Genomic DNA, 57,278 nt, shown 5'->3' with positions numbered 1-57,278 from the left:
GGACTTGTCGACGGGGAAAAACATCCATACGACGCGGGAATGGATCATCCGGAACTCGCCCGTGCCGGTCGGCACCGTGCCCATTTACCAGGCGCTCGAAAAAGTGGACGGCAAAGCGGAAGACCTCACTTGGGAGGTGTTCCGCGACACGCTGATCGAGCAGGCGGAGCAAGGCGTGGATTACTTCACGATCCACGCGGGCGTGCTGCTGCGGTACATTCCCTTGACGGCCAAACGGGTGACCGGCATCGTCTCCCGCGGCGGATCGATCATGGCCGCCTGGTGTCTCGCGCATCACGAGGAGAATTTCCTGTACGCCCATTTCGAGGAGATCTGCGAGATCATGAAGGCGTACGACGTCGCGTTCTCGCTGGGCGACGGCCTGCGGCCGGGCTCGATCGCGGACGCGAACGACGAAGCCCAATTCGCCGAGCTGCGCACGCTGGGAGAGCTGACCCGAATCGCCTGGAAGCACGACGTCCAGGTCATGATCGAAGGGCCCGGCCATGTGCCGATGCACCTGATCCGGGAAAACGTCGAGCTCCAGATGGAGCTCTGCAAGGAAGCGCCGTTCTACACGCTCGGGCCGCTGACGACGGACATCGCGCCCGGATACGACCACATCACGTCCGCGATCGGCGCGGCCATGATCGGCTGGTTCGGCACGGCCATGCTGTGCTACGTGACGCCGAAGGAGCATTTGGGGCTGCCGAACAAAGAGGACGTCAAGGACGGGGTCATCGCTTATAAAATCGCGGCCCACGCGGCCGACCTCGCCAAAGGGCATCCGCGGGCCCGGCAACGGGACGACGCCTTGTCCAAAGCCCGGTTCGAGTTCCGCTGGCGCGACCAGTTCCATCTGTCGCTCGATCCGGAGCGGGCGATGTCCTACCATGACGAGACGCTGCCCGCCGAAGCGGCGAAAACGGCGCATTTCTGCTCGATGTGCGGGCCCAAGTTCTGCAGCATGCGCATCACGCAGGACATCCGGGACTACGCGGCGGACAAGGGACTGGATACCGAAGAAGCGATCGAGGCCGGCATGCGGGAGAAAGCCGACTCGTTCAAACAAGCGGGAGGCCGGATCTATGCTTGACGCCGGAGGCTGGGAGACGCGGTACTCCAGGCAAATCCGCTTCGCGCCCATCGGGACGGACGGGCAGCGGCGTCTGGGGGAAAGCGCGGTGCTGGTCGCGGGCGTCGGCGCCTTGGGCGCGTCGCTCGCCCAACATATGGCGCGGGCCGGCGTCGGCACGATCCGCCTGGTGGACCGGGATTACGTCGAGCCGAGCAACCTCCAGCGGCAGGCGCTGTTCGACGAGGCGGACGCCCGGGACGCGCTGCCCAAAGCGGTCGCCGCGGCGAACAAGCTGCGGAACGTCAACGGCGGCATCCGGATCGAGGCCCGCGTGGCGGATCTCGACTCCGGGAATGCGGATTCGTTCGTCCGCGGCGCCGACCTCGTGCTGGACGGCACCGACAACGCGGAGACGCGGCTGATCCTCAGCGACGTCTGCTATGCCCGCGGCATTCCGCTTGTCTACGGCGGAGTCGCGGGCAGCGAAGGCATGACGGCGGCGCTCGTGCCGGGGGAAACCGCCTGCCTTCGCTGCCTGATCGGCGGAGACGCGGTCGACGCGAGCGCCGATCGGACTTGCGACGCGGTCGGCGTCATCGCGCCGGCCGTGGAGGCGGTCGCGGCGCTGCAGGCGGCGGAAGCGCTCAAATGGCTGTCGGGCAACCGCGGGGAGATGCGGCGAAGCTGGATCGGCTTGGACGTCTGGTCGTTCGCCGTTCGGGAATCCAAGCTTCCGGCGCCGCGGACGGAGTGCGAATGCTGCGGACGCGCGGGGCGGCAGGTCCGGCAGGTTGCCGCGAAGGCTCGGGAAGGCATCTCCGCGGCGCTCTTGTGCGGGAGGGACACCGTGCAGGTAACGCTGGCCGATCCGCTTCCGCTAGCGGAAGTGAAGGCCCGGTTGGAGCGTTCGGGCGCCGAACTGCTGGCGGCCAACGGCTGGCTGCTGAAATGGTCCGTTCCGGAAGGCGAGCGCATCGTGCTGTTCGAGGGCGGCCGCGCGCTCGTGCAGGGAACCGGCGACGAGGAACATGCGATCCGGCTTTGCCTCAAGTACGTTCAGGAGGGGAGGGAACCTGCTTGCGCAGGATGAAGGATTTTCGGTTATACGTCATCACGGGGGAGAATTACCATCCCGGCCGTTCGCTGCGCGAAGTGATGGAGGCCGCTTTGAAGGGCGGCGCCGACTTCCTGCAGCTGCGGGACAAACGCGCTTCGAAGCGGGAGTTGCTGGAAAAGGCGAAAATGCTCCGCAAGCTGGCTTCGGCTTATGGCGTTCCGTTCGTCGTGAACGACCATCCCGACGTGGCGCTGGCTGTGGACGCCGACGGGGTTCATCTGGGACAAGACGATCTGCCGCTGGCCGAAGCGAGGAGACTCCTCGGCCCGGACCGCATCATCGGCATTTCCACGCATTCGATCGAGCAGGCGCGGGAAGCCCAGCGGCAGGGAGCGGATTACATCGGGGTCGGCCCCGTGTATCCGACCGGCACGAAGCCGGGACGCGCCGCGGTTACGACCGCTTACGTGGCGCAGGCGGCCGCGGAAATCCGCATTCCGTTCGTCGCGATCGGAGGCATCACCCCGGACAATGCCGGCGAGGTGCTCGCTGCGGGCGCGAGGCGGCTGTGCGCGGTTTCGGCGGTCGTCGGCAGTCCGGACCCCGAGGGGGTATGCCGGCGGCTGCTTGCGCGAATCGCAGAGTTTCGCGGCACGGCAGGTACAGGGAGCGAGGCGGAAAACCGGCGGATATCGGTGAACGGCCGGCCGGTGTTGACCGGCGCGGAGACGCTGCTGGAACTGGCTGAGCAACATGGTTTGGCGGAACGGCGGGTGGTCGCGGAGGTAGGCGGCGTCATCGTGCCGCGGACCGGCTGGGGGGACTTCCGCTTGACGGCGGGAGCCTCCGTGGAATTCGTGCATTTCGTGGGAGGCGGTTGAAATGGCGGGATGGGAACGCGAGGACCCGGGTGATCTGGCGGGTCGGGAACAGCTGGCGGGTCGGGATTATCCGGCGGATGGGGCCAAACAAGTCGTGCAGGCGAATCGGGACTTTCTGGCGAATGGGGCAATTCGGATCGAACAGGCGGATCGGATGGATCAAGCGGATTTGGACGATCTGGTGATCGGAGGCCGCAGGCTGTCTTCGCGGTTTTTCTTGGGAACGGGGCATTTTCCCAGCCCCGCCGTGCTGCGCGAAGCCTTGGACGCTTCCGGGGCGGAAGTCATTACGTTCGCGGTGCGCCGCGTCAATCTGGACGCGGCGGGCGACGACTCCATGCTCCAGCACGTGGAAGACCGCGGGCTGGTCTATTTGCCGAACACCTCCGGCGCCCGCACGGCGGACGAAGCGGTGCGCATCGCCCGACTGGCGCGGGAAGCCGGCCTCGGGCGCTGGGTGAAGATCGAAATCAGCGCGGATCCCCGGACGCTGCTTCCGGACGCGCTGGAAACGCTCAAAGCGACGGAAAGGCTCGTCAAGGAAGGATTCGTCGCGCTTCCCTATACCTCCGACGATCCGATCGTTTGCCGGAGGCTGGAAGAAGCGGGCGCTTCGGCGGTCATGCCGGGCGGGGCGCCGATCGGCACGGGCCTCGGCATCCTGAACCCGTACGCGATCGGATTAATCGCGGAGCAAGCCCGCGTGCCCGTCATCGTGGACGCGGGCATCGGATCGGCCGCGGACGTCGCGCAGGCGATGGAGCTCGGGGCCGCCGGCGTTCTCGTCAACACGCCCGTGGCCAAGTCCCGTGACCCGGCCGCGATGGCGCGGGCGATGAGGCTGGCGCTCGAAGCCGGCCGTCTCTCCGGGATCGCGGGGAGGATTCCCAAGAAGAAATACGCCTCCGCCAGCAGCGATCCGGCGGGCAGCCTATTCGGGCCGCCGGGCGGGGCGGCCGTCTTGGGAAAGGCCGGATGGTAATGGCGGGGCGATCGGTTCTTATCGTCGGGGGAGGGATCGTCGGGCTCTCGTGCGCTTGGGAAGCGGCCAAACGGGGATTCCGCGTGACGGTCGTCGAGAAGGAAACCTTCGGAGGGCAAGCGTCGGGCGCCGCGGCGGGCATGCTGGCCCCCTTCTCGGAAAACGCGGCGGGACCCGACGCGTTTTTCCGGCTGTGCCTCGACAGCTTGAACGCCTATCCCGAATTCGTGCGCGAGGTCGAGGAGGCGTCCGGCATGGACGCCGAATGGCGGCGGGCCGGAAGCGTGGCGGCGGCGCTGCACGAGGCCGACTGGCTTCCGCTGCAAAGCCGTGCGGCGTGGCAGTCCGCATACGGGGGGCGTTGCGAGCTGCTGGAGGCGGCCGACTTGCGGAAATTGGAGCCTGCGCTCACCGGCGAGGCGTTGGCGGGGCTGTGGTGCCCGGTCGAAAGCCACGTATCGGCGCCGAAGCTGGTCCGGGCGCTGGAGGAGGCTTGCCGCAGGTCCGGCGTAACCCTCGTCGGGGACGCGGGCGGGGTGACGAAGCTCGAAACGCGCGGCGAGGCGGGCGCCGTCTTGGAAACGGAGCGGGCGGGCGCGTTGGCGGCGGATCGCGCCGTGCTGTGCGCGGGAGCCTGGAGTCCGCTCTGGGAACGGTGGCTTCCGATTGCCGTCCCGGTGCATCCCATCCGCGGGCAAATCTGCGCCTACGAGAAGGCGGCGCCGGAAGTACGGCACATGGTGTTCTCCAGCCAGGCGTATTGGGTCGGCAAACAAGACGGCAGCCTGGTGTGCGGGGCGTCGGAGGATCATGCGGGCTTCGAGCGGTCGGTAACGGAGAAGGGCATCGGCCGCTTGACCCGGTGGAGCGGCAAAATGTTTCCTTTCCTGGGCGGGCGGCAGCCTTCCCGCAGCTGGGCCGGCCTTCGTCCCGCGACGCGGGATGGCTGGCCCTTGATCGGTCCCGTGCCCGGAATGCCGGAGGTCGTCGTCGCAACGGGACATTATCGGAACGGCATTCTGCTGAGCCCGGCGACCGCCCGCTGGGTGGGGGACCTGCTGGACGGACGGCCCGCTGGTTTGGCGTACGGCGGGGCGTTCGCTCCGGAACGGTTCACCCGCCTGGCCGCCGGAGCTTCCCGATGAGCGGCCAGATGCCGCTCGCGCTCACCGTCGCGGGCTCGGACTCGGGAGGGGGAGCGGGCATTCAGGCGGACCTGAAAACGTTCCAGGAGCTCGGCGTCTTCGGCATGAGCGCGGTGACGGCGATCACCGCGCAGAACAGCCTGGGCGTTCAGCGCGTGGAGCCCGTTTCGCCGCAAATGGTGGAAGCCCAGTTGGAGAGCGTGCTGTCCGACATCGGCGCGGACGCCGTGAAAACCGGAATGCTGCCGACGGCGGAGATCGTCGAGCGGGTCGCGCGGGTTTGCCGGCGTTACGGGGTGACGCGTCTCGTGGTGGATCCGGTGCGTTCGGCGAAGGACGGGACGGATCTTGCCGGCGCGGAGGCTTTCTCCGCGCTGCGCGAGCTGCTGCTGCCGATGGCGGAGATCTTCGCGCCGAACCTGCCGGAGGCTTGCGCTTTGCTCGGCATTCGTGAGGAGGAGATCCGATCGGAAGCGGATATGGTGGATGCCGCGCAAGCGTTGCTCGGGAAGGGTCCCCGAAATGTGCTGCTGAAAGGGGGGCATCGCTCCGGCGGAGAGGCGGCGGACTTGTTGGTCGGCTGCGATGAGAAACCGTTGTGGCTCCGCGCCCCCCGGCTTTCGACGCCGCACACGCACGGCACCGGCTGCACGCTGGCTTCCGCCTCCGCGGCCGGATTGGCCCGCGGCTTGGCCGTGCCGGACGCATGCCGTCTGGCGAAGGCGTTCGTGGCGGCCGCGATCCGCCGCGCGATGCCGCTCGGCCGCGGGGTTGGCAGCCTCCGGCATTCCTCCTGGCGGGAGGAACAGGATGTTCGCTAGATCGCGGGTTACGATCGGCGGATCATCCCGGCTAAGGGCTCGCGTCCCGGGCCGCTCCCGCCGGGTTTCCGTCCGAAGGTCCGTACCGCGCAGCAGCCACGCGTCCCGGGGTCAAACCCGCCGAAATCCGGTTCCGGGGATTGCGCGGATCGCAGCCGCGGGATCGAGTCCGGGGGTCCACCCCCTCGGGCCACCGTCTCCGCGGCCCACGCCGGCCCATTACGACGCTCCCGCTTGCTTTGCGAACCTCGTTTGCCCTATAATAAACGATATATTTTCGAAATGCTGTGATGGAGACAAGTAAGCAGCGCCTTCCTGCAGGGAGGGGACGCCGGAGACTGGGAGCGTCCCTAGGAAACCAGGCTGCCGAAATTCACTCCGGAGTTGTCCCTTGAACGCGCGCGGCCGCTTGGCCCGATGCCAGTAGGGGGAACCGGCAGCGGCCCGTTACGCCGCGGAAAGCGGGAATGCCGTCCGCCCCGAACGCCGTATATACGCGCGTCTTCGGACGCCGGACAGCCCGGCGGGGCAGCGCATTCCAACAAGGGTGGTACCACGGTCCTTTCGTCCCTTCAGGGAGAAAGGGCTTTTTTGTTTGCCGCTGCCGTTCTTCGGCCAAACGGACACGCGCCGATTCGCTGCCGACGATGTCCTCGAGCGGAAGCCAAGCTCCGTCCTGCAGGATGGGCTCGGCCGCCGATTTCGCTTTCCTGAGCCATGGGGATATCCCCTTCGCTCAGGAAGAGGCGTTAAGCTGGTAGGCACGGCCAATCCCCTGCCGCGATAGGGCGCTTCATCGAACGGGCGGCGAACCTAACGGACACCGCAGCCGCTATTTGGCGATAAACGGTCATCTTCGAAATGTAACGGACATAGCGGCCCTTATCGGCGCTAAGTCGCGGCATCGAGTGGTGTTTTCCCCCGAATAAGCGCATCCGTGTCCGTTAGATTCCGAACGTTCACGGTATGGCCCGAATAGCGTCCGCTGTGTCCGTTAGCCCGATCGACTCTCAGCCGGATTGAGCGGTCCCGGTATAACAGCGTAAACCTTCGCGGTCGTTACGGACCCCTTCGGGGCCCGAAAGAATAACCACGATTCACTAAAGGAGAGAACGAGCCATGAAAGAGCGATTGGAAGCCCTCCGGCGCGAAGCGCTGGACCGGCTGGAAGCCGTGGCGGACGCCGCGGCGCTGAACGATCTCCGGGTCGAGTACTTGGGCAAGAAAGGCAAGCTCACCGAAATCCTAAGAGGCATGGGCGGGTTGTCCGCCGAAGAGCGGCCGGTCATCGGCCAAGTCGCCAACGACGTGCGGGCGGCGATCGAAGAAGTATTGGCGAACAAGCAGGAAGCGTTCGACCGCGCCGAGACGGCCCGCCGCCTCAGGGCGGAGACGATCGACGTCACGCTGCCGGGCAAGGCGCCCGCGATCGGGAGCTTGCATCCGCTGACCAAAGTACAGGAGGAGATCGAAGACATTTTCCTCGGCATGGGGTACCAGATCGCGGAAGGTCCCGAAGTGGAGACGGACTACTTCAACTTCGAGGCGCTGAATCTGCCCAAAAACCATCCGGCCCGCGACATGCAGGATTCGTTCTACATCACGGACGAAATTTTGCTCCGTACCCACACGTCTCCCGTACAAGTCCGCACCATGCAGGCCGCGAACGGGAAGACGCCGGTCAAGATCATTTGCCCGGGCAAGGTGTACCGGCGGGACGACGACGACGCGACCCACTCCTTCATGTTCCAGCAGATCGAAGGACTCGTCGTCGGGCCGAACATCCGCATGAGCGATTTGAAGGGCACGCTGCTGCAATTCGTCCGCGAGATGTACGGGCCGCAAATGCAGATCCGGCTCCGCCCGAGCTTTTTCCCGTTCACGGAACCGGGCGCGGAAGTCGACGTGACGTGCGCCAAGTGCGGCGGACATGGCTGCCGGATGTGCAAGCACACCGGCTGGATCGAAATCCTCGGCTGCGGCATGGTCCATCCGAAGGTGCTCGAGCACGGCGGCTACGATCCGACGGAAGTATCCGGGTTCGCGTTCGGCATGGGGATCGAGCGGATCGCGCTGCTGAAATACGAGATCGACGACATCCGCCATTTCTATTCGAACGACCTGCGGTTCCTGAAGCAGTTCGCCAAAATGTGACGACGCGTCCGTGAACGCCATTTTCGCATAAAAAGGGGAGTTACCCATGAACGTTTCCTATCGGTGGTTATCCGACTATATCGATGTAAGCGGCATTGAACCGGAAGGCTTGGCCGAAAAATTGACGCGGGGCGGCATCGAGATCGACGCCGTCCGGTCCCGCAACCTGGGCGTCAGCAAAGTGGTGGTCGGGTACGTCAAAACGCGCGAAAAGCATCCGGACGCCGACAAGCTGAACGTGTGCACGGTCGACGCCGGCCAGGGCGAGGATTTGCAGATCGTGTGCGGCGCGCCGAACGTGGCCGCGGGGCAGAAGGTCCCGGTCGCGCTGATCGGGGCGAAGCTGCCCGGGGGCCTGGAGATCAAACGCGCGAAGCTGAGAGGCGTGGAATCCCAAGGGATGATCTGCTCGGCGCGGGAGCTGGGCATCAACGACAAGCTGCTGCCGAAGGAGCTGCAAGAAGGCATTCTGGTGCTGCCGCCGGATGCGGCCGTCGGAGCGGATGCGGTTCATCTGCTCGGGCTTGACGACCACGTGCTGGAGCTCGATCTGACGCCGAACCGCTCCGATTGCCTCAGCCTGCTGGGCGTGGCGCACGAAGTGTCGGCCTTGACGGGACGGCCGGTCAAGCTGCCGCAGCCGGAACGGGACCTGATCGAAGGGGCGGACAAGACGGCCGACCGCGTATCGGTGACGGTGCAGGAGCCCGAGCTCTGTCCGATCTATTCGGCACGTTACATCCGAGGGGTGAAAATCGGCCCTTCGCCGCTCTGGATGCAAAATCGGCTGATCGCGGCGGGCATCCGGCCGATCAGCAACATCGTCGACATCACGAACTACGTGATGCTGGAATACGGGCAGCCGCTGCACGCGTTCGATGCGGCCAAAGTCGCCGGCGGCCATATTGAAGTCCGTCTGGCGCGGGAAGGCGAAACGCTGGAAACGCTCGACGGGCAGGTCCGCAAGCTGGATCCCCGCATGCTCGTCATCGCCGACGCGGAAAAGGCCATCGCGCTCGCCGGCGTCATGGGAGGGGCCAATTCCGAAGTCGCGCCGGATACGACGGAGATCATTCTGGAGTCGGCCAAATTCGACGGAGGCGTCGTGCGCAAGACGTCCCGCCAGCTCGGCCTTCGTTCGGAAGCCTCGGCGAGGTTCGAGAAGGAAGTCGATCCCGGCCGAGTCGCCGCCGCGCTGGACCGGGCAGCCGACCTCATGGTTCGTTACGCGGGCGGCCATGCGGCGAAAGGGGCGGCGACCGCAGTCGCGGAAATCCCGGTGCCGGCGGTCATCGATCTGGCGCTTTCGCGGGCGAACGGGCTGCTGGGCACCGAGCTGTCGGCATTGGAGGTCCAGACGCTGCTTGCCCGGCTGGGCTTCCACGCGGAATCGGCGAAGGACGGCTTGTGGCGCGTGACCGTACCGACCCGGCGCGGCGATATCCGCCGCGAAGTCGATCTGATCGAGGAAGTCGCGCGATTGCACGGCTACGATGAAATCCCGACGACGCCGATCGAAGGGCCGACGACGACGGGCGCCCTGACGACAGCCCAGGCGATCCGCCGGGAACTCCGGACGACGCTGACCCGGGCGGGCTTGTCGGAGGCGATCTCCTATTCGGTCACTTCGCCGGAACGCGCGTCGATGTTCGCGGAGCTGGCGCAAGGCGCGCGGCCCATCGCGCTGGCGATGCCGATGAGCGAAGAGCGCAGCGTTCTGCGGACGACGATGCTGCCCGGCTTGCTGGAAGCGGCGGCCTACAATCTGTCGCGCAAAAACGGAGACGTGGCGCTGCTCGAAATCGGCAGCGTCTACCATACGCAGGAAGAGTCGCTGACGCGCCTGCCGCACGAGAAGCCGCGGCTATCGATCCTGCTCGCCGGGCATCTGCGGCCGGCAGGCTGGAACCGCAAGGCGGAGCCGGTCGATTTCTATGACGCCAAAGGTTTGCTGGAAGCGGCGTTCGCCCGGCTTGGGATGGGCGAGCTGGTGGATTACGAAGCGGCGTCGCCGGACGGGTTCCATCCCGGCCGCACGGCGGCCGTGAAGCTGCGCGCCGGGCACGGATCGGAAACGATCGGTTACGTCGGGCAGCTGCATCCGGAGCTGCAGCGGGCGTTCGACCTTCCGGACGCCTTCGCGGCCGAAATCGAACTCGCGCCGGTGTACGAGTCGGCGAACCGCCGGATTTTGTACCGCACGTTGCCGAAGTTCCCTTCGGCGGAGCGGGATTTGGCAGTCGTCGTGGACGATGCCGTGACGGGCGGAGCGCTTACGGAGGCGGTTCGCAAGGCGGCCGGCGAATTGTTGGAGTCCGTATCGGTATTCGACGTTTACGCCGGCGAACGCCTCGGCCAAGGCCGGAAGAGCGTGGCTTTGGCGATGGTCTACCGGCACGCGGACCGCACGCTGACGGATGAGGAAGTCGCGGACGTCCATTCCCGGGTATTGGCGGAATTGGAACAATCTTTCGGCGCGGAGCTTCGCAAATAGGCAGGAAACGGAATCGCGCGCAGCGAATACCTTCAAGAGCCGCAATGCCGGAGCTTGAAGGACTTCGCTGCTTTTTTTGCCGACCAGGGGCGGCAGGCAATGGGAATGGAGGTACTCGCCATGGCGGATGAGAACGTGTCGCGCGTGACGGTTGAGATATACGGAACCCCTTATTCGATCAAAGGGCGTTCGAACCCCGAACAGATGCGGAAAGCGGCGGCTTGGGTGAACGAGCGGATCCAGCGGTTCGCGGAGAGCGATCCCCGTCTGGATTTGCCGAAGCTGGCGGTGCTCGCGGCGCTGAACATGGCCGACGAGATGCTGAAGCAGCAAGCGGACGTGGAGGCCCTGCTGCGGGATGCGGAGGAACGCGGGCGGATCGCGGAAGAGCTGGATCGCGCCGTATCCGAGAATGCGGCCCTGCGGGTCGCGATGGAGGCGGCGAAAGCGGAAGCCGAAGCCCGCGTGGAAGCGCTGCGGGCCGAGCAGTCGGCGCTGGCCGAACGGTGGGAAGCGGACCGGCGGGATGAGCGTCGGCGTTCCGAAGAGGAGCTCGCCGCCAGAATGGCCGAGCTGGAGGATCGGTCCGCACGCGCGCAGGCCGAGATCCGCAAGGTAGCCGAGAGGCTGCTGGAAGAGAGAGACGCCGCCCACTCGGCCGACCGGGAGGCGTGGTTGACGGACCGGGCGGCTTGGGCGGAAGAGAAGGCCGCATTGGAAGCGGAACGGGCGGCTTGGGCCGGGGAGAAGGCGGAATGGCTCGCCCGCGAAATGGACTGGCTGAAACAGCGCGCCAAGCTGGAGGCGGACCACCAACGGCTCGCGAAGGAAACGGAGGAGCTGCGCCGCGAAGCGGCCGAGGATTTGCGCAAGCGGCAGACGGCGGAGGCCCAAGCCGCGGAGCGCCAACGCGCGCTCACGGCCGCGCGCGAGCGCGCCGAACGGGAGCTCGGCGAAGCGAACCGGCTGAAGCGCGAAGCGGAGGAGCGGGAGCGGGAAGCGCGCGAATCGGCGCGCGACCTGCAGGAGCGGCTCGCTGCCGCGCTGCGGGAAGGGGAGGCCGCGGAGGAACGGATCGCGGCCGCGGAAGCGCGCTTGGCCGAGGCTGCCGAGGCCGAGCGGCGGATGAGCGCCGACCGGGAAGCGGCGGCGCGGGAACTGGAGGCGGCGCTGGCGCAGGCCGCCGCCTTGGACGCGCGGGAGGCGGAGTGGGCCGCCTCCCAAGCGCAGCGCGAGCGCGAGGCGCGGAAGCAAGCCGAGCGGAGCGCGCGGGCGGAAGCGGAGCTGGCCGCGCTGCGGCGCGAGCATGAGGCGCTGCGCGAGGAGTACGCGAAGCTGCAGAACGAATTCAACGAATGGATCGACCTGCTCGAACAGCCGTAAGGTTGGCGTTCAAGATCCATGGATACGGAAGAAGCCTCCGTCCTCACTGCCGCGGGCAGTGGAGCGGAGGCTTCTTTTTGCTGACGCGATCCCGTTTGCCTGGGCAGGCCCGTTACTGCACGACCAGTTTGGAAACCATGTCGTTGTGGCCTTTTCCGCACATGATGCTGCAACGGAAGTCATACGTGCCGGCCTTGAGCGTGACGACGGTCGAAGTGTGGCCGGGTCCCAGGTTGATGTCCGTTCCCGGGACCTTGATGCCGTGGCCGCCGTCGAGCTCCAGGACGATTTTGACCGGCGTATCTTTGGGGACGATATATTCGGGTTTGTCGAATGCCCAGTTCGACGCCTTGATGACGATTTCCTGCGAGGCGGTTTGCGATTCCGCCGGACTGGCTCCGGCCGTCTCGTCGCTCTTGCCGCCGCAAGCGGACAACGCGAACGCGAGGGCGCCGAGGATCAGCAGAGCTGCGATGGATTGCCGCACTTCCGGTTCCTCCTCCAATGAAATGGAAATTTTCAGTTTCCATTTTATCATAGGAGCCGAATGCCGGTTTACCCGAAAGTTGACGGCTTCGTGAACATCCTGCCCCAGGCGGAACCTGCCCGGAAATGCCGCAGACCCCCGGCAAGCCGGGGGGAATGTATGCTCAGCCGTTCTCGCCGAGGTTAGCTGCGCGTGGGGTTTTTCGCGGCGCGGAACGGACTGCCCACGGGGATGAACAGGTCGATGATCCCGATGACCAAGGCGGCGAGGATGGCCCCGATGATCGTCGCCCTTACGCCTCCCACCACGAATTGCGCCAGCCAGATGACCAAGGCGCTGGACAGGAATCCGACGATCCCCCTGCCGAACGGGGAAATGTTGCGGCCGAAAATCCCTTCCAGTATCCAACCGAACAAAGCGATGACCAGGGCAAGCAGGAGTGCGCTCCAGAACCCGCCGACGGTGAAGTTCGGAACGAGCCACCCCACCAGCATCAGCACGAGCGCGGATACGACGAAACGTACGACGTGTCCGAGAAAAGTCATGACTGCTGCCTCCTTCGCGAGAGATAAGCTTAGTGTATCCTTTCTTCGCTTCCCTATGAGCGGAAGGTTTCGCAAGATCGGACGGTTCGGCTATAATAAGGGGCGAGAGGAGTGGAAAATCACGCCGTGAACGACAAGGCGCTCCATACATTGGAATACGATAAAATCGTCCGCCGCCTGGCGGCCGCCTGCGCCACCTCGATCGGCAAGGAGCATGCGGAACGGCTTCGGCCGACCCGCGACTTGCGGGAAGCGCAGAGGCTGCTTCGGGAGACGGATGAAGCGTCGCGGGCGTCGGCGTTGAAAGGCTCCGCGCCGTTCGGCGGCATTACGGACGTCCGGCCGTCCCTGACCCGGGCCAAGCTGGGGGGCGTGCTGCAGCCCAGCGAGCTGTACGATATCGCGCAGCTCATCGCCGGGATCCGGAAGCTGAAGCGATACGTCGCTTCGGTCTCGGAAGAAGCCGAAATTCCGCTGCTCGAGGATTTTTGCGAACCTCTGACGGATTGCAAGCCGCTCGAGGACGAAATCCGCCGATGCATCGACGATCAAGGCGACGTCCTGGACGCGGCCAGTCCGGAACTGGCTTCCGTTCGCCGGGATATCCGGGTGAGCGAGGGACGCGCCCGCGAGAAGCTCGAGAGCATGATCCGATCCTCCTCCGTGCAGAAAATGCTGCAGGAGGCGCTCATCACCATCCGCGGCGATCGTTACGTGATCCCCGTTAAGCAGGAATACCGCGGGCATTTCGGCGGCATCGTGCACGACCAGTCCGGCAGCGGGGCTACGCTGTTCATCGAGCCGGAAGCCGTGGTGCAGCTCAATAATAAGCTCCGGGAGCTCAAGCTGAACGAGCAGAAGGAAATCGAGCGGGTGCTGCGCAAGCTCAGCGAGCTGACGGGGCAGAAAGCCGACCTTCTGATCGGAGATACGGAAACGCTGGGCTTGCTCGACTTTATTTTTGCCAAAGCGGCCTTGGCGGCATCCGACTTCGCGACGTTGCCGTCGATGAACGACGAGGGCAGGCTCGATCTGCGGCGGGCGCGGCATCCGCTTATCGACCCGAAGCAGGTCGTGCCGATCGACGTCGAGATGGGAAACGTTTACTCCGCGATCATCGTGACGGGTCCGAATACGGGCGGCAAAACGGTGTCGCTCAAAACGATCGGCCTGCTCAGCCTGATGGCCATGTCCGGGCTGTTCGTCACCGCCGCGGAAGGCAGCACGCTCTGCGTGTTCGACGGGATTTATGCCGACATCGGGGACGAACAGAGCATCGAACAAAATTTGAGCACGTTCTCGAGCCATATGACGAATCTGATCTCCATCCTGGGCCAGGTGACGTCCCGCAGCCTCGTGCTGCTCGACGAGCTCGGCGCCGGAACGGATCCGGCCGAAGGCTCGGCGCTCGCGATCGCGATTCTCGAGCACCTGCACCGGATCGGCTGCCGGATCGTCGCGACGACGCACTACAGCGAGCTGAAAGCCTACGCGTACAACCGTCAGGGACTCGTCAACGCCAGCATGGAGTTCGACGCGGCGACGCTGCGGCCGACGTACCGGCTGCTCGTCGGCGTTCCCGGGCGAAGCAACGCGTTCGCCATCGCCGAACGGTTGGGCCTTCCGCGCAGCATTATCGAGCATGCCCGCGGCGAAGTCAGCGAGGACGAGCTGAAAGTCGACACGATGATCGCCTCGCTCGAGCAAGACCGCCGGCGGGCGGAATCCGAGCGCGCGACCGCCGAACGGCTGCGCGCCGAGGTGGAGAAGCTTCGGCAGCAGATCGAAGACGAGCGCCGCAAGTTCCAGGAGCAGAAGGCCAAGCTGCTGGACGAAGCGCGGGAGGAAGCCCGGGCCGCCGTGTCCAAAGCGCGGCGCGAAGCCGAGGAGATCATCGCCGATCTTCGCCGGATGGCGTTGGAGGAAGGCGCTTCCGTCAAGGAGCATAAGCTGATCGAGGCCCGCCGGCGGCTGGACGACGCGGTTCCGGCCGCGGCGGCGCGTCCCCGCCCTTCGGGCGGAGGAAAGGCGGCCAAGATCGAACCCGGCGACGAGGTCAAAGTGTTATCGCTCGGCGGTCAGAAAGGGCATGTCGTCGAGTTGTCCGGGGGCGGGGAAGCCTTGGTGCAGCTCGGCATTTTGAAAATGAAAGTCGCGCTGGCCGACCTGGAGCCCGTCAAAAAGCAAGCGGCAGCCAAGCCGCAGGTGCAAACCGCGCCTTCCGTAAAGCGTACGAGGGACGAGAACCTTCGGACGGAACTGGATTTGCGGGGAGCTACGCTGGACGAGGCCATTCTGGAAGTCGACCGGTTCCTCGACGAAGCGTTCCTGGCCAACCTGGGCCAGGTTTACCTCATCCACGGGAAAGGCACGGGCGCCCTGCGCGCCGGCGTGCAGGATTTCCTGCGGAGGCACAAGCACGTGAAAAGCTACCGGCTCGGCAATTACGGAGAGGGCGGTGCGGGCGTAACGGTCGCCGAACTCCGCTGACGGAGGGGATCCCATGCAGGGCTTGGTCGATTCGATGATGCGGTATCCGCTGGCGTCCGTCCTGGCTTATTTTTCGGTGGGCGTCCTGGCGCTGCTCGTGTTTCTGAGCGTGTTCGAGCGGGTGACCCGGTATAATGGTTGGGAAGAAATCCGCAAGGGAAACGTGGCGGCCGCCATGGCCACCGGCGGGAAAATTTTCGGAATCTGCAACATTTTCCGTTTCTCGATCCTCGCCAACGATTCGATTTACGAAAGCCTGCTTTGGGCCGCCGTCGGTTTCGTGCTGCTGCTGGCCGCCTATTTTCTGTTCGAGTTTTTGACCCCGGTGTTCCGGATCGACGAGGAAATCGCGAAGGACAACCGGGCCGTCGGCCTGCTGGCCATGATCCTGTCCGTCTCGCTCTCCTACGTGGTCGGCGCTGCGGTGATGTGAATCGGAGGAAGACCGGATGAAGTATTTGTGGGGCACGTTGTTCGCGGTTGCGGTATTGTTCATCGTTTTGGGCGTCGTGTATTTATGGAACGCAGGATAAGAAGCTGAATCGAAGCAACGGGAGGGAGGCACGGAAATGGCCGTTGTCGTGTGTCTATGGTGTCAGAACGAGATTCCCCAAGAGGAAGGCGCCGAGCCGGAAAAATATTGTCCGATATGCGAAAATGAATTGGACGGCTACCGGACGCTGACGATCGGATTGGACGATCCGGATGAAGAGGAAGAAGCAGAGGAAGAGGGCGAGGTCCCGGCAGGCGGCGAGGAAGGGCTGTCTTGGATGGAGGATCGCGACTTGAGGGAGAAGAACGAGACGCTCCTTCAATTCGAAGAAACGGTCGAGCGGCTGATGGATGACCAGGAAGCCGCCCCGGAATGTCCGATGTGCCGGGAGTACATGCTGGAGGCGGGCGAGCGGATCGTGTCGCCGGAGTCGTTTCGGCCGCTCGAGCATGAGATGCTCGGGGGCCCGGTGCTGAAAGCCCCGTTCTCGCTGACCGTGTACGTGTGCCCTTCTTGCTTCAACGTCCAGCACGTGCTGTCCGAGTCGGACCGCCGCGACATGGAAGTCCGGCTGAGCCGGGCGAATCTTCGCGGCGGCGGCCGTCTGTAGGCGAGGGAAACCCCGGAAACTCCGGCCTCTTTCCACGCCGCTTTTGAATTATTGCTTTAAAGCAATAATTTGGCCAACTAACGCCTCATCGGAGCGATTTTATTGCTTTTAGGCAATAAAATGGGGGAAATGTACACTCTTACTCGCGCAGACCCCCGAATGATTGCTCAAACGCAATAATTCCGATCGAGCGAACGGATCAGCGGCGGAATTATTGCCCAAACGCAATAATTTTATATCGCACCCTCTTGAACCGCCGACAAAAACGGCATAGTATGTCTATAAATTCATATTCCGACGCAAAGCATGCGCCGCCGATTTCGGACGAGAGTCCGGAATGGCGGCGTTTTGTTTTGCCGGTCGTCAAGAGGGGATCAAGATGAGCATGGACCGATTCGAACAGGAGCACCGAAAATGGCTGGACAGCCATCTCGCACGCAGGAAGGGAGAACGCAAACGCCGTCTGGAGGCCGGGCACGCACATGCGGAGAAAGAGATGCAGAGAAAAATTTGGATTCCGGTATTCGGCAACCTTGAGTACTTGCATCCCGAATACGAGGTGAGGGACTTCCTGGAATTCTGCGATGAACGGATCCGTCACATGCATCTGGTCAACGACGGTTGGATCGTCATCCGGATCGGTTACGACGATATCGTGGAACGGCCAAGGCCGTGGAGGCAATTATTGCGTTACGCTGGCGTATTTTCCGCTGACCCGGCGCTGACCATCGTCTTCGGCCTCGCGCTCAGCATGCCCGTTTCGCTGCTCGTGACGGGCGCGCTACGCAATGGCTGGAAAAGAGATACGAACGATGCGATGCCAAACGCAGCCATTCTCCGGCCGAGGGGCTCCCGTCATTTTCCAATGGCTCCGCTTGCCCCAAACGGTTTTCCGTCTTCCCACCGAGCCTGTTTTTGATGTAATATGAAGAGTAATCTTAAGAACAGTCCGAAACGTTTCGCCGGATGCCGGGGGAACCGGATCTTAGACAAAAGAGGGATCGCGATGAATCAACTGAAGTTAAGCATCCTGGACCTGCTCAAGGAAGACGCGCGCTTGTCCGCGGCGACCATCGCCACCATGCTGGGTTCTACGGAGGCGGAAGTGGCGGCGGCGATCGACGAGCTGGAACGGGACCACGTCATCGTGAAGTACGCGGCGGTCGTGAACTGGAGCAAGGTGGACGACGAGAAGGTCACGGCGATGATCGAGGTGGAGTGCACCCCGGAGCGGGGACGCGGCTTCGAGAGCATCGCGGAGCGCATCTTCCTGTATCCGGAAGTGAAATCCGTCTACCTGATGTCCGGCGCATACGATCTGTGCGTGGAGATCGAGGGCAAAAACCTGAAGGAAGTCGCTTCCTTCGTCTCCAACAAGCTGGCGACCATCGACTCCGTCATTTCGACGAAAACGTTCTTCATTTTGAAAAAATACAAGCAGGACGGCATCATTTTCGAGGAATTCGAGGACGACGGTCGATTGTTGGTGTCCCCGTAAGCATAACCGTCCGCTAAGCGCAAAGGATCGGTGTCCATGATCAGAGATAAGGAAATGTCGCAGACCGCCGTCGAAATCCCGGAAAACTCGGGAGTCGAGCGGTTTTTGTCCTCCAAAGTCCGGGCCATTCCTCCTTCGGGAATCCGGCGTTTTTTCGATTTGGTGAGCAACAGCAAGGATAAGGACATCATTTCCCTGGGCGTCGGGGAGCCTGATTTCGTTACGCCGTGGAGAGTGCGGGACGCGGCCGTGTACTCCCTGGAAAAAGGGAGGACCCAATATACCGCCAACGCCGGAATGCCGGAGCTTCGGGATGCGATTGCCGGCTACCTGAACAGCCAATTCCAGTTGGACTACGATCCGGCCAAGGAAATCGTCGTGACCGTGGGCGGCAGCGAAGGCATCGACCTGGCGCTGCGGGCATTGCTGGAGCCGGGAGACGAAGTCCTCGTTCCCGAGCCGACCTACCTTCCGTACGGCCCGATCACCGCGCTGACCGGCGGCGTTCCGGTCGGCATCGAGACGTTCGCCAAAGACCAGTTCAAACTGACGGCCGAAAACTTGCGCGCCGCCATTACGCCCCGTTCCAAAGTGCTCGTTCTCTGCTATCCCAGCAATCCGACGGGCGGCATCATGACCTACGAGGATATGCTGCCGATCGCCAAGCTGGTGCGGGAGCACGATTTGATCGTCATTACGGACGAAATCTACGCCGAGTTGACGTACGGCTCCAAACACGTCAGCTTTGCGTCGCTGCCCGGCATGAAGGACCGGACCATTCTGGTCAGCGGATTTTCCAAAGCTTTCGCCATGACCGGATGGCGGATGGGATACGTGTGCGGGCATCCCGACTTGATCTCCGCCATGCTGAAAATCCATCAATATACGATCATGTGCGCGCCGATCATGGCGCAGGTCGCCGCTTTGGAATCGCTGAGCCCGACGGGACTGGAAGAGAAGGACCGGATGATCGAGTCTTACAATCAGCGCAGAAGGCTGGTCGTACAGGGTTTCCGGCAGATTGGCCTGCCTTGCCATGAGCCGCAGGGAGCGTTCTACGCGTTTCCATCCATCCAATCGACCGGCATGAGCTCGGAAGAATTCGCCCAACGCTTGGTGCTGGAAGCGAAAGTCGCGGCGGTTCCCGGCCACGTGTTCGGCAAAGGCGGGGAAGGGTTCCTCCGCTGCTGCTACGCCACCTCCGTTTCTCAGTTGAACGAGGCGCTCGAAAGAATTGGCAATTTTTTGAACAAGATCAAATAAACCGGGGAATCTATCGAATATTGTTGTGAAATCGCAAATAGACTGCTATAATTACCATGGTTTTCATCTTTTTCGGAAGTATGGCAGAATAGAAGGGAGAGAGAACATGGACGCGGCAGAACGTTGCGAGAATGCCCCGGCTCTCCAGTCCGATGCCCATGCCGTCTTCAATCCCCATCGGATGGACGACAAGCTTGCACGGCCGAAGCCCGGAGCGCGGTTGACCGACGATATCGACGATCTCCGGCAAAGAATGGCCGAAACGTTTCTCAGGGAAGCGTCGTTCACGGCGGACCCGGTCATCCTGATCAGCCGCCAACTGGATGTCAAAATCAACGAATATATGATGCAATGGAAAGTCAAACATATGAAAGCTCGGTGAATTCGATCACCGGGCTTTTTTTTATTCTTGTACCGCCTCCGCCGCCGCGTTTCCATTCCATTACCGGCTTTTCCTCCGAATGCCGGTTTGCGAACGGACAACCGCTTTCGTCCCGCTCCTCATCTCCGAACGGAATTCTCCCTTCACCAAACGGTCTGCTATCCGGGTCTTCAAGGGTTTCTAATTTATGAAGGCGCGGGCGATATGCTATAGTGGTGATAGTCGGGTCGGAGGAGGGACGGGGGATGCTGCTGTTGATCCTTGGGGGCGTCGGTAGCGGAAAATCGGCTTATGCCGCGCAATGGGCGCAGTCGCTCGGGAGAGAAGCGATCCGCTTGTCCTGTCCGGCGTTTCCGGGAGAGGGGAGTCCTCCGCCGCGAACCGAAGCGGAACCCGGCCCAACCGGCTTCGTCTGGAAAGAATGGACGGCCGACGAAACGCTGGACGCCGTCATTACCCGAATCAATCTTGAATCGAATCTATTCCGCGCGGATCGCCGGGTGTTGGTCGTCGACAGCTTGTCCGGGTGGCTGCGCGCGGCGCTGCGGCGCGACCGCATCGCAGGCGCACGGCCGGGGACGCCCGGAGATGGGGACGATACGCCCTTGCGAAGAGTCGTGCAAGCGATTTTGGCTTATCAAGGCAAACGAATCGTCGTGAGCGAGGAACCGTACGCCGGCTTGGCGGACGACCCTTGGGAACGGCGTTATGCCGGGGAGCTGGCGGAGGCCGTCCGGCGTCTGGCCGGGGAGAGCCACGCCGTATACCGGCTGACGGCCGGCTTCGCTTCCGAATTGAAAGGCCGGAGAGTCTGACTCCGTCAAACTCCCCAAGCAGAGAGAGTTTGACTCCGTCAAACTCCCCAAGCAGAGAGAGTTTGACTCCGTCAAACTCCCGATTATAGGAGGAACAACCATGAAACTCTATACCCGCACCGGGGATGAAGGACGGACCTCCGTCATCGGAGGGGGACGCGTGGCGAAGGACGATCCGCGGGTCGAGGCTTACGGAACGATCGACGAACTGAACGCGTTCGTCGGCCAGGCCGCCGCTTGGGCGGCGGCGCAGGATGCCGGGAAGTGGGGCGGTTTCGCCGATCGCCTGACCCGGATCCAGCACGAGCTGTTCGACTGCGGCTCCGACTTGTCCTATGCAACGCCCGAACCGGAGAAAATGAAGGTTTCGCCCGACATGACGGAAAGGCTGGAGCGCTGGATCGACGAGTACGAGGCGGCGTCTCCGCCGCTCCGGCGCTTTATCTTGCCCGGAGGCAGCGAGCCCGCCGCCCTCCTGCACGTCTGCCGGACGGTTTGCCGCCGCGCGGAGCGGCGAGTCACTTCTTTGGCGGCGGCCGCTCCGTGCCCGGCGGAGGTGGGCCGGTATTTGAACCGGCTGTCGGATTTCTTCTTCGCGGCCGCGCGGGCGGCCAATGCCAGGCTCGGGGCGGCCGACGTCGAATACGAACGCGGCGCCGAGGTGTTCCGGCGGAGGCCGGAAGCGTGACGACGGGAACCGGAGGCGCAAGCCGCTATTACGATCCGCTGGTGTGGACGGCGGAAGCCGCCGATGACGGCAAGCCGCTCCGCGACGTGCTCCAGCGCCGGCTCGGGGTGTCCCGGCGGCTGCTGGTGAAGCTGAAATCCACCGAGGAAGGAATCACGGTGAACGGGCGCCGCGCATGGACGAACCAGCCGGTCGCGGCAGGCGATCGGATCGAACTCCGCATCGAGCGGGAGGTTTCGGCCGAGATCCTGCCTCAGCCGATGGATTTGTCCATCGTGTTCGAAGACGACCATCTGCTCGTCGTGAACAAACCGGCCGGGCAAATCGTCCATCCGACGACCGGACATTACATGGGCACCCTGGCGAACGGAATCGTGTTTTATTGGCGGGAGCGAGGCGAGACGTGCCGCTTCCATCCGGTCCACCGGCTGGACGAGCACACGTCCGGCCTGGTCGTCGTCGCCAAACACGCGTACGCGCACCAGCAACTGGCGGAGCAGATGGCCGAAGGCGGCGTTGAGAAGCATTACCGCGCCTACGTATACGGCCGTCCGCCGAAGAACCGCGGAGAAGTGGACGCGCCGATCGGCCGCGCGTCGGACGATCCCCATCGGAGGGTCGTGCGGACGGACGGCGCGCCGTCGCTGACGTATTACTCCGTCGCGGCCGCTTATCCCTGCGGGGCTTCGGCGCTCGATATCCGGCTCGGCACCGGACGTACGCATCAAATCCGGGTGCATATGCTGCACGTCGGGTGTCCCTTGATCGGAGACGACTACTATACGGACGAGTCGCGGACCCCGCCGGATTTGGCCGCTCGGCTGAAGAACGTCATCGCGCGGCAAGCCTTGCACGCCCGGCAGTTGGTGTTCCGTCACCCCGTAACCGGCGCGGCAATGGAACTGACGGCGGAATTGCCGCGGGATTTGCGAGATTTGGAAGGAGTTCTGCAAGCATGGCAACAAGAACTTTGACGGTCTATCATTACCCCGTCTGCGGCACCTGCCGCAGCGCGGTCAAATGGCTGCAGAACCGCGGGTACGAGCTGGAGCTGCATAACCTGTGGGAAGAGGCTCCGTCTCCGGAACAGTTGGCGGAGTGGATCCCGCTCAGCGGCCTGCCGATCCAGAAATGGTTCAACGTTTCGGGGGACGCTTACCGGGAGCTGGGGCTGAAAGACAGGCTCCCGCGGATGACGGAGGAAGAAAAAATCCGGTTGATGGCCGGGAACGGGAAATTGATCAAACGCCCGGTCGTCACGGACGGACGCAAGGTGACGGTCGGCTTCAAAGAAGAACTGTACGAGGAGAACTGGTAACCAATCCCCCAAGGAGGTACGGCCGTGTCGGAGCTGGAGCGGAACATTCCGAACAAAAACCGGAAGGCCCGGGGCAGCGGGACTTGGGCGGCGGGAGCCGGGCTTTTGGTCCTGCTCAGCAAATTCAAAACGTTGTTGCTGCTGCTCCTGAAAATCGGCAAACCATTAATTACGATGCTGGTGAGCATCGGCGTCTACGCGATCGTCTACCCGTGGACGTTCGCGGTGGGGTTCGTCCTGCTCCTGTTCGTTCACGAAATGGGGCACGTGTGGGCGGCGCGCCGGGCGGGCGTTCCGGTCAGCGCGCCGATGTTCATCCCTTTCGTGGGCGCTTTGATCACGATGAAACGGCACCCCAAGGACGCGTTGACCGAAGCGAAGCTCGGGATCGGCGGCCCGCTGCTCGGAACCGCGGGCGCCTTCGCCTGTTACGCGGCCGGATGGTGGAGCGGTCAGGAGATTTGGTTCGCGCTTGCTTATATCGGATTTTTCCTAAACCTCATCAACCTGCTGCCCATCCACCCGCTGGACGGCGGCCGCGTCGTCGGCGCGGTAAGCCGCTGGCTGTGGCTGGTCGGCGTAATCGCGGGACCGTTTATCCTGTGGAACATCGGGAGTTTCCTCTTTTTCGTCATTTGGCTGATGTTTCTGTGGGAAATGTATAAACGGTTCATCAGAGACCGCGGCAAGGGAGAATCGTACGAAGTCGTGGGCGAGTACCGGGCCGCGGCCGATCCGGCGATGCCGTCCTGGTATTGGGCGGGCGAAGCCCATCAGAGGGAACTGCCGTTTACCGCCTACTGCAGGCTGGACGGGACGCACATCGTGGAATTCTGGTGGGAGCCGTTGTCGTTTCGGGGGGAGCTCGAACTGTCCCAGAGCTGCACGATCGACCGGGTGATGCTGACGAAAGTGCAGCCGCCGGACGAAAACGGGGAAGTCTCGTTCAAGGTTCGGACGGAAGGACGTCTCTATCGATCCGAGCATTATTACGAGGTGCCTCTGCTTGCCAGAATCCGCATGGGGATCCTGTACGGCGGACTGGTTGCGGTGCTGCTATACATGACTTGGCATATCGACGTTGCGGGATTGATTCCGGCGGCGTGAGCGGGAAAAAGGAGTTTTAGCAAAATGGAGCATACGAAATGGAGAGCGGATCGGCTGGATCGGCTCGGTTCGGCGATATTCGCGGAAGTGGCGGCTTGGAAGGAGAAGGCGAGAAACGGCGGGACGGACGTGATCGCGCTGGACATCGGCAGTCCGGACCGCCCGCCCGCGCTTCCGGTTCGGGAAGCCTTGGCGGCTGCGGCGATGCGGGAAGACCTGTACCGTTATCCGGGCACCGAAGGGACGAAGCGGTTCCGGGAAACGGTCGCGCGTTGGTACGGGTATCGTTTCGGCGTCGAGCTCGACCCGGAGCGGGAAGTATTGTCGCTTATGGGCACGCAGGACGGGTTGGGGCATCTGGCGCTGGCCTTCGCGAACCCGGGAGATGCCGCGTTGCTGCCGGATCCCGGCTATCCGGTCTACGGCGCGGGATTGGCCGTGGGAGGAGTCGAGGCGATTCCGCTGCCGCTTACGGAAGAGAACGGCTTTCTGCCGGACTTCGATGCGATTCCGGACGCCGTCTGGGCGCGCGTGAAATTCATGATTTTGAACTATCCGAGCAATCCGCTCTCGGCGGTGGCCGATCTCGCCTTCCTGGAGCGGGCGGTGCGGGAGGCCCGGCGGCGCGGCGTGCTGCTCGTGTACGACAACGCATACAGCGAAATGGCGTTCGACGGCTTCCGCCCGCCGAGCGTGCTGCAGGTGCCGGGCGCGAAAGAGACGGCGGTCGAGTTCCATTCGCTGTCCAAGACGTACAACCTGGCCGGCGCCCGGCTCGGATTCGCCGTCGGCAGCCGGGAAGCGCTGGCGTCGCTGCGCGCTTTGAAGGACAATATCGACTTCGGCGTCTTCCTCGCGGTCCAAGAGGCCGGCATCAAGGCGCTGGAGTTGGATATGGCCGGCGCTCTAGAGCCGGTGGCGGAGGTCTACCGGAAGCGGCGGGACGTGTTGGTCGCGGGCCTGCGCCAAGCCGGCTGGCACGTGCCGGTGCCGAAAGCGACGATGTTCCTGTGGGCACCGGTACCGGAGGGCTGGACGTCGCGCGCGTTCTCCCAAGCCATGCTGGAAGGGGCCGGCGTGGCCAGCGTTCCCGGCAGCGCCTTCGGTGACCGCGGGGAAGGGCACGTGCGCCTGGCGATCGTCGAATCCGAGGCGCGGCTGCAAGAGGCGGCCGAGCGGATCGCCGCTTGGCTGCCGCAATCGCGTCCATGAATCTACGAACCTTATGATATAATGGACGATAGTCTGAAAGATTCGCCGATTGGATCAGAAAGGTCGGGTGGCATGGACCGCAGCAAAGTGATGCTTGTCGACGGCATGGCCCTGTTGTTCCGGGCGTTTTACGCGACGTCGTATTCGGGCTTTATCCGCAAAACCCGCGCGGGTCTTCCGACCAACGCGGTGTACGGCTTCATTCAATATTTATTCGATGCGGTCAAAACGTTCCGCCCCACGCACGTCGTGTGCTGCTGGGACATGGGCAGCAAGACGTTCCGCACGGAACAGTTCGCGGATTACAAGGGCAACCGCGGCGACCCGCCGGATGAGCTGATCCCCCAATTCGACCTCGTGAAGGAAGTGGTCGAAGACATGGGCATCCGGAACGTCGGCGTGGTCGGATACGAGGCGGACGACTGCATCGGCACGCTGGCCGGAAGGCTGAGTTCGGAAGCCGACGTCTATATTTTGACCGGCGATCACGACATGCTGCAGCTGGTGAGCGAGAACGTCAAGGTCGTGATCATGAAGAAAGGCAAGTTGAATTACGCGGTATACGACCCTGACTTCCTCATGGAGGAACGGCAGCTGACGCCCGCGCAGATCATCGATTTGAAAGGCTTCATGGGAGATACGAGCGACAATTACCCCGGCGTCAAAGGGATCGGCGAGAAAACGGCGGTCAAGCTGCTCGTCGATTACCGGTCCATCGAAGGCGTGCTGGAAAACCTGGAGCAGCTTCCGAAAGGCGTCCGTTCGAAAATCGAAGCGAATCTCGACATGCTGCATTTGTCCCGGGATTTGGCGCGGATCCGGTTGGACGCCCCGGTGTCGTGCGAGCTGTCGGAGTGCCGCCTGCGCCTCCGCATGGATTCGGCCGCCCGCAAATTCGAGGAACTGGAGTTCGGCGGGCTGCTCAAGCTGCTGGAAAGCCACGCCGAGGCGGACGCGGATCCTTTCGCGGTGTAAGCTTGACGTAAAAAGCTGCGCTGAAAGAAGATGACTCCTATCGGGTCATCTTCTTTCATGTCCATTGATACCGTCGGTATTTTAAAAAATGCCGCCTTTACGGAAATAAAGAACGAAATTCCTCCATTTCCGTTTTGTTCATGATCAGAATCCGGTGAAGCGCCAGAAGGCCCTGACTCCGTTCGGCATACCCCGGCTCGCCCGTAACCGCATACCGGTAACCTGCCAGTCTCACCGCCTCGATGGATGCTTGATCGTATTGGCCATAGGGATACGCGAAAGCAATCGGCCGATGGCCGAGATGCCGGTAGATGGCGTTGCGGGACTCCTTCAGCTCTTGTGCTTTTTCCGACGGGTTAAGTTTGGTCAGGTCCGGATGGGTGACCGTGTGGGACTGCGCATCCACGAGTCCGGACGCTTCCATCTCCTGCAGCTGCCCCCAAGCGAGACGATCCGTCTTGCCGATGTTTCCCGTAACGGCAAAGATCGTCGCTTTCATCCCCGTCCGCCGCAGAATGGGGAAGGCTGCCGTATACTGGTTTTCGTATCCGTCATCCATCGTAACGACAACCGGTTTCGGCGGAAGACGGCCTTCCTCCCAACCTTCAAGATCGGCGAATTTCAACGGATGATATCCCCTGTCCCGAAGATACCGCATTTGCTCCTCGAAACGGGAAGGAGACACCGCCAATTCATCCGAGTCTTCCGCAATCGAATGATAAAGAAGGATCGGAAGGGCCGGCGCCTCCGGGCGTTGGGCTTGGCTTGCCCCGGCATGCCAACCGGAAATGCAACACAGACACCCCAATAGCATGATCATCGCTTTTTTCATAGCTGCAGTTTTCCCAGAACGTTTGTTTTTGATGAAAAACGCGGGAAGCCTTGACCTGAGAGTATGGAAAACGATATTCATTAAAAAAGAGGTCGTATTCGGAACGGAGTGAGAAGTATGGATGTGCAAACGATGATCTCAAAAATGATGAATCGACTTAAGCAAGTCGATGGTGTGCATGCTTTGGTTCTAGGCGGTTCAAGAGCCAGGGGGACTCACAATCCCAACTCCGATATTGACATCGGAATTTATTATAACGCCAACAGCGGTTTAGACATTGCCCAGCTTCGTCGGGAAGCCTCCATGTTGGATGACGATAATAGAGACAACTTAATCACAGAAATAGGCGGCTGGGGACCATGGATAAATGGCGGTGGTTGGCTTAAAGTGAATCAAATACCGGTCGATTTTTTGTACCGCGATCTTGATAAAGTGTCAAAAGTAATGGATCAATGCATGAGGGGGGACATCACGATCGACTATCAGCCGGGGCATCCTCACGGATTTATCAATGCCGTGTATTTAGCTGAAATAGCGTTGTGCAAGGTGCTTTGGGATCCGTCAGGTTTCGTTGGAGAATTGAAGTCCAGAACGAATCCGTACCCGCACGTCATGCAAAGAGCAATCATCTCAAAATTTTTATGGGAAGCCAATTTCTCTCTTGAGATTGGAAAAAAAGGGATCTATAAAAAAGATTTGTCTTACATTGCCGGATGCTGGTTTAGATCCGTTTCTTGTTTGAACCAGGTTTTGTTTGCGCTTAACGAAACCTTCTGGATGAACGAAAAAGGAGCTTCCGCCATCGCCGATTCATTTCACATGGTCCCAAGCAAATACTCCGATAGAATAAACGACATATTGACCTTGGTCACAGAAGATCCAACCGGTCTGGAGAAGGCTTTCAACATGTTGCGCGATCTGATTCGTGAGATAGAAGATCTGGTGAAAAATAAAGATCTGTTAAACGAAGGATAAATAGCGACCCTCCTGTTATAAGTGAAACGAGGAGGGTCGCCGTTTTTTTACTGCTACGACAAACAAGCGTATACGAGATTCCGCAGCCGCGGATGGACGTAGGGCTCCTGGCTGTTCAGCATATGCTGCGCATACATGACGGTGAGCTGCGATTCCGGATCGATGATCGCCAGACATCCGGCCGCGCCGGCCCAGCCGAATTCGCCGATCGGACTGAGCGATCCGCTTCCCGCCTTGGAAATATGGGTTCTGACCCCCAACCCGTAGCCGTAACCGGCATGATGCTCCCAATTGTAATCGCCGCGCGTTCGGTCTGTCAGATGGTCCGTCCGCATCAAATCGACGGCTGCCCGAGATAGGATGCGCACGCCGTCCGGACTCGTTCCCCGATTCGACAGCGCGTTCAGGAACAAGGCGAAGTCGCTCACGGTGGACATCAGTCCCGCGCCGCCGCTCTCGAACTCCGTGCCGATCCGGAACCCGTTTCCGTCCTGACGTACGGGTTTGCCCATCGCGTCATGATATCCGTACTGCGGCACGAATCGGCCCTGCTGCTCCTCCGTGAGATCGAAGCCGGTGTCGCGCATCCCGAGCGGGCCGGTGATCTCCTCCCGAACGTAATCTCCGAATCGTCTCCCGTCCACGGCTTCGACCAGCGCGGCCAGCACGTCATGGCACAGGCTGTAATTCCACCGCGTTCCCGGCTCGAAAAGCAAAGGCTCTTTCGCGAGCGCGGCCGCGAACTCCCGCGTCGGCAATTTGCCGTTCGTGCGTTTCGCGGCTTCCCGGATGGATGGGGCTCCGAGATCGTAGGAGAAGCCGGCCGTCATCGTAAACAGGTTGCGCACCGCGATCGGCCGATCCGCTTTTTCCAACTCGACGCTGCCATCCGGAAGCGTCTTGCGGACCGTCATTTCGGCGTATTCGGGCAAATAGGCCGAAAGCGGGTCTCCAAGCAGCATCGCGCCTTTCTCCACCAGTTGCAGCGCCGCGGTGCACGTCAAGATTTTCGTCATCGAATAGAGGTGGAAAATCGCCCGGTCGTCGATCGGGATTCCGCGTTCCAGGTCTGCATAACCGCTGCGGTACCGGAACGCCGTTTCATTGCGGTGCATGACCAGCACCTCGGCCCAAGGGATGCGCCGGTCCGTGATTCGGTCAATGAAATCGGATAACGGTCTGAAGTCCATGAATCCACGTCCTTTAAATGGAGTCGCATTCCCATTATGGAACGAAGACGCTTTCATGGCAATAGGATCAAGAGGCTGTCGGAAGCGGTTAGCGCGTTTTCGCCAGGCGAAAAAGCCATCCGCGCGGCCGAAAACGCGGCACGGATGGCTTGATGGTTCGAACCTTTCAGGTGTTCTCGTCCGGCGCTTCGTCGTGGATGTCGTAATCGCCGGGGAACGCGCGGTCCAGACCGGCATGGAATTCCCGGTTCTCGTAACGGTACGCGTTCTGGGAACGCTGGTCGTCCCGCCACGGGGTGCTCTTTCCCAATGACTCCACCAGAGAAGGGGAGCCGTACGGCCCTTCCGGGAACTCTTCGGCGGTCAGGTCGTTGCGCTGGGACAATACGGTCGCCAGATCGTGGTCCGGCTGCTTTTTCTCGGGCAGGAAGCGGGGCATTCGGATAACCTCCCTCTGGCAGGTGGAATTTCCGAATAGCTTCGGCCGGCGGCTCCGATTTTATACGGCGCGAAGGATCGGGCGGACGTCCGGTTCAGTCCGTGAAGTGCACGGCCCCGAGTACGAGCACGAGGAATTGGGCCAGCTCTTGCGCCTGTTCCTCGCTGATCCGGAAGACATTTTCCAGTACGCCTTCTTCCTCCAGATCGTCGGGCCCCAAGACCCCGGAACGTCCGGATTGCATGTCGATCACGATCTTTTTGCCGTAGAAACGGTTGGTGGTCAAAATCGCGAGGTCGAAGCGGTGCATCTTCGGACTGATGAACGTGACGAAGCGCGTGGATGTTTGCTCGGTGCTGTCGGACAGGAAATCGAAATCTTTCAGCTGCATGGGATGAGTCCTCCGTCGTGGATCGTTTGCTAAGTTTTCATTATACGCCATTCGCGGCGGCAATCCCAATCGGAAAAAGAGGAGGTATCCAATACTTGTCAAACTCCCGTTTCTTTGCTATTCTGGAATCGTTCCAGACTGTTGGGAAGAGGAAGCACCTCATCCGCCGTGCGCGCGGGAGGTGCTTTTTTGCGCTTTGCGGGGCGGCGGGGACGGCGGAACGCCATTATCGGCCCGCCCCGCGGGCGAAGGAGGAAGCGTCGTGCAAATCGTGTTTTTGAATCGGCTGGATCGGGTGGAAGGAAGCGCGGAAAGCCGGGGACAAGTGTTCATCGGGGAATATCAGGGAACATGGACGGCTGGCTGGCGGGCTGCCGGCGGCGAGGCGGATGCCGGGGAAGAAATCTGGTACGAAGGCGTCAGCTGGGAGGAGCTGCTGGCCGCGTTCCGCCATGGCGCCGCCGGTAAGATGAAGGAAGGCTACCGTCCGCTCATCGACGGCATGCTGGACACGCCGATTTGGGAGCGGGAGCCTTCGCTGCCGCTGCTCATTCAGTGCTACGCCGAGCTGCAGCCGGAGAATCCGGAGCTGATGGCCGCTTTGAAGCAATGGAGAAGGGCCAAGGCTTCGGAGGAGAAACGGTCGGCCTATCTGGTGGCGACGAACCGGGAGCTGCATATGCTGGCCGTGTACGTGCCGCAATCCGTGTCGGAGATCGCCCAGATTCCCGGCTTCGGAAAGCTGAAGACGGAGCGGTACGGGGCGGAAATTTTCGCATTGCTCCGCAACGTCCCCCGCACCCATGCGTTCCCGCTCGATTGGGTAGCCCAAGCGGTCAATCCCGACCGGTTCTCCGAGTGGATGTTCCGCCTGAAAGAGGAGAAATACGGCCGGGCGTTGTCTTCCGTGCGGGATAAACGCGCGCTGCTGTCTGCCATCCGGGAAGGCAAAACCCTCGCGGACCTGGAGCAGCAGCTGCAGATCGAACGGAGAAAACTCGTGGAGCGGATCGAACGCCTGGACGAGGAAGGTTACGACGTGTGGCCGATCATCGAGCAGGAGCTCGCGGAAGTTCCGCCGGAGGAATGGACGCTGGCTTCGGAAGCCATGGTGCAGCTGGGCGATCGGTACTTGAAGCCGCTGCTTCGCAAAATATACGGGGAGACGGTGTCCGACCCGTCGGATCTGGAGCGGCACTACGAGAAGCTGCGGATGATGCGGATCCGCTTCCGCCGCGAGCGGGAGGCGGAGTCGCAGGCCGGTTGACGTCCCGGCGCGGAAACATAGCAAAGCGGCCCCCGAAGGTCCGGACGACCTTCGGGGACCGCCTTTTCCGAACAACGGGAAGAATCAGAGCCAATCCTTCTTCCGGAAGTAATAAAACATGCCGAAGCCAAGCACGACCATAAGCGCCAGCAGCACGATGGAGCCGTTTTTGTCGTGCATGCCCGGAATATAGTCGAAATTCATCCCATATACTCCGGTAATGAAAGTAAGGGGCATGAATATCGTCGTCAGCGCCGTGAACACGCGCATGATTTCGTTCGCCCGGTTGGCCACGCTGGACTGGTAGGCTTCGCGCAAGTTGCCCATCAGGTCGCGGTAAGTCTCGAACGTCTCGGATATTTTGACGGCGTTCTCGTGGATGTCGCCGAAATATTTTTGCAGTTGGTCGTCGATCAGCCGCAGATCTTTCTTGTTCAGGGTCGCGATCACGTCGCGCTGCGGGCCCAGCACTTTCTTCAGCCACAGGATTTCGCTTCGGAGGCCGATGATTTCGTTCAGGTGGGCTTTCTTCGTATGCATGAGGATGTCTTCCTCGAGCGTTTCGATCCGGTTCTCGATCCGGTCCGCGACGACGAAGTAATTGTCGACGACGAGGTCGACCAGATGGTACAGGAAACGGTCCGCCCGATCGACTTCCTGCTCCAGCAGGACGGGCTTGATATTGCGGAGCTCATGGATCTTCGTGCGCGTCACGGTGATGAGATAATGGCGGCCGAGGAAAATGTTCAGTGCCCGAAGATAAATCTCCTCGTCGTCGAAGCGGATGCTGTTGATCACGAGGAAATAGTGGCCCTCGTAGATTTCCAGCTTAGGACGCTGTTCTTCTTCCGTCAGGCAGTCTTCGACCGCCAGATCGTGCAAGCCGAACAGCGGCTGCAGGACCTCCAGATCGTCGACGTCGGCGTCGATCCAATAAAAGCCTTCTTTGGGAGGCGTCAGCGCTTCTTGCACGTCATCGATTAAAGTAAAAACGCCGTTATGCACCAGCCGGATTTTCATGGAACCCTCTCCTTTACGCAGACCCCGGCCGTTTCGGCCGCGGGGGCGCTTTCGCGTCTTGATGCAGGACGGTTTCCATCGGCGGCGCAAGACAACGGCTTATCCGGCGATGGGCAAGCCGGAACGAAGCGATATCCCGCCACGGGAACACCATCCCGCGAATACGATCTTCTGACGGCGCGTCGGCCTCGGATGATCTCCTTCCATGTCCGGCTCCCCCCTTCGCAATTCCCGTTTTTCCGGCGCATCGGCGCTCGGCGACGTGATAAGTATAAGCCCGGAAGCGCCGGCGATCAAGGATAAAATCCGACATCTTCCGATTGTATTATCATATAGCGGGAACAGGCGGAAGGTTCCCCGATTTGGGGGCCGGATTGGCGTTCCGTTTTCCGGTCCGACCGCTTGACGGGGTTGCGGTTTTCGGGTACATTTAGGTCTAACGACAACTGAATGAGTTAGCCATCTTATCAAGAGCAGGCGGAGGGACTAGCCCGATGAAGCCCGGCAACCAGCGTCGCTTAGGCGGCGCACGGTGCTAATTCTTGCAGGCGCGCGATCAGCGCGACTGGCAGATGAGAGGGGCTCGCTGAAGGCATTTATTCAACGACCCTGAATCATCGGGGTCGTTTTTCGTTTTGACTTTACGTCAGGAGGGATCCGGGATGCCGATCAAAGTGCCCGACAACTTGCCCGCCAAGGAAGTGCTGGCCGGGGAAAATATTTTCGTGATGGACGAAAGCGTGGCCTACCATCAGGATATCCGGCCGCTGCGCATCGTCATACTGAACTTGATGCCGACCAAGGAAACGACGGAGACGCAGCTGCTGCGCCTGATCGGGAATACGCCGCTTCAGGTGGAAGCGGTGCTGATCCACCCCAAAACGCACACGTCCAAAAACACGTCCGCCGAACATTTGGAAACTTTCTACAAGACGTTCGACGATATTTCGGGCGATCAGTTCGACGGAATGATCATCACCGGAGCGCCCGTGGAACAGATGGAGTTCGAGGAAGTGAACTACTGGGAAGAGCTGAAATCCATCATGGACTGGACCGTGGACAACGTAACGTCCACCCTGCATATTTGTTGGGGCGCCCAGGCCGGACTGTTCCACCATTACGGGATTCCCAAATATCCGCTCGCGGAGAAGCTGTTCGGCGTGTTCCCCCACACGGTCACCAAGCCGAATACGAAGCTGCTGAGGGGCTTCGACGAAATGTTCTACGTGCCCCAATCGCGGCATACGGAGGTTCGCCGGGAGGACATCGCGAAGGTGCCGGCGCTCGAGATCCTGTCGGAGTCGGAAGAGGCGGGGGTTTATATCGCCGCGGCCGGCGAAGGCAAGCAGATTTTCGTGACGGGCCATTCCGAGTACGATCCGCACACGCTCAAGTGGGAGTATGACCGCGATAAAGCCAAAGGACTGCGGATCGACGTTCCGAAAAACTATTATCCGAACAACGACCCTTCCCGCCTGCCCGTGTCCACTTGGCGGGCCCATGCCAACCTGCTGTTCTCCAACTGGCTCAACTACTACGTTTACCAGGCCACGCCGTACGAGCTCGGCAAAGCGCAGAAGCAAGCCGTGAAATTTTAGAGGAGGCATTACCCACATGAAAATGGAAAGTCGATTGGCGCAGATCGGATCGCTGGAAGACCCGGCAACGGGAGGCGTCAGCTTCCCCGTCTACCACGCGACGGCCTTCCGGCACCCCCGGCTGGGCCAAAGCACGGGATTCGATTATGCCCGTACGAAAAGCCCCACGAGATCCGTTCTCGAATCGGCGGCTGCCGAACTCGAAAGCGGGGATGCCGGATTTGCCTGCAGCACGGGCATGGCGGCGCTTCAGACGATCTTCGCCCTGTTCGCGCAAGGCGACCATCTGCTCGTCTCTCTGGATCTGTACGGCGGAACGTTCCGCTTGCTGGAGAAGATCATGAGCCGGTTCGGCGTGACGGCTTCATACGTCGATACGAACGACCTCGACGCGTTGGAATCGAGCAGCCGGCCGAACACGAAAGCGGTGCTGATCGAGACGCCGACCAACCCGCTCATGATGGTGACCGACGTGGAGAAAATTTCCGCTTGGGCCAAAGCCAAAGGATACCTGGTCATCGTCGACAATACGCTGATGACCCCGTACTTCCAACGCCCGCTCGAGCAAGGGGCCGACATCGTCATCCACAGCGCCACCAAATACTTGGGGGGCCATAACGACGTGCTGGCCGGACTCATCGTCACGAAAGGCGAGGAACTGTCCAAGGAAATCGCGTTCCTGCACAATTCGATCGGCGCGGTGCTCGGACCGCAGGACAGTTGGCTGCTGATGCGGGGAATGAAGACGCTGGCGCTGCGGATGGAGCGCCACCGCGACAACGCGCTGCGCATCGCGGCGTGGCTGAAAGAGCATCCGGCCGTCGCGGAAGTCTATCACCCGGGGCTGCCTCATCATCCCGGCCATGATGTCCAGAAGCGGCAATGCTCCGGAGACACCGGGATCTTCTCTTTTAAAATGAAGGATGCCCGCACGATCGAACCGATCCTGCGGCATATCCGGCTCATCGCGTTCGCCGAAAGCCTCGGCGGCGTGGAATCGCTCATGACGTATCCGGCCGTGCAGACGCACGCGGACATCCCGGAGGAAATCCGCCGCGCGGTCGGCGTCGACGACCGGCTGTTGCGTTTCTCGGTCGGGATCGAGCACGTCGACGATCTGATCGCCGACTTGGATCAGGCGATTCAAGCGGCCGAACGGGAGATCGGAGGCGGTTCGCGATGAAATACGATTTCGATCATGCCGCGCCCCGGACCGGTACGTATTCCTATAAATGGGACCAGTCGGAGAAGCTGTTCGGCCGGGCGGACGTGCTGCCGCTATGGGTCGCAGACATGGATTTCCATCCGCCGAAGGAAGTCGTGGACGCCATTGTCCAGCGGGCGGAGCTTGGCGTATACGGCTACACCATTCGGCCGCAGGAATATTACGACGCGGTAAGCGGCTGGCTGATGCGCCGTCACGGCTGGGACATCCGGCACGAATGGATCACGTCCAGCCCGGGCGTCGTCGCGGCGCTAAGCTTGGTCGTGCATGCTTTCACGAAGCCGGGAGACAAAGTGATCCTGCAATCCCCCGTTTACTATCCGTTCTACGACGTCATTCGGATGAACGATTGCACGCTCGTGGAAAATCCGCTGATCCTGAACAACAACCGGTACGAGATCGATTTCGACCTGCTGGAGCGGCAAGCGGCGGACGGCGCCAAGCTGATGCTGCTCTGCTCCCCGCATAACCCGGGAGGCCGCGTCTGGACGCGGGACGAGCTGGCGAGGATCGGGGAGATTTGCCTTCGCCACGGCGTGCTGGTGGTGGCCGACGAAATCCATCACGATCTCGTGTTCCGGGGAAGCCGGCATACTCCGTTCGCTTCGATCAGCGAATCGTTCGCCCAAAACTCGTTCACTTGCATCGCCGCCAGCAAAACGTTCAATTTGGCCGGCTTGCAGGCTTCGTCCGTCATCGTCCCGAACGATGACCTGCGCCGCCGCTACAATTACGCGCTCAAGAAGTTTTCCTTGCACATGGAATCGTATTTCGGCGTATCGTCCGTCATCAGCAGCTATACTTACGGAGATGAATGGCTGGATCAGCTGCTAAACTACTTGCAGGGGAATCTGGACTACCTGACCGGCTTTATGGCCGAGCGCCTTCCGGAAGTCCGGGTAATGAAGCCGGATGCGACTTACTTGGTCTGGATGGATTGCCGGGACATCTCCGCTGATCCCGCCGAACTGAAAAAGCTGATGTACGAAGAGGCCGGCGTCGCCTTCAACGAAGGCTCCACGTATGGCGAACCGGGCAAAGGGTGGCTGCGGGTCAATATCGCTTGCCCAAGAGTGCTGCTTGCCGAAGCGCTGGAACGGTTCGCGTCCGCGGTCAGAGCCCGCAAGCCTTAACGAGCGGGTTTGGCCTCCTCGGTCGAACAAGCGGGGGGAAAGCGCACCGAGCGTGCGCTTTTTTTCACATTTTCATTCCGATTTATGTTACGATGGGAAAACAGATGTTGTTGCTGTTCATTTGGTTGGACCGGAGAGGAGAGTACACAAGATGAGCCATATCGACCGGATACTGGAGGGCGCGCTTCAAGGCAAACGGCTAGGCGTCGAAGATATCGTGGCCTTGTACGAGTCGGACGAGATCGAGAAAATGGGCGACGCCGCCAACCGCATCATGATGCGGAAGCACCCCGAGCCGATCACCACGTTCGTGGTGGGACGCAATATCAACTATACGAACGTTTGCGACGTTTACTGCCGGTTCTGCGCGTTTTACCGACCGCCGGGATCCAAGGAAGGATACGTGCTTCCGGACGAAACGATATTCCGCAAAATCCAGGAGACGATCGACGTCGGGGGAACGGAAATCCTGATGCAAGGCGGCACGAACCCGAACCTGCCGTTCGATTATTACTTGAACCTGCTGCGGGAAATCAAGAAGCGGTTTCCCGACATCACGATGCACTCCTTCTCGCCCGCGGAAATCCGCAAAATGCAGGTCGTGGCCGGCAATATCCCGCTCGAAGACGTGGTTCGGCAGCTGCACGAAGCCGGGCTCGATTCGCTGCCGGGCGGCGGCGCGGAAATCCTGGACGACCGGACGCGGTCTAAAATCAGCAAGCTGAAAGGCTCGTGGCGGGATTGGATGGACGTCATGACGACGGCCCATAAGATCGGCATGAACACGACCGCCACGATGGTCATCGGCTTCGGCGAATCGTACGAGGAGCGCGCGCTGCACCTGATTCGGGTGCGGGACGCGCAAGACGAATGCCTGAGCAACGGTTATCCTTCCCCGGGTTTCTTGGCGTTCATTCCGTGGACGTTCCAGCCGGACAACACGAACCTGAAACGGGAGAAGTCCACGCCCGAAGAGTACTTGAAGACGCTGGCGATCAGCCGGATCGCCATCGACAACGTCGACAACTTCCAATCGTCGTGGGTAACGATGGGGCCGGAAGTCGGCAAGCTGTCGCTCTCGTACGGCTGCAACGACTTCGGAAGCACGATGATCGAGGAGAACGTGGTGTCCGCCGCCGGCACGACGCACAAAGTGAACATCGGCGTGACGCTCGACATCATCCGGCAGGCCGGGAAAACGCCCGCGCAGCGCGACACCAAGTACAACATTCTGAAGGTGTACCACGAGAACGAGACCGCCGAGCGCGATTTCGTCATGCAGAATTAACAGCGTCATGGGGCAGCTCCGATTGCGGGGCTGCCCTTTCATTGTTTATGAGATGTTATAGGATTCCGTGCGACGGTCACGATACAGCGCGGTCGCTCTGTAACCGGGTTTTGTCGGGTTACAGCGAGTGAACGGTGCGTCAACGTAGCCGGGTTTTGTCGGGTTACAGCGAGTGAGCGGTGTGCCAACTGAGCTGTAACCGGGTCTTGTCGGGTTACAGCGAGTAAACGGTGCGTCGGCGGCTCTGTAGCCGGGTTTTGTCGGGTTACAGCGAGTAAACGGTGCGTCGGCGGTTCTGTAACCGGGTCTTGTCGGGTTACAGCGAGTAAACGGTGCGCCAACTGAGCTGTAACCGGGTATTGTCGGGTTACAGCGAGCGAGCCGGCTGCCAAAACATAAATTCCTTCGCTTTCGGTTCAACTAAATATGAATGATGACGCAGCGTTCCTTTCCCCTTAGGTATTATCATTTTCTTTTCAAGCAGATTCCGAAGGATTTGCCTGCATTTATCCTCTTTTAAACCCGTGCATTCCTGCACCTCTCTGATTTTGAACGGTCGGCCAATGTATAGGCCATAACGAATGACTTCTCTTTCGTAAACGGTCAATGCTTCCCAGGAGGTACCCGGGATCGAGGCGCGTCTGCCCATCCATTCATAAAGAACGCGGCGGCATTTTTCCGGCTTTTTATCGAGTTGGTCCCAACTGAACGGAAGATATACGATTCCGTGGACAGCCATCGTTTGGATCCGCGTTTGTTCGAAATCAAATCGGTCTCGGGTAAGGTTTTGGGCGTGGGGAACAAAACCTACGCATTCCGGCGCCAACCGAAAGTCTGGACAATAAAAATCCAGGTAAATGCGGACACCGTTCAAACTCAACATTTCGTATTCCAAGATCCAATTCATGGAGGGGAGTACGTGCCTTAACACCTCGCAATACAGCAGCTTTTCACCCGTTTTGTCCCGGCGAAGCGCCTCCAGCCGCTGCCCTTTCGCCGTGCGGATTTGCCGTTCTAACATTCGATCGAAATCTTCTTCGTACATCAACGATTCTCCCTCCATTTTCGCGGGTAAAGCAATAACGCCGCCTGCCTAAGAAAGGCAAACGGCGTGTGCTTCACGCGCAATTAAGCGTTTCATTCAACGTTAGCAGATGCAGTGAAGGTTGTCTATCGGTTCGAGCGTGTCTGTTGGATGCACGAACGGCTGACCCGCCCTACGACATCGCGCTTGCGGTTTCCTGCCCGAATCCGGCGGGTACGCCTTCGGCGAGAACCGTACGGTTTTTGCCGGTCTTCTTCGCTTCGTACAAAGCGGCGTCGGCTCCTTGGAAAAGCCGCTCCTTGCCCATGCCGGGCCTATAACGGTTGATGCCGATGCTGACGGTAACCGCCATTCCGTTCAAAGCCTCGTGCGTCGTCTGCGACACCGTTTCGCGGATTTCCTCCGCGATTTGATAAGCATGGGACACGTCGATTTCCGTAAACAGAATCACGAACTCCTCGCCGCCGTACCGGGCTACGAAATCGTTCGGTCCGACTTGGGCTCGGGCGATCGCGGCCACCTCGCGCAGGACGGCATCCCCGGCCCGGTGTCCGTACGTATCGTTTACTTTTTTGAAATTGTCGATGTCGAGCACGGCGATCTGCAGCTTTAGCCGCCCGTTGTCCGCTTGTTCCACGAGCTTCTCTACGTACTCATGGTAGGCCATATGGTTGTACGTGTTCGTCAAGGCGTCGGTTTTGGCCAGCTTGTCCATCATGATCGTCCGCACCAGAAGCTCCTGGTTCGATTCGTAGGTGGAACGCAGGTGCTGAAGCGCCTCGCGGCCCCGGGTCAGCACGCCGAACGCGATCACGCTGTAAACCGCCAGCAGGACGGTCATCGTAATCAACCCGACAAAACTGATCCGGTCATGGATGGCCGGATTGAAAACGTAAAGCACGATCAGCGCGGCAAGCGTGTTGGCAATGGCGTAAGCCAGCTTCTTGTATTGGAAATAAAAGATACTGATCATGATGGGGAAAAACAGGAAGAACAACAAATAATTCAGTGAGGCGTGAACGGCCGACACGATGAAAGCGAGAAGCGCGGATGCCGTAATGAGTATGTAATCGTGGGATTTCGCATGCATTTTCCGGATGGCGAGCTCCGCCGATCCCACGACAGCCGTCGTCAGGAGGGTCGGAAGAAGAACGTAACGGGACAGGAATTCCGATTTCGTCTCGTTGGAGACGAAGTACATGTACAGGAGCTCCACTCCCACCGTCACGAGGGACAGCACCCAATAACCCTGGAGCAGCAAGCGGTTCCAGCGTTTTTGGTTGAATTCCATGGGTGGTAAGGACATACGACCTTCCCTTCGGCTGTGCTTGGCTATTCATAAAATATACCATAATCGCCCGCCCATCGTATATCCCCATTTGGGTCACCATATAGTTAGGTAACAAGCTCTTCAGAACGGGGGAGTGCGCGATGAAGCGGGTGGAATTTCGGATGGAACGCCGGCACGGGCCCGGGTCGCTCGAGCGTCTGGCCGCCATGCTGAATCGGGCGATGGAGGGGCCGGAAGCCGGAAACGAGGCGTTGGAATGGGAGCTGGCGGGGGAAGAAGGGTTTATCCGGTTTCAATTTCCGCTTGGGCCGGGTCCCGCGGCAAAGAAGAAGGCGTGCGAAAGGGTCGGACGAGTCCTGGCGGAGTTTACGCTGACCGAGCATGAGCCGCAAATGCTCAAACGTTATTTTAGCCGGAAATACGGGGTGGACGACCCCATCGAAGTCGATCTTCTGATCGCGGAGACGGTGTTGCTGCTGGACGGGGAGCCGGATGCGGATTCGTCCTGGTCCGGACGGGGCAGGGAACGCAGGCTTCGGAAGCTGACCGAACGTTTCGCGGCGTACTTGGCCGGGCATGATGCGCTTCACGTGGACGGTTTCGTCCGTTTCCGCCTTGGGGATTACGAGACCGAGGTGCTGGAAGCCGCCGAGACCGCGCTGGAAGAAAAACGGATGGAACAACAGTACGAAGAATTCATGTCCCTGCTGAAATCGTTGGTCGATTGGCAGCAAACCGGGATTCCCGCGGTGCACGTGCTTCATGCCGGAGGACACGCCTTCCGCCTGTTGGACGAAGACATGCGGCCGCTGGAGCGGGACGGGCTTTCCGCGGACGACGTCGAAACGGACGAGGAAGAAAGCATTCTGGTCAGCCGGCTGCTCGCGGTATCCCCGGGCCGGCTGCATATCCACACGCCGGAGCCCGATTCCCAGGTCATCCGTACGCTGATCGGCATTTTCGGGGACCGCGCCGCCTTGCATCCCCATCATCCGTAAGCGCGGCTCCGCCGCCCGGCAGCCCGCGGTTCTTGACGGGACCGGGCGGCGTTGCTATAATTCGAATATCTTTTACGCAGCCATCCGAAAATAAGCAACAGCGTCGAGAAAGACACGGTCCTTCGACCCGGACGTCCCAGAGAGAGGAATCCCCGGCTGAAAGTTCCTCACGCGCCGACGATCGGACTACCCCTTTGGAGCTGTGCGGCTGAGCCGGACGATTCACCGTCCGTCCGTAAGCCGCAACGGATCATTCCCGTTACCGAATGCGCCGAGGGCCTTCGCCCGGCCTTGTCCCGAACCTCGGGAGAAGCCGGCTAGGCTGAATCAGGGTGGAACCACGGAGCCAATACCAGGCATCGTCCCTCAGGAGACGGTGTCTTTTTTATTTTCGGAAAGCCGGCTGAACAATCGGAAAGGGAGTGCTTGGAAAATGGTGCAAGTCAAACTGCCGGACGGCGCGGTCCGGGAATACGAAGACGGCGTGACGGTAGAGGACGTGGCGGGTTCGATCAGTCCGGGCCTGCGCAAGAACGCCATCGCCGGGAAAGTCGACGGGATGACGGTGGATTTGGCGGCTCCGCTCAGCGGCAGCGTTTCGCTGGAAATCCTGACCTTGGATCAACCGGACGGCCTCGCGGTCATGCGGCACAGCACCGCCCACCTGATGGCCCAGGCACTGACCCGCCTGTACGGCCGGGACCGGGTCAAGCTCGGCATCGGGCCGGTAATCGAGGACGGATTTTATTACGACATCGATCTGGACGAGTCGATTACGCCGGAGGACCTGGGGCGGATCGAAGCCGAAATGGAGAAGATCGTGAAAGAGGATCTGCCGATCACGCGCCGGGTCGTCAGCCGGGAAGAAGCGCTGAAGATCTACGGGGAAATCGGCGATCCGCTCAAGCTGGAGCTCATCCGCGATTTGCCGGCCGACTCCGTGATCACGATTTACGATCAGGGCGAATTTTTCGACCTGTGCCGCGGTCCACACCTGCCGTCGACCGGCCGGATCAAGTCCTTCAAGCTGCTGAGCGTCGCCGGGGCTTATTGGCGCGGGGACAGCAAAAACAAAATGCTGCAGCGGATTTACGGAACGGCGTTCGCGAAAAAAGCGCAGCTCGACGAGCACCTTCACCTGCTGGAGGAAGCGAAGAAGCGCGACCACCGGAAGCTTGGCCGGGATTTGAAAATGTTCACGTTCTCCCGCGAAGTCGGCCAAGGGCTGCCGCTCTGGCTGCCGTACGGAGCCAAGCTTCGCCGGACGCTGGAACGCTATATCGTGGACCTGGAAGAACGTTTGGGTTACCAGCACGTATATACGCCGGTACTGGCGAACGTCGAGCTGTACAAAACCTCCGGGCACTGGGAGCACTATAAAGACGATATGTTCCCGCCGATGGAACTGGACAACGAAGAGCTTGTGCTCCGCCCGATGAACTGCCCGCACCATATGATGGTCTACAAGAGCGAGATGCGCAGCTACCGGGATTTGCCGCTTCGCGTCGCCGAGCTCGGCACGATGCACCGGTACGAAATGTCCGGCGCGTTGACCGGACTTCACCGCGTGCGCGCGATGACGCTGAACGATGCCCACATTTTCTGCCGGATGGATCAGATCAAGGAAGAGTTCACGCGCGTCGTGAACCTGATCCGCCAAGTGTACGAAGACTTCGGCATCCGGGAGTACCGCTTCCGCCTGTCCTACCGCGATCCGAAGGATACCGAGAAATACTGGCCGGACGACGCGATGTGGGAAAACACCCAGCGCATTCTTCGCGAGGTCGTGGAGGAGATGGGCCTTCCGTTTTTCGAAGCGGAAGGGGAGGCCGCATTCTACGGGCCGAAGCTCGACGTTCAGGTAAAGACCGCTTTGGGGAAAGAAGAAACGTTGTCGACCACCCAGATCGACGTCCTTCTCCCGGAACGCTTCGAGCTCGAATACGTCGGGGACGACGGCAAGAAACACCGCCCCGTCGTCATTCACCGGGGCATCATCAGCACGATGGAGCGCATGACCGCGTTCCTGCTGGAGAACTTCGCTGGGGCGCTTCCGCTCTGGCTGTCGCCGGTGCAGGCCAAGGTCATCCCGGTCAGCTCGGCGTATGACGACTATGCCCGTCAAGTGGCCGATCGGCTGCAGGCGTCCGGCATCCGGGTGGAATCGGATTTGCGCAACGAGAAGATGGGCTATAAAATCCGCGAAGCCCAGCTGGAGAAAATCCCGTACATGTTGATCGTGGGACAGCAGGAAGCCGAGAGCGGGTCGGTTTCCGTTCGCCGCCGGGGAGAAGGGGACTTGGGAGCCCAGCCGGTCGCGGACTTCATCGCCAGGGCCGCAGGGGAAATCGCATCCAAGCGCATCGACTAAGCGGATTTCGAGATGCCTGCCTGCCGGGTTTTCGGCAGGCAGGCGTCTTTGTTTCTTCGCGTCTTTTGTCGAATCGGGCGGTTCTAGGGAAATATTCTCTTTTTCCGGGGGGCGTGGTAAAATGGCCGTACGGAGCTTGGCTTCACCGGAGGTGATCCGAACGGAGAACCATGAGAAGGCCGAACGGGCATCCGTTCTTCCATCGGATGACGGAGTGCTGGCCGAATTGTACCGCCAAATGCTGAAAGTCGCCAAACACAAGCTGTACAACAAGAGCGACGCCGTCGACGTGGTGCAGGATGCCTGGGTCCGGATCCTGGAGCGCTGGGATTCGCTCCGCCAGACGGACAAGCTCATCCCTTGGGCCAAGACGATCGCCTCCCATTTGGCGTCCAACGCCAATCGGGCGAAACGGCGGATTTCGCCTTACGACGACGCAGGCGGCCTGCTGGCACGGGAATCCCAATCGGGGGTGCCGCAGCCCGAGCTCCTCGCGGAGCTGTCGGACGCGTTGGGACGGCTGGATCCGGCTTCCCGGACTTTGCTGCTCTACAAGTTCTATTACGGCTTCAAGGATGAAGAGATCGCGGAGGCGCTGCACGTGCCGGTCGGGACGGTCAAAGCCCGGATCCATCGGAGCAAAGCCCGGTTGAAAGGGGATTCCAATTCCCGATCGTCCGCCGAATGACGCTTCATGTTTGTTTTGTGTAAACTATATGTCATTTATTATATGAAAATCGAGAGAAATCCAATGGATTTCTCTTTCTTTTTGCATATATTCAGGATATAATGTTAAGAAATATAACATAAAGTCTAGAATTTCTTGTCGGAGGTTGACAATATGACATTGCCGTGGACACGCAGATTGCGCAGCGAAGGCCGGAATTCCAGCGTCCGGAAGCCGGAGGAGGGCGGCGGCCCCGAGAAGTCGGGGAATCCGGAGAAGCCGGAAGCGCTCATTCGAATGGCCGACGAAGCGCTGGTGATTGCCGACCGCCTGCAGGCGGCGGTAACGGAAGTGGATGAAAGCATGGAGCAGCTGGGCGTGATCGCCGACAAATCGGCGGAGATGGAGGAGAGCCTCCGCAGCCGGAGCCAGTCCGCGATGAAACGGTTGGAGGAGGCGTTCTCGGCCCTGCAGGAGGTGTCCGCGGCTTCCCAGGAAATCCGGGGCGTCTCCGAACAGATGAGCCGGCAAAGCGGCGAGACCCGGGAGGTCGTGATCGGGGTCTGCCGTTCCCTGCAGCAGACGGACGACGTGATGAAGGAGCTTTCCGTGAACCATAAAGCCATGGAAGAGCGGATCAACGGCCTGATCGCCCAAGCGTCCAAAATCGAGGAGATCAACGCGTTCATCCAGGAAATCGTGACCCAGACTTCGCTCCTTGCCTTGAACGCGGCCATCGAAGCCGCCCATGCCGGCGAACACGGGAGGGGGTTCTCCATCGTCGCTTCGGAAATCCGCAAGCTGGCCGAACAGAGCGGGGAAGCCGTCAAACGCTCCACGTCGATCGTCCGGGAGATCGAGGCGGAAATCCGGGGCGTCGTCGGTTCGGTGGATCAGGAAAAGCGGTCGGTCGAAAAAGGGCTTTCGGAAATGGGCAGCATGCGGGACAGCATGGACGTGATATTCGGTTCGATCCTCAAAGTGGACAAGCATGCCGAGAGTACCCTCGCGTACGCGGTGGAGCAGGCGGAGAGAACGACCGCCGCCGGCAGCGTGCTGGAGGACGTGGTGAATGCGGTCGGGCTCGCCGTCAACAGCGTGGAGGACACGCTGGCGCATAATCGGAGGCAGCGTGCGGAGATCCAGAACTTGGGGCGCGTATCCGCCGCGCTGAAGGAAGCTTCGAACGAATTGGCGTTTGCCGTTCAGTATGCTGGCGCTAAGACGGGGGGGAAGCGCGTGGAGCTGGATCTTTCCGGCTGGGTCTCGATCCTGCGCACGATCGCCTTGGACCCGGATCTGGCCGGCTTGGACGAGACCCGGCATTCCGAGCTGCTGTATTCCTGGCTGAGCCGCACGCCGGGGATGGAAGCGATCTGGTCGAACCGGAGCGACGGCTCTTTCATTTACTCCGAGCCCAAAGCCGGGCTCCTGAACGCCCGGGGGCGGGAGTGGTGGAAGCGGGCCATGAGCGGGGAAACCTACGTCTCGGAGGTTTACGTCTCGGCCATTACGAAGCGCCCTTGCGTCACCGTATCGATCCCGATTCAACGCCCGGACGGAACGGTGATCGGCGTACTCGGCATCGATATTGTGGAAAGTTGATAAAAAACCTGACATGAGTGTTCTCAAAACGCCGTGATTGCATTACAATTATTTTATATGTGATGTAAGCTCACAAAATTTTGAGGGCAGGTGAGACCCATTGTCGGAATCTTCAGCATCCCCTCTTCCCCCGTCCGGTCTCAAAAAGAAGCCCGCCGAGGTTCTTTCCCTGCTTGAAGCGCTCATTGCCAAACGGGAGCAGGAAGTGGAAGAAATCGAGCAAATGGTGGAACGCTACGAGCGCCGCGTCCGGAAAGAAGAGCAGGCATACCGTTCCCTGTCGCCGCTGCGCCGCATGCTGACCGGAAAAAAGCCGGACCACCACCTGGCCGTGGAGTACATCCACTACGTGAAGAAACCGATGGAAAAAGCCCGTCTGCTGCGGGAAGAAATCAACCGTTACCGAGCCATGATCGACGGAACTTTGCCGGCGGAACTGCCGGATGCGTGGTGAACCCTCCGGGAAGCCGGGAGAGGAAATCTGCCGCGTCTCATCAGATGGCGCACGTCTGCTCCGCTTGGAGCAGGCTTTTTTTATTATATTTAAGGAAGGAACGGATTGCCGGCTCGCCCATTCCATGGTACATTCGGGTTTCAGAGGAGGGAGAAGGTTGCGTTCGTCGAAACGGGGAAAACGCGCCGCTGCGTTACTCGTCGTTGCGCCGGCTTTGCTGTCGTGGGGCTGCTCCAGGCAGGAAGAATCGGAATCCCCGAAGTCCGGTGCGATCACGGTGACGCCGATCGATCTATCCGAACCGGAATACGCGGAAGCGAAGACGTTCCTAGGCTCCGTCTCCGGGGCGGTTCGGCTGCGCTATGAAGGGGATAAACCGAAAGCAAGCCTCGAATTGGACATATGGCAGAACGGCGATATTGCCGGAACGGGCGGTTCGATCGCCGATTTGTTCAGCGATGCGGGAGACGACCGGGAAATCGAATTGATTCTGTCGACCGAGTCCGTTCAATCGGAGGGGAGCGACCCGATCCTGCAGGTCAAAACGGCCGCTTTTAAAGGCAACGGATACAGCACGTACACGATGAGCTTGCCGTGGGATCCGAAACGGAACTTGCGGGGGTCGATCGAACACGCGGAAGCGAAGACGTTCGGGGCGAACGAGCCGGCGCCGATATGGGGCATGCAAGCCGCCGGCTCGAACGGCATGGAGACGGCGGATTTCTCGCAGGAATCGCTTAGCCGGGTGGAGTGGGGGCTGATCTTCACCCTGCGCCCCGCGCCTTAATTCCTGCGGAGCGATCCGACATCCAGGAAATCGTGTTCCTGGCTGTAAGCCGGAACGCCGTGGATGCCGACGTCCAGGCCGATCAATTCTTCGTCCCGCGAGACCCGGACCGGTTTGAAACGCCGGATCGCGGCGAACGTGCACCAAGTCAAGCCGAAGCCCCAGACGGCGACGACGGCCAAGCCCAGCGCCTGCACGCCGAGCAGCTGCCAGCCGCCTCCGTAAAACAGGCCGGCATGGGCGGTCGTGCCGGGCACCGCGAACAAGCCGACGGCCAGCGTGCCGATGCTTCCGCTGATGCCGTGAACGGCGAACGCGCCGACGGGATCGTCTACCTTCCTGCGCTCCAGCCATTCGCTCGCCAGCACCATCACGATGCCGGAGACGGCTCCGATCAGAATGGCGGCGGCGTCCGAGACATACGCGCAGCCGGCCGTAATGCCGACGAGGCCGGCCAACGCGCCGTTGATCGCCATGGGCGGATCCGCTTTCCGATATCGCAGCATCGTGAACAGAATGCAGAGGGCGCAGCCGGATGCGGAAGCGAGCATCGTCGTGACGGCGATATGGCCGATCGCCGGGTTGGTGGCGCTTAACGTGCTTCCGGAATTGAAGCCGAACCATCCGAACCACAGGATGAAGGCGCCTACGGATGCCAGGGGCAGGTTGGAAGGCGGGACGATGTTCGTCCGGCCGTCTTCCCCGAACCGGCCGATCCGCGGGCCTAGGTAGATCGCCGCGGCCAGGGCGGCAAAACCTCCCAGGGCGTGAATGGCGGCGGATCCGGCGAAGTCGACCATGCCCATCTCGGCGAGCCAGCCGCCCGGCGACCAAATCCAGTGGCCCGCGATCGGATAGATCAAGCCGGTCATCACGATGGCATATACGATATATGCGCGGAAGTGGATGCGTTCCGCGACCGCTCCGGAGACGATGGAAATGACGGCGATGACGAACGCGCATTGGAACAGCCAGTAGGTATCGTGGGAAATGCTCAGTTTCAGGTGTGTAAGATCTCCTCCCATGAAGAAGCCGGTAGAGCCGATTATGCCGCCGGCGTCTTTGCCGTACATCAGCGCGAAGCCGGCCGAATAATAAACCAGCGCGCCGAAGGAAATGTCCACGAACACCTTCATGATGATGCTGACCGCGTTTTTCTGCCGTACGAAACCGGCTTCGAGCAGCGCGAACCCGCCCTCCATGAGCAGGATCATGGCTGCCGTCAACACGACCCATACCGTATCGAGTCCCTGGGACAACTCCGCCCATTCCATACCTGCCAACCCCTAATATGTTATAGAAACCTTACATAATCGGTAGAAATTCGCCCTCATTATATCGGCGAAACTGCCCAATGTCAATGAAATACGTCAAGAAAATTGACATCAAAATATCGGAGAGCCGGATCGCGCCCTCCGTCCCGAGACCGAGGAAAGGTTCCACCTCTCGGCGCTGTTTGCGGTTTCGGTTTTCTTCTATACTGGAATCACAAGACGGGAAAGAGTCTAGTTTGCGCATCGGAGGAACTTGCTTATGCAACCTTCATTTTTGCATCGATTGTTTTGGGGGATCGTGCTGGTCGCCGTCGGCGCCGCGTTTCTGCTGAACCAGACCGGCTACGCCGACATCGACATCGGCTGGATGTTCGCCCATTTTTGGCCGGCGTTTCTCATTTTGATCGGACTGCAAGGCATGTTGTTGCAGCGATCCGGCGGCTCGTTCTGGAACGTGATCCTCATCTTGATCGGGGTCGTGTTCCTGGGCCGTAATCTCGGATTCCTTAATTGGGAACTGCATGATTTGTTCAGTTTGATCGGGCCGGTCGCGCTCATTCTGTTCGGCATCGGAATGATCACCCGGGGGAGCGGGTCTTGCCGCCGCCGTCGGAAGGACGATCCGTACGACGGCTGGAATCCGGTAACGCCGCCGCCGGCCCAGGATCGCGCGGAGACGCCGATGGGACCGCCGCCCGCGCCTCCGCTGACGGACGATCCGAACGCTTCCTTTACCGAGACGCCGGGACAACCGCCAGCCGGCGGGGCAAGCACCCGTTTTACGCCCCCGCCCCGGCCGGACGCTGGCAATCCGCAGCCCTTTCCGCCGAACGGTCCGCCATTTCACCACGCTCGTTCCCATTTCCACGAGCGGATGGAGCGCAGGCAGCATCGCTGGGAAGAGCGGCATCAGCGCTGGCAGAACCGCCATCATCACCGGAGTTACTGGAATTGGGACCCGAACGCTACCCAATACTCCCGGTTCATCGGGGACGTGCATATCGGCCAGGACTATTGGGAGCTCAGGCCGATGAGCATCTCGCATTTCATCGGCGACACGACGCTGGACTTGACGAAAGCGCAAATCCCGGTCGGCGAAACGAGAATATACGTCTCCTGTTTCATCGGCGACGTGAAAGTGTTCGTGCCCAACGACCTTGGCATCGGCGTGCAGGTGATGTCGAGCAGCCTGATCGGGGACGTGCGGGTGTGGGACCAGAAAAGAGGCGGCTTTTTCAACCAGATGTCGGTGGAGTCGCCCGGCTACTCCGACGCGGAGAAGCGCGTCGTTCTCATCGCCAGCGCCTTTATCGGCGACGTTCGCGTCACGAAGGTGGGGTAAAGGATGCGCCCGGTCCGCAACAGCAAATGGGAGCTGGCCATCTACGCCGGACTCTCCACGCTCGTGCTCATGATCGCCGCTTACCTCGGATGGGATGCCATGGGCAGCCGCGTGCCGGATTTCGAGTGCTGGGTCGAGTGGACGATTCTGTTCATGGCCGTCCAGATGACGGTCGCCTACGTTCTCGGCCACCGGCACCAGCGGCGGATCGACCAGCTTCAGCTTGCTTTCAAGCAAGCGGCCGCGGGGAAGTGGAACACCCGCCTGCCCGATCTGGGCATAGACGCCTACAACGGAGTATACCGGGAATTCAATGACCTCATGAATCAACTGGAAGCCCGGCTTCAGCTGTTGCAGCGATTGGGCGAACGGGAGATCCGGGAAGGGGAGTCCGCCAAGGAGACGGCGGTGCTCGAGGAGCGCAAACGCTTGGCCCGGGATTTGCACGATACGGTCAGCCAGCAGCTGTTCGCGCTTCATATGTCCGCCTCCTCCCTGCCCAAGCTGCTGGAAAAGGACGAAGGGCAGGCGCGCCAGCTGATGGATCAGCTCATCGCCATGTCGTCGTCCGCCCAACGGCAGATGAGGGGGCTGATCGCCCAGCTCCGGCCGATGGAACTGCAAGGCCGCACGCTGGCGGAAGCGCTGGAGCGGTGGTTTCCGGATTATTGCCGGCACAACGGGCTGCAGGGTACGCTGGACATTCAGCTGAAAGGTCCGATGTCGGGGCCGAAGGAGCACCAATTGTTCCTGATCATCCAGGAAGCGATGGCCAACGTCGTCAAGCACGCCGAAGCCCGAACCGTCCGGCTGCAGCTCGGGGAGACCGAACAGCAGCTGACCTTGCAGCTCGAGGATGACGGAGCGGGCTTCCAGCCCGGCGAAGTCCGGGAAGGGGCCTACGGCCTGTCCACGATGCGGGAGCGGGCGCTCCGGCTGGGGGGCGAAGCGGAAATCGTCACCAAGCAAGGCGCGGGCACCCGCGTGCGGATTTGGATTCCGAAATTCGGGGGAGAGGAAGTCCTCCCGGACGACAACGAATGAAATGACCCATAAGGACGCGGAAGAATGAACGGACCCGCAAGAAAGGAAGAACGAGTACCGACCCAAGAAGGAGAGAGATCGAAGGTGCCGTCCGAGGAAACGAACGTTTGGAACGTCATGATCGTCGACGATCATGCCATGGTCCGCATGGGCCTCAAAACCTATTTGATGCTGGATTCCCGATTCGAGGTGATCGGGGAGGCGTCCGGGGGCCGGGAGGCCGTGACCGCGCTGGAGCGGGGCGGTTTCGGAGGCAAAATGCCGCACCTCGTCCTGATGGATCTTATGATGCCCGGCATGGACGGCGTCGAGACGACGCGCGCCCTGCTGGAGCGGTTTCCCGACCTGCGCATCATCATTTTGACCAGTTTTCTCGAGGACGATAAAGTCGTGGAAGCGATCGAAGCCGGAGCGGTCAGCTACGTGCTGAAAACGGTGTCGGCGGACGAGCTGCTCTACGCGATGCAAGGGGCGATCCGCCAAATGCCGGTCATGAGCGGGGACGTCTCCCAAGCGCTCACCCGGGGGCTCCGCAAGCGGTCCGTGAAAGACGAAGATGAGGGGTTGACGGAACGCGAACGCGAGGTTCTGCTGCTGATCGCCGAAGGGAAGTCCAACAAGGAGATCGGGGATGAGCTCCACATCAGCATCAAAACGGTCAAAACCCACGTCAGCAACCTGCTCATGAAATGCGGACTCGAGGATCGGACGCAGCTCGCCATTTACGCGCATCGGAAAGGCTGGGCCAAAGAGGGATAAAACACGGCGGGATCGGATACGATAGGTAGAAAAGGTGGATGAGCATGTATCCGATCGATTCCAAGCTGACCTCGCAGGTCCAGGAATTCGTGCCGTTCCGCAGCGCGGCCGCCGAGAAAGGTTTCGTTCTGGGCGGCAATTGGGACTACGACCACGGCTCGTTCGATTGCGCCCTGGACGGCGTGGACAAAGTGTGGCTGAGACTCCCTTTCGAGGTCACGCACGGGAATTTGGACAGCGAGTCCGAGGAGAACGACGCGAAAATCCGCTTCGGTCAGCCTTACGTGCTGAAGCATATGTATAATGAGGGGCTGAATCCCGAGGCGGAAGCGAAGCCGCTCGGCGCCATGTTCGATCAATTTTCCGAACCCGCGAATCCCGACGCGGAAGTGGAGACCCGGTGGATCGAGGAAGCCCGCCGCAAGCTGAACGAAATCGAAGCGATCTTTCCGGCCTAGCTGCAGGAGCCGCCCGAGAGACAAGGAGAATCGCCCGTACGGTGTGCCGGCGATTTTTTTCTTTTTAATCCGTCTTCATTTGCGTTTAAGATAGTTTTAAGGTTCGGAGTTCAAGATAGAGACAACAAGAGAGTTCGGCGCGGCTAAAGCGCCAAGGAGGAGTCAGCATGGACGATCAAAACAGAAACCCGGACGATAAGCGCGAGTTCGCATACGGACAGGATCCGTTCAAGAAAGAGGAAGACGCCTCGCGTCCGGAGCGGCAAGATCCGTACGCCGGATATCGCGGCGGCAACGAGCCGTATACGTACGGGCCTTACGGCAGACCGCAGCCTTATCGGACGGCGGAGGAATGGAAACCGGCCGAACCGGAACGTACGGAACCGACGCAGCAGGTCCGCGAGTACCGTCCTTTCACGGTATCCGGCGGCAGCGGCCGTGGCGGTTCGTGGCAGGCGCCGCCCAAGCGGACTTCGCTGCGCGCGGTATTCGCCTCTTTCATGGTCGGCGTGATCGCCGTCGGCGGTTTGATGTTCGCGGCGGACCAGGGCAACTGGTTCTCCCAGGGCGCCCAAGCGGCTCCCGCCTCGACGGCGGCATCGGGCGCCAAAACGGCGAGCGCGGCGGTCAGCAACGCGGCGGACGTCGTCCGCCCGAACAATATCGCCCAAATCTTCGAGAAGGCTTCCCCGGCGGTCGTGAAAATCGAAACTTACGTGAAAGCGAGCTCCCGCCGCAGTTCGTCGATGGACGACTTGTTCGAGCAGTTTTTCGGCCAGGTTCCCGACGGCAGCGACAGCGACAACGGCGGCGACGGCAGCGGCAGCGGTTCGCTTCAGGCCAGCGGCATGGGTTCCGGCTTCATTTTCGACTCCACGGGCTACATCCTGACGAACCAGCACGTGATCGCGAACGCCGACGATATCGAAGTGACGGTCATCGGGCACAACAAGCCGTTTAAAGCCAAGCTGCTGGGTTCCAGCTACGATCTGGACCTGGCGGTGCTGAAAATCGAAGGAACCGACGGAACCAGCTTCCCGACCTTGAAGCTCGGGGATTCCGCCGGCACGAACATGGGCGACTGGGTGGTCGCCATCGGCAACCCGTACGGATTCGACCATACGGTTACCGTCGGGGTGTTGAGCGCCAACGAGCGCGAAATCAGCATTCAGGATCAGGACGGCACGCGGAATTACCAGCACTTGCTGCAAACGGACGCCTCGATCAACCCGGGGAACTCCGGCGGCCCGCTGCTTAACCTGAACGGAGACGTCATCGGCATCAATACGGCCGTCAGCTCCGAGGCGCAAGGGATCGGCTTCGCCATCCCGACGAGCACGATCACGGAAGTAATTGACGATCTCAAGGCCAACAAGGAAATTCCGAAACCGTTCATCGGCGCTTCGCTGCAGACTTTGACGCCCGAAATCGCCAAGAAACTCGGGCTCAGCGGCACGGAGGGCTCCATGGTCGTCAGCGTCGTCTTCGGATCGCCGGCTTACAAGGCGGATCTGAGAGCATATGACGTCATCACCGGCATGGACGGCACGGCGTATAAAGACAACGCGTCGCTCATCGCCGCGATCCAGAAGAAGAAGATCGGGGATAAAGTGACCCTGAACGTCATCCGCAACGGAGAGAAAATCGACGTGCAGATCACGATCGGCAACCGGAACGACTTCGACACCGGCAACCAGCAGTAAAAATCCCCGAACGGACGACAAGCGGGAGGGTTCGGCAACGGACTTCTCCCGCTTTTCGTATCCGTCGGGTACAATAGAGGAGAGATTTGGGAAAGGAAAGGTTCTGTCATGAGACCCCACATTATGGTGATCGACGACGACGAAAAAATCACTTCCCTGCTGCGCCGGAGCCTCGCGTTCGAAGGTTACGAGGTGTCGACCGCGTCCGACGGGGCCGAAGGCCTTCGGCTGCTCGGCCAACGCGCGGCGGATTTGGTCGTGCTCGACGTGATGATGCCGCGGATCGACGGCTGGGAGGTATGCCGGAGAATCCGGGAAGCGGGCATCGTGGCCCCCGTGCTGATGCTGACGGCGAAAGACGACGTGCAGGATCGCGTGAAAGGTTTGGATATGGGGGCGGACGATTATCTCGTGAAGCCGTTCGCGCTAGAGGAGCTGATGGCCCGCATCCGCGCCTTGCTTCGGAGGAGGCCGGAACAGGTCGAAGAAGACGGCAGGCTCAGATTCGATGACCTGGTGCTAGACGTCGACGCCCGCGAAGCGATCCGCGGCGACCGCCGGATCGAGCTGACCGCCAAGGAATTCGATCTGCTGCATCTGTTCATGCAGAACCCGCGGCGCGTGCTCTCCCGGGACCAGATCATGGAGAAAATCTGGGGTTACGACTACAGCGGGGAATCGAACGTGCTGGAAGTCTACGTCGCGATGCTGCGGCAAAAGCTGGAGGAGAACGGCGGCAAACGGTTGATCCAGACCGTGCGGGGCGCCGGGTACGTGCTGAAAGGGGACAACTGAGATGTCCATCCGGCTGCGCTTGACCTTGTGGTATTCGGGCTTGCTGGCCGTGGCGCTGGTGGTGTTCGGCGGGGCGATCTACGCGGTGGTTTACCGCAATACGATGTCGGATATCGAACGGCAGCTGCGCCAAGTCGCGGCCAGCGCGGACGTATCGTTGACCCGATTCGACTTGCGCGGAAGCGTGTCGAGCGAGTTCGATCCGAATACGATCTATATTCAATTGGTGAGCTATACGCAGGACCAGAACGGGGAAATCCGCCAGATTTCCCATAACATGATGGCGAACGAACGCCGGGGAGAGCTTCAGTTCGACCATCCCGCGTATAACGAAGTAACCGACCGGTTCGTCAAACAGGAAATCGACGGCATGTCTTATCTGATCTACGAAAACCCGGTTGTTCTTCCCGGATCTGGACAATTGGTCGGCTTGCTGCAGGTCGGCGCGTTCACCGGCCGGGAGGAGCACCTGTTCGCGCAACTGCGGGCCATTCTCTTGATCGCCGGCGTTCTGGGCTTGGCGGCCGCATTCGCGCTGGGCATGTTCTTGTCGCGCAAGGCGCTTCGCCCGATCAACCGCGTAACGGAGGCCGCGCAGATGATCCAGAGCGGCTCCAGCTTGGGACTCCGAATTCCGAGAGAGAAGCCGAACGATGAAATCGGGCTGCTGACGGATACGCTGAACGGCATGCTGACGCGGATCGAGCGCGCTTATAATCATTTGGAAGAAACGAACGCGGCGCAGAGGCGGTTCGTGTCCGACGCCTCCCATGAGCTTCGGACTCCGCTGACCACGATCCGCGGCAACATCGACCTGCTGCAGAAAATTTTGCTGTCGGAGGGAGAGGCCGAGGACAGCCGCGTCGGCGCCTTGACCCTCGCGGAGCGCAAAGAAATGTCCAAAGAAGCGGTGCAGGATATCGCTGACGAAGCGCGGCGCATGAGCAGCCTGGTCGGCGACCTGCTCTCCCTGGCCCGGGCGGATGCGGGATACCGAATGGAGCTCGAACCGGTGCCCCTCCGGCAATTGGCGGAGGAAGCCGCCCGCCGTGCTTCATTCCTGCCTCGAAAAGCGGAGTGGCAGATCGGGCCGCTGGATGCGCTGGACGGCGTATGGGTGAATGGCAACCGGGATTATTTGCTGCAATTGTTGTTTATTCTCATTGAAAACGGGTTTAAATATACGCCTTCCGGAGAAGTTCGGCTGTTCGCCGCGCGGGATGAAGGAAGGATCGGCCTCGTGGTGGCGGATACCGGCATCGGCATCGGCCAGGAGGATTTGCCCCATATTTTCGACCGTTTCTATCGCGCGGATCCGTCCAGGGGGGAGACGTCCGGCACCGGTCTCGGCTTGTCCATCGCCAAATGGATCGCCGACATGCACCGGGGTACCTTGGAAGTCCGTTCGCGGCTGGGCCAAGGAACCGTCTTCACGCTGTGGCTTCCGATGCAGGCTTCCCCCGTATCCGATGTACAGGGTTAACCGTCGACTTTCCCCTCCGTTGGATATCCGCTATAATGGATACATCCGGATGCACCGTTCGACAGCATGTTATATTGTCGGCAGGGGCGGGAAGGCAGGCGCTTTAAATGGAAGTATTGAAAATTTCCCCCCGAGGGTATTGCTACGGCGTGGTGGATGCCATGGTGCTCGCGCTTCAGACGGCGCGCAACCTGGATCTTCCGCGCCCCATTTATATACTGGGCATGATCGTCCACAACAGCCACGTCACCGAAGCGTTCGAGAAAGAAGGCATCATTACGCTGGACGGACCGAACCGTTTGGAAATCCTCGAGCAGATCGAGAAGGGCACGGTGATTTTCACCGCCCACGGCGTATCTCCCGAGGTGCGGAAACGCGCGAGAGAGAAAGGCTTGACGCTCGTGGACGCGACATGCCCCGACGTGACGAAGACGCACGACCTGATCCGGGAGAAAACGGCCGAAGGGTACGAAGTCATTTATATCGGAAAGAAAGGTCATCCCGAACCGGAAGGGGCGATCGGGATCGCGCCGGGCCGCGTGCATCTGATCGAGCGGGAAGAAGAGATCCCGCGGCTTGCGATCCAATCGGATAAAGTCATCATCACGAACCAAACGACGATGTCCCAATGGGACATCCGGCATTTGATGTCCCGGCTGCTCGAGGCTTTTCCGCAGGCCGAAATCCACAACGAAATTTGCCTGGCCACGCAAGTGCGCCAGGAGGCGGTCGCCGAGCAGGCGAAGGAAGCCGAACTATGCATCGTCGTCGGCGATCCCCGCAGCAACAATTCGAACCGGCTGGCGCAGGTGTCCGAGGAGATCGCGGGCGTGCCGGCTTACCGGATCGCGGACGTGACGGAAATCAAGAGGGAGTGGCTGATGGGCATCCGCAAGGTGGCGGTCACGTCGGGCGCTTCGACGCCGACGCCGATCACGAAAGAAGTCATCCAGTACTTGGAGCAATTCGACTCGGACAATCCGGAAACGTGGCCGATCCGGCGGACCGTGAATCCGAGCAAGCTGCTGCCGACCGTCCGGGAAAAAAGCGCCCAAGGGTAATCCGTTGGAAGAGGCGGGAAAGGCAGGTCCTTGAATGGCTTTACGATTGGAGAAGTTCAAACGCTGGTTGAAATACAAGTATATCGGGCTGCTGCGCGCCAAGGGCGGCGCGTCCAGGGTCGCGATGGGGTTTTCGATCGGCTTGGCCGTCGAGATGTTCACGCTGCCGACGTTCGGTTTCGCTTTTCTGCTCATCTTCCCGCTGGTGATCGTGCTGAAAGGCAATTTGCCGGCCGCGCTGATCGGATTCGTTTTCGGCAAGGTGATCTATATTCCCATGGCCTTCGTCAACGCGATCGTCGGCGGCTGGGTGTTGCCGGATCATTTTACGGTGAAGATCCCGTTTCTCTACGATTGGGTCAACCGCGCGCTTACGACCTCGTTGAAATTGATCGTCGGAGGGGCGATCGACGGTGCCGTTCTCGGCGCGCTGCTGTATTTTCCGATCCGGGCGAGTCTCGAAGCGTTCCGGAACAAACGGAGGGAGAAGCGCAAGCTCCAGCGCGCAAGGCTGGAAGTGAAGCCGGTCGGCGGAACGCAGGATTGAGGATACTGCAGGCAAAGCTGAGATGGGTTGAATCCATTCGAAAGCGGCTGAGCCTTCGGATTATGCCTTCCACGTTGCTGATTTACGTTGATAAATTATAGGATATTCCATGTTTTGCTGAAATTACGGAACGATGGCTCCCAGCGGTCACCGCTGGTAAAGGGGCGCCGTTCCGTTTTTTTCTCAATATTTGGAAAAGGGACCTATTCGGATCTGGACGCCGATATTGGGGTGGCTTCATAAACCATCGTTGAGGTGGAGTTATGTAACTTTCTTACATAACGCTTGTCCGGATGCTGTGATTGGAGTGGACTTATGTAACTTTCTTACATAACGCTTGTCCGGATGCTGCGATTGG

At 60.8% G+C, this 57,278-nt stretch carries 54 protein-coding genes and 1 riboswitch (1 of these 55 running past the window's edge); of the genes, 44 read left to right on the top strand and 10 right to left on the bottom strand.

Annotated elements, in window-relative coordinates:
* The 9 genes from thiC to zapA all read left to right on the top strand — a co-directional run.
* Window positions 1–1,096 carry the 3' portion of a phosphomethylpyrimidine synthase ThiC gene (gene thiC, locus PTZ19_RS12035; RefSeq protein ID WP_276354721.1) on the top strand. It extends 668 nt beyond the left edge of the window, so only the last 1,096 of its 1,764 coding nucleotides appear in the window; the start codon falls outside the window, past its left edge; its stop codon occupies window positions 1,094–1,096.
* Entirely contained in the window at window positions 1,089–2,168 is a 1,080-nt protein-coding gene (locus PTZ19_RS12030; RefSeq protein WP_276354720.1) for a ThiF family adenylyltransferase, read from the top strand. Before thiC ends, PTZ19_RS12030 begins: the two co-directional genes overlap by 8 nt.
* Window positions 2,165–3,016 (top strand): thiamine phosphate synthase, encoded by an 852-nt coding sequence (gene thiE / locus PTZ19_RS12025; RefSeq protein ID WP_339329327.1) that lies wholly within the window; start codon window positions 2,165–2,167, stop codon window positions 3,014–3,016. The genes PTZ19_RS12030 and thiE overlap by 4 nt, the downstream gene beginning before the upstream one ends.
* Window positions 3,017–3,170: 154 nt before the next feature.
* Entirely contained in the window at window positions 3,171–3,998 is an 828-nt protein-coding gene (locus PTZ19_RS12015) for a thiazole synthase (RefSeq protein WP_276354969.1), read from the top strand.
* Entirely contained in the window at window positions 3,998–5,143 is a 1,146-nt protein-coding gene (gene thiO / locus PTZ19_RS12010; protein ID WP_276354718.1) for a glycine oxidase ThiO, read from the top strand. Before PTZ19_RS12015 ends, thiO begins: the two co-directional genes overlap by 1 nt.
* Complete coding sequence (gene thiD, locus PTZ19_RS12005; protein WP_276354717.1) at window positions 5,140–5,964, top strand: bifunctional hydroxymethylpyrimidine kinase/phosphomethylpyrimidine kinase; 825 nt, start codon at window positions 5,140–5,142, stop codon at window positions 5,962–5,964. The genes thiO and thiD overlap by 4 nt, the downstream gene beginning before the upstream one ends.
* Window positions 5,965–7,083: 1,119 nt before the next feature.
* Window positions 7,084–8,118, top strand: a complete 1,035-nt coding sequence (pheS, locus tag PTZ19_RS12000) for a phenylalanine--tRNA ligase subunit alpha (RefSeq protein ID WP_276354715.1) — start codon at window positions 7,084–7,086, stop codon at window positions 8,116–8,118.
* 46 nt (window positions 8,119–8,164) lie between these two features.
* Window positions 8,165–10,612, top strand: coding sequence for a phenylalanine--tRNA ligase subunit beta (pheT, locus tag PTZ19_RS11995; RefSeq protein WP_276354714.1), 2,448 nt, complete (start codon window positions 8,165–8,167; stop codon window positions 10,610–10,612).
* A gap of 120 nt (window positions 10,613–10,732) precedes the next feature.
* Window positions 10,733–11,995, top strand: coding sequence for a cell division protein ZapA (gene zapA, locus PTZ19_RS11990; protein WP_276354713.1), 1,263 nt, complete (start codon window positions 10,733–10,735; stop codon window positions 11,993–11,995).
* A gap of 112 nt (window positions 11,996–12,107) precedes the next feature.
* On the opposite strand, the gene PTZ19_RS11985 is transcribed toward zapA, so the two are convergent.
* Window positions 12,108–12,482, bottom strand: a complete 375-nt coding sequence (locus PTZ19_RS11985) for a cupredoxin domain-containing protein (RefSeq protein ID WP_276354711.1) — start codon at window positions 12,480–12,482, stop codon at window positions 12,108–12,110.
* A 182-nt stretch (window positions 12,483–12,664) separates the two neighbouring features.
* Window positions 12,665–13,027, bottom strand: coding sequence for a phage holin family protein (locus PTZ19_RS11980; RefSeq protein WP_276354710.1), 363 nt, complete (start codon window positions 13,025–13,027; stop codon window positions 12,665–12,667).
* Between the two features lie 126 nt (window positions 13,028–13,153).
* Here PTZ19_RS11980 and PTZ19_RS11975 point away from each other — a divergent pair, with 126 nt between their 5' ends.
* The 14 genes from PTZ19_RS11975 to PTZ19_RS11910 all read left to right on the top strand — a co-directional run bounded on the left by PTZ19_RS11975 (window position 13,154) and on the right by PTZ19_RS11910 (window position 25,878).
* Complete coding sequence (locus PTZ19_RS11975) at window positions 13,154–15,517, top strand: endonuclease MutS2 (protein ID WP_276354968.1); 2,364 nt, start codon at window positions 13,154–13,156, stop codon at window positions 15,515–15,517.
* A 13-nt stretch (window positions 15,518–15,530) separates the two neighbouring features.
* Window positions 15,531–15,950: a DUF350 domain-containing protein gene (locus PTZ19_RS11970; protein ID WP_276354709.1), complete on the top strand. Its 420-nt coding sequence runs from the start codon at window positions 15,531–15,533 to the stop codon at window positions 15,948–15,950.
* Between the two features lie 136 nt (window positions 15,951–16,086).
* Entirely contained in the window at window positions 16,087–16,620 is a 534-nt protein-coding gene (locus PTZ19_RS11965) for a hypothetical protein (protein ID WP_276354708.1), read from the top strand.
* A gap of 379 nt (window positions 16,621–16,999) precedes the next feature.
* Window positions 17,000–17,539, top strand: a complete 540-nt coding sequence (locus tag PTZ19_RS11960; RefSeq protein WP_276354705.1) for a hypothetical protein — start codon at window positions 17,000–17,002, stop codon at window positions 17,537–17,539.
* A gap of 87 nt (window positions 17,540–17,626) precedes the next feature.
* On the top strand, window positions 17,627–18,118 hold the full coding sequence (locus PTZ19_RS11955; RefSeq protein WP_276354703.1) for an Lrp/AsnC family transcriptional regulator: 492 nt from the start codon (window positions 17,627–17,629) through the stop codon (window positions 18,116–18,118).
* Between the two features lie 36 nt (window positions 18,119–18,154).
* Window positions 18,155–19,381, top strand: a complete 1,227-nt coding sequence (locus tag PTZ19_RS11950) for an aminotransferase class I/II-fold pyridoxal phosphate-dependent enzyme (RefSeq protein WP_276354702.1) — start codon at window positions 18,155–18,157, stop codon at window positions 19,379–19,381.
* 106 nt (window positions 19,382–19,487) lie between these two features.
* Window positions 19,488–19,763 carry an aspartyl-phosphate phosphatase Spo0E family protein gene (locus PTZ19_RS11945; protein WP_276354700.1) on the top strand — a complete coding sequence of 92 codons (276 nt, stop codon included), beginning with the start codon at window positions 19,488–19,490 and terminating at the stop codon, window positions 19,761–19,763.
* 245 nt (window positions 19,764–20,008) lie between these two features.
* Window positions 20,009–20,578: a bifunctional adenosylcobinamide kinase/adenosylcobinamide-phosphate guanylyltransferase gene (locus PTZ19_RS11940; RefSeq protein WP_276354698.1), complete on the top strand. Its 570-nt coding sequence runs from the start codon at window positions 20,009–20,011 to the stop codon at window positions 20,576–20,578.
* Between the two features lie 100 nt (window positions 20,579–20,678).
* Window positions 20,679–21,266, top strand: a complete 588-nt coding sequence (locus tag PTZ19_RS11935; protein WP_276354696.1) for a cob(I)yrinic acid a,c-diamide adenosyltransferase — start codon at window positions 20,679–20,681, stop codon at window positions 21,264–21,266.
* Entirely contained in the window at window positions 21,263–22,240 is a 978-nt protein-coding gene (locus PTZ19_RS11930; protein WP_276354695.1) for an RluA family pseudouridine synthase, read from the top strand. Before PTZ19_RS11935 ends, PTZ19_RS11930 begins: the two co-directional genes overlap by 4 nt.
* Complete coding sequence (locus PTZ19_RS11925; RefSeq protein ID WP_276354693.1) at window positions 22,222–22,584, top strand: arsenate reductase family protein; 363 nt, start codon at window positions 22,222–22,224, stop codon at window positions 22,582–22,584. The genes PTZ19_RS11930 and PTZ19_RS11925 overlap by 19 nt, the downstream gene beginning before the upstream one ends.
* A 24-nt stretch (window positions 22,585–22,608) precedes the next feature.
* Entirely contained in the window at window positions 22,609–23,691 is a 1,083-nt protein-coding gene (locus PTZ19_RS11920) for a site-2 protease family protein (RefSeq protein ID WP_276354691.1), read from the top strand.
* 24 nt (window positions 23,692–23,715) lie between these two features.
* The gene (locus tag PTZ19_RS11915; protein WP_276354689.1) at window positions 23,716–24,903 is read left to right on the top strand and encodes an aminotransferase class I/II-fold pyridoxal phosphate-dependent enzyme; all 1,188 of its coding nucleotides are present in this window, start codon (window positions 23,716–23,718) and stop codon (window positions 24,901–24,903) included.
* Window positions 24,904–24,975: 72 nt separating this feature from the next.
* Entirely contained in the window at window positions 24,976–25,878 is a 903-nt protein-coding gene (locus PTZ19_RS11910) for a 5'-3' exonuclease (protein ID WP_276354688.1), read from the top strand.
* A gap of 97 nt (window positions 25,879–25,975) precedes the next feature.
* On the opposite strand, the gene PTZ19_RS11905 is transcribed toward PTZ19_RS11910, so the two are convergent.
* Window positions 25,976–26,503: a polysaccharide deacetylase family protein gene (locus PTZ19_RS11905; RefSeq protein ID WP_276354687.1), complete on the bottom strand. Its 528-nt coding sequence runs from the start codon at window positions 26,501–26,503 to the stop codon at window positions 25,976–25,978.
* Between the two features lie 324 nt (window positions 26,504–26,827).
* Between PTZ19_RS11905 and PTZ19_RS11900 the strand changes: the two genes are divergently transcribed.
* Complete coding sequence (locus PTZ19_RS11900; protein ID WP_276354686.1) at window positions 26,828–27,685, top strand: nucleotidyltransferase domain-containing protein; 858 nt, start codon at window positions 26,828–26,830, stop codon at window positions 27,683–27,685.
* 53 nt (window positions 27,686–27,738) lie between these two features.
* Here PTZ19_RS11900 and PTZ19_RS11895 read toward each other — a convergent pair whose 3' ends face one another.
* The 3 genes from PTZ19_RS11895 to PTZ19_RS11885 all read right to left on the bottom strand — a co-directional run bounded on the left by PTZ19_RS11895 (window position 27,739) and on the right by PTZ19_RS11885 (window position 29,705).
* The gene (locus PTZ19_RS11895; RefSeq protein ID WP_276354684.1) at window positions 27,739–28,875 is read right to left on the bottom strand and encodes a serine hydrolase domain-containing protein; all 1,137 of its coding nucleotides are present in this window, start codon (window positions 28,873–28,875) and stop codon (window positions 27,739–27,741) included.
* A gap of 166 nt (window positions 28,876–29,041) precedes the next feature.
* On the bottom strand, window positions 29,042–29,314 hold the full coding sequence (locus tag PTZ19_RS11890; RefSeq protein WP_276354683.1) for a hypothetical protein: 273 nt from the start codon (window positions 29,312–29,314) through the stop codon (window positions 29,042–29,044).
* Between the two features lie 94 nt (window positions 29,315–29,408).
* Window positions 29,409–29,705, bottom strand: a complete 297-nt coding sequence (locus PTZ19_RS11885) for a DUF3055 domain-containing protein (RefSeq protein ID WP_276354682.1) — start codon at window positions 29,703–29,705, stop codon at window positions 29,409–29,411.
* Window positions 29,706–29,967: 262 nt separating this feature from the next.
* Here PTZ19_RS11885 and PTZ19_RS11880 point away from each other — a divergent pair, with 262 nt between their 5' ends.
* Window positions 29,968–30,972: an HRDC domain-containing protein gene (locus tag PTZ19_RS11880; protein ID WP_276354680.1), complete on the top strand. Its 1,005-nt coding sequence runs from the start codon at window positions 29,968–29,970 to the stop codon at window positions 30,970–30,972.
* Window positions 30,973–31,056: 84 nt separating this feature from the next.
* Here the strand turns inward: PTZ19_RS11880 and corA are convergent, their stop codons facing one another.
* Window positions 31,057–31,992 (bottom strand): magnesium/cobalt transporter CorA, encoded by a 936-nt coding sequence (corA, locus tag PTZ19_RS11875; RefSeq protein WP_276354678.1) that lies wholly within the window; start codon window positions 31,990–31,992, stop codon window positions 31,057–31,059.
* A gap of 461 nt (window positions 31,993–32,453) precedes the next feature.
* Window positions 32,454–32,571: riboswitch (SAM riboswitch) on the top strand.
* Window positions 32,572–32,654: 83 nt separating this feature from the next.
* Between corA and metA the strand changes: the two genes are divergently transcribed.
* The 4 genes from metA (at window position 32,655) to mqnC (ending at window position 37,236) form a co-directional block, all read left to right on the top strand.
* Window positions 32,655–33,590: a homoserine O-acetyltransferase MetA gene (gene metA / locus PTZ19_RS11870; protein ID WP_276354676.1), complete on the top strand. Its 936-nt coding sequence runs from the start codon at window positions 32,655–32,657 to the stop codon at window positions 33,588–33,590.
* Window positions 33,591–33,606: 16 nt separating this feature from the next.
* Complete coding sequence (locus tag PTZ19_RS11865; RefSeq protein WP_276354675.1) at window positions 33,607–34,773, top strand: PLP-dependent transferase; 1,167 nt, start codon at window positions 33,607–33,609, stop codon at window positions 34,771–34,773.
* The gene (locus PTZ19_RS11860; RefSeq protein ID WP_276354674.1) at window positions 34,770–35,948 is read left to right on the top strand and encodes a MalY/PatB family protein; all 1,179 of its coding nucleotides are present in this window, start codon (window positions 34,770–34,772) and stop codon (window positions 35,946–35,948) included. The genes PTZ19_RS11865 and PTZ19_RS11860 overlap by 4 nt, the downstream gene beginning before the upstream one ends.
* A gap of 151 nt (window positions 35,949–36,099) precedes the next feature.
* The gene (mqnC, locus tag PTZ19_RS11855; RefSeq protein ID WP_276354672.1) at window positions 36,100–37,236 is read left to right on the top strand and encodes a cyclic dehypoxanthinyl futalosine synthase; all 1,137 of its coding nucleotides are present in this window, start codon (window positions 36,100–36,102) and stop codon (window positions 37,234–37,236) included.
* A gap of 367 nt (window positions 37,237–37,603) precedes the next feature.
* On the opposite strand, the gene PTZ19_RS11850 is transcribed toward mqnC, so the two are convergent.
* A complete protein-coding gene (locus PTZ19_RS11850; protein ID WP_276354671.1) occupies window positions 37,604–38,281 on the bottom strand; it encodes a hypothetical protein in 678 nt (225 codons plus the stop codon).
* Window positions 38,282–38,453: 172 nt separating this feature from the next.
* Window positions 38,454–39,587 (bottom strand): GGDEF domain-containing protein, encoded by a 1,134-nt coding sequence (locus PTZ19_RS11845; RefSeq protein WP_276354670.1) that lies wholly within the window; start codon window positions 39,585–39,587, stop codon window positions 38,454–38,456.
* Window positions 39,588–39,712: 125 nt separating this feature from the next.
* Between PTZ19_RS11845 and PTZ19_RS11840 the strand changes: the two genes are divergently transcribed.
* From PTZ19_RS11840 to PTZ19_RS11815, 6 genes are all read left to right on the top strand, one after another.
* Window positions 39,713–40,570, top strand: coding sequence for a putative sporulation protein YtxC (locus PTZ19_RS11840; protein ID WP_276354669.1), 858 nt, complete (start codon window positions 39,713–39,715; stop codon window positions 40,568–40,570).
* Window positions 40,571–41,003: 433 nt separating this feature from the next.
* Window positions 41,004–42,941, top strand: coding sequence for a threonine--tRNA ligase (thrS, locus tag PTZ19_RS11835; RefSeq protein WP_276354667.1), 1,938 nt, complete (start codon window positions 41,004–41,006; stop codon window positions 42,939–42,941).
* Window positions 42,942–43,062: 121 nt separating this feature from the next.
* On the top strand, window positions 43,063–43,629 hold the full coding sequence (locus PTZ19_RS11830; RefSeq protein WP_276354665.1) for an RNA polymerase sigma factor: 567 nt from the start codon (window positions 43,063–43,065) through the stop codon (window positions 43,627–43,629).
* A gap of 153 nt (window positions 43,630–43,782) precedes the next feature.
* Window positions 43,783–45,213 (top strand): methyl-accepting chemotaxis protein, encoded by a 1,431-nt coding sequence (locus PTZ19_RS11825; RefSeq protein WP_276354663.1) that lies wholly within the window; start codon window positions 43,783–43,785, stop codon window positions 45,211–45,213.
* 100 nt (window positions 45,214–45,313) lie between these two features.
* Window positions 45,314–45,667, top strand: a complete 354-nt coding sequence (locus tag PTZ19_RS11820; RefSeq protein WP_276354661.1) for a restriction endonuclease subunit S domain-containing protein — start codon at window positions 45,314–45,316, stop codon at window positions 45,665–45,667.
* 157 nt (window positions 45,668–45,824) lie between these two features.
* The gene (locus tag PTZ19_RS11815) at window positions 45,825–46,454 is read left to right on the top strand and encodes a hypothetical protein (protein ID WP_276354660.1); all 630 of its coding nucleotides are present in this window, start codon (window positions 45,825–45,827) and stop codon (window positions 46,452–46,454) included.
* Here the strand turns inward: PTZ19_RS11815 and PTZ19_RS11810 are convergent.
* Entirely contained in the window at window positions 46,451–47,728 is a 1,278-nt protein-coding gene (locus PTZ19_RS11810; protein WP_276354659.1) for an ammonium transporter, read from the bottom strand. The genes PTZ19_RS11815 and PTZ19_RS11810 overlap by 4 nt on opposite strands.
* 259 nt (window positions 47,729–47,987) lie before the next feature.
* Between PTZ19_RS11810 and liaF the strand changes: the two genes are divergently transcribed.
* From liaF to PTZ19_RS11765, 9 genes are all read left to right on the top strand, one after another.
* Entirely contained in the window at window positions 47,988–49,070 is a 1,083-nt protein-coding gene (gene liaF / locus PTZ19_RS11805; RefSeq protein WP_276354656.1) for a cell wall-active antibiotics response protein LiaF, read from the top strand.
* 3 nt (window positions 49,071–49,073) lie between these two features.
* Window positions 49,074–50,114 carry a sensor histidine kinase gene (locus tag PTZ19_RS11800; RefSeq protein WP_276354655.1) on the top strand — a complete coding sequence of 347 codons (1,041 nt, stop codon included), beginning with the start codon at window positions 49,074–49,076 and terminating at the stop codon, window positions 50,112–50,114.
* Between the two features lie 117 nt (window positions 50,115–50,231).
* Complete coding sequence (locus tag PTZ19_RS11795; protein WP_276354967.1) at window positions 50,232–50,873, top strand: response regulator; 642 nt, start codon at window positions 50,232–50,234, stop codon at window positions 50,871–50,873.
* A gap of 44 nt (window positions 50,874–50,917) precedes the next feature.
* Complete coding sequence (locus PTZ19_RS11790) at window positions 50,918–51,331, top strand: YugN family protein (protein ID WP_276354654.1); 414 nt, start codon at window positions 50,918–50,920, stop codon at window positions 51,329–51,331.
* Window positions 51,332–51,498: 167 nt separating this feature from the next.
* Complete coding sequence (locus PTZ19_RS11785; protein WP_276354653.1) at window positions 51,499–53,034, top strand: S1C family serine protease; 1,536 nt, start codon at window positions 51,499–51,501, stop codon at window positions 53,032–53,034.
* Between the two features lie 108 nt (window positions 53,035–53,142).
* Window positions 53,143–53,829, top strand: a complete 687-nt coding sequence (locus PTZ19_RS11780) for a response regulator transcription factor (protein WP_276354652.1) — start codon at window positions 53,143–53,145, stop codon at window positions 53,827–53,829.
* Window position 53,830: 1 nt separating this feature from the next.
* Window positions 53,831–55,312, top strand: coding sequence for a sensor histidine kinase (locus PTZ19_RS11775; protein WP_276354650.1), 1,482 nt, complete (start codon window positions 53,831–53,833; stop codon window positions 55,310–55,312).
* Window positions 55,313–55,419: 107 nt separating this feature from the next.
* Window positions 55,420–56,373: a 4-hydroxy-3-methylbut-2-enyl diphosphate reductase gene (locus tag PTZ19_RS11770; RefSeq protein ID WP_276354649.1), complete on the top strand. Its 954-nt coding sequence runs from the start codon at window positions 55,420–55,422 to the stop codon at window positions 56,371–56,373.
* 34 nt (window positions 56,374–56,407) lie between these two features.
* On the top strand, window positions 56,408–56,920 hold the full coding sequence (locus tag PTZ19_RS11765) for a DUF2062 domain-containing protein (protein ID WP_276354648.1): 513 nt from the start codon (window positions 56,408–56,410) through the stop codon (window positions 56,918–56,920).
* Window positions 56,921–57,278 lie beyond the last annotated feature (358 nt).

Origin of the sequence: Cohnella caldifontis, assembly GCF_029360585.1 — a bacterium.
Taxonomy (GTDB): Bacteria; Bacillota; Bacilli; order Paenibacillales; family Paenibacillaceae; genus Cohnella; species Cohnella caldifontis.
The sequence above is the reverse complement of the archived record's forward strand: the minus strand, read 5'-3'. Positions and strand labels throughout refer to the sequence as shown.

Bases quoted from the DNA above. Each gene is read 5' to 3' on its own strand.
- PTZ19_RS12030 (WP_276354720.1), top strand. From the start codon at position 1,089: ATGCTTGACGCCGGAGGCTGGGAGACGCGGTACTCCAGGCAAATCCGC.
- thiE (WP_339329327.1), top strand. From the start codon at position 2,165: ATGAAGGATTTTCGGTTATACGTCATCACGGGGGAGAATTACCATCCC.
- PTZ19_RS12015 (WP_276354969.1), top strand. From the start codon at position 3,171: ATGGATCAAGCGGATTTGGACGATCTGGTGATCGGAGGCCGCAGGCTG.
- thiO (WP_276354718.1), top strand. From the start codon at position 3,998: ATGGCGGGGCGATCGGTTCTTATCGTCGGGGGAGGGATCGTCGGGCTC.
- thiD (WP_276354717.1), top strand. From the start codon at position 5,140: ATGAGCGGCCAGATGCCGCTCGCGCTCACCGTCGCGGGCTCGGACTCG.
- pheS (WP_276354715.1), top strand. From the start codon at position 7,084: ATGAAAGAGCGATTGGAAGCCCTCCGGCGCGAAGCGCTGGACCGGCTG.
- pheT (WP_276354714.1), top strand. From the start codon at position 8,165: ATGAACGTTTCCTATCGGTGGTTATCCGACTATATCGATGTAAGCGGC.
- zapA (WP_276354713.1), top strand. From the start codon at position 10,733: ATGGCGGATGAGAACGTGTCGCGCGTGACGGTTGAGATATACGGAACC.
- PTZ19_RS11980 (WP_276354710.1), bottom strand. From the start codon at position 13,027: ATGACTTTTCTCGGACACGTCGTACGTTTCGTCGTATCCGCGCTCGTG.
- PTZ19_RS11970 (WP_276354709.1), top strand. From the start codon at position 15,531: ATGCAGGGCTTGGTCGATTCGATGATGCGGTATCCGCTGGCGTCCGTC.
- PTZ19_RS11965 (WP_276354708.1), top strand. From the start codon at position 16,087: ATGGCCGTTGTCGTGTGTCTATGGTGTCAGAACGAGATTCCCCAAGAG.
- PTZ19_RS11960 (WP_276354705.1), top strand. From the start codon at position 17,000: ATGAGCATGGACCGATTCGAACAGGAGCACCGAAAATGGCTGGACAGC.
- PTZ19_RS11955 (WP_276354703.1), top strand. From the start codon at position 17,627: ATGAATCAACTGAAGTTAAGCATCCTGGACCTGCTCAAGGAAGACGCG.
- PTZ19_RS11950 (WP_276354702.1), top strand. From the start codon at position 18,155: ATGATCAGAGATAAGGAAATGTCGCAGACCGCCGTCGAAATCCCGGAA.
- PTZ19_RS11945 (WP_276354700.1), top strand. From the start codon at position 19,488: ATGGACGCGGCAGAACGTTGCGAGAATGCCCCGGCTCTCCAGTCCGAT.
- PTZ19_RS11940 (WP_276354698.1), top strand. From the start codon at position 20,009: ATGCTGCTGTTGATCCTTGGGGGCGTCGGTAGCGGAAAATCGGCTTAT.
- PTZ19_RS11935 (WP_276354696.1), top strand. From the start codon at position 20,679: ATGAAACTCTATACCCGCACCGGGGATGAAGGACGGACCTCCGTCATC.
- PTZ19_RS11925 (WP_276354693.1), top strand. From the start codon at position 22,222: ATGGCAACAAGAACTTTGACGGTCTATCATTACCCCGTCTGCGGCACC.
- PTZ19_RS11915 (WP_276354689.1), top strand. From the start codon at position 23,716: ATGGAGCATACGAAATGGAGAGCGGATCGGCTGGATCGGCTCGGTTCG.
- PTZ19_RS11910 (WP_276354688.1), top strand. From the start codon at position 24,976: ATGGACCGCAGCAAAGTGATGCTTGTCGACGGCATGGCCCTGTTGTTC.
- PTZ19_RS11900 (WP_276354686.1), top strand. From the start codon at position 26,828: ATGGATGTGCAAACGATGATCTCAAAAATGATGAATCGACTTAAGCAA.
- PTZ19_RS11895 (WP_276354684.1), bottom strand. From the start codon at position 28,875: ATGGACTTCAGACCGTTATCCGATTTCATTGACCGAATCACGGACCGG.
- PTZ19_RS11890 (WP_276354683.1), bottom strand. From the start codon at position 29,314: ATGCCCCGCTTCCTGCCCGAGAAAAAGCAGCCGGACCACGATCTGGCG.
- PTZ19_RS11885 (WP_276354682.1), bottom strand. From the start codon at position 29,705: ATGCAGCTGAAAGATTTCGATTTCCTGTCCGACAGCACCGAGCAAACA.
- corA (WP_276354678.1), bottom strand. From the start codon at position 31,992: ATGAAAATCCGGCTGGTGCATAACGGCGTTTTTACTTTAATCGATGAC.
- metA (WP_276354676.1), top strand. From the start codon at position 32,655: ATGCCGATCAAAGTGCCCGACAACTTGCCCGCCAAGGAAGTGCTGGCC.
- PTZ19_RS11865 (WP_276354675.1), top strand. From the start codon at position 33,607: ATGAAAATGGAAAGTCGATTGGCGCAGATCGGATCGCTGGAAGACCCG.
- PTZ19_RS11860 (WP_276354674.1), top strand. From the start codon at position 34,770: ATGAAATACGATTTCGATCATGCCGCGCCCCGGACCGGTACGTATTCC.
- mqnC (WP_276354672.1), top strand. From the start codon at position 36,100: ATGAGCCATATCGACCGGATACTGGAGGGCGCGCTTCAAGGCAAACGG.
- PTZ19_RS11850 (WP_276354671.1), bottom strand. From the start codon at position 38,281: ATGTACGAAGAAGATTTCGATCGAATGTTAGAACGGCAAATCCGCACG.
- PTZ19_RS11845 (WP_276354670.1), bottom strand. From the start codon at position 39,587: ATGTCCTTACCACCCATGGAATTCAACCAAAAACGCTGGAACCGCTTG.
- PTZ19_RS11840 (WP_276354669.1), top strand. From the start codon at position 39,713: ATGAAGCGGGTGGAATTTCGGATGGAACGCCGGCACGGGCCCGGGTCG.
- thrS (WP_276354667.1), top strand. From the start codon at position 41,004: ATGGTGCAAGTCAAACTGCCGGACGGCGCGGTCCGGGAATACGAAGAC.
- PTZ19_RS11830 (WP_276354665.1), top strand. From the start codon at position 43,063: ATGGCCGTACGGAGCTTGGCTTCACCGGAGGTGATCCGAACGGAGAAC.
- PTZ19_RS11825 (WP_276354663.1), top strand. From the start codon at position 43,783: ATGACATTGCCGTGGACACGCAGATTGCGCAGCGAAGGCCGGAATTCC.
- PTZ19_RS11810 (WP_276354659.1), bottom strand. From the start codon at position 47,728: ATGGAATGGGCGGAGTTGTCCCAGGGACTCGATACGGTATGGGTCGTG.
- liaF (WP_276354656.1), top strand. From the start codon at position 47,988: ATGCAACCTTCATTTTTGCATCGATTGTTTTGGGGGATCGTGCTGGTC.
- PTZ19_RS11800 (WP_276354655.1), top strand. From the start codon at position 49,074: ATGCGCCCGGTCCGCAACAGCAAATGGGAGCTGGCCATCTACGCCGGA.
- PTZ19_RS11795 (WP_276354967.1), top strand. From the start codon at position 50,232: ATGATCGTCGACGATCATGCCATGGTCCGCATGGGCCTCAAAACCTAT.
- PTZ19_RS11790 (WP_276354654.1), top strand. From the start codon at position 50,918: ATGTATCCGATCGATTCCAAGCTGACCTCGCAGGTCCAGGAATTCGTG.
- PTZ19_RS11785 (WP_276354653.1), top strand. From the start codon at position 51,499: ATGGACGATCAAAACAGAAACCCGGACGATAAGCGCGAGTTCGCATAC.
- PTZ19_RS11780 (WP_276354652.1), top strand. From the start codon at position 53,143: ATGAGACCCCACATTATGGTGATCGACGACGACGAAAAAATCACTTCC.
- PTZ19_RS11775 (WP_276354650.1), top strand. From the start codon at position 53,831: ATGTCCATCCGGCTGCGCTTGACCTTGTGGTATTCGGGCTTGCTGGCC.
- PTZ19_RS11770 (WP_276354649.1), top strand. From the start codon at position 55,420: ATGGAAGTATTGAAAATTTCCCCCCGAGGGTATTGCTACGGCGTGGTG.
- PTZ19_RS11765 (WP_276354648.1), top strand. From the start codon at position 56,408: ATGGCTTTACGATTGGAGAAGTTCAAACGCTGGTTGAAATACAAGTAT.